Annotated in this window: 65 protein-coding genes (2 of these 65 only partly in view); 17 read left to right on the top strand and 48 right to left on the bottom strand. The window is 36.1% G+C overall.

The window, feature by feature from the left end; genetic code table 11:
- Nucleotides 1-1384 carry the 5' portion of an energy-dependent translational throttle protein EttA gene (gene ettA, locus ACXR6G_RS10370; RefSeq protein ID WP_458361356.1) on the bottom strand. 305 nt of this gene lie to the left of the window's left edge, so only the first 1384 of its 1689 coding nucleotides appear in the window; the start codon lies at nucleotides 1382-1384; the stop codon falls past the left edge of the window.
- Between the two features lie 293 nt (nucleotides 1385-1677).
- Between ettA and ACXR6G_RS10365 the strand changes: the two genes are divergently transcribed.
- Nucleotides 1678-2136: a response regulator gene (locus ACXR6G_RS10365; RefSeq protein ID WP_458361355.1), complete on the top strand. Its 459-nt coding sequence runs from the start codon at nucleotides 1678-1680 to the stop codon at nucleotides 2134-2136.
- Between the two features lie 75 nt (nucleotides 2137-2211).
- Here the strand turns inward: ACXR6G_RS10365 and eno are convergent, their stop codons facing one another.
- The 34 genes from eno to rpsL form a co-directional block, all read right to left on the bottom strand.
- Nucleotides 2212-3495 carry a phosphopyruvate hydratase gene (gene eno / locus ACXR6G_RS10360; protein WP_458361354.1) on the bottom strand — a complete coding sequence of 428 codons (1284 nt, stop codon included), beginning with the start codon at nucleotides 3493-3495 and terminating at the stop codon, nucleotides 2212-2214.
- A gap of 201 nt (nucleotides 3496-3696) precedes the next feature.
- The gene (rplQ, locus tag ACXR6G_RS10355) at nucleotides 3697-4182 is read right to left on the bottom strand and encodes a 50S ribosomal protein L17 (protein WP_458361353.1); all 486 of its coding nucleotides are present in this window, start codon (nucleotides 4180-4182) and stop codon (nucleotides 3697-3699) included.
- Between the two features lie 6 nt (nucleotides 4183-4188).
- Complete coding sequence (locus ACXR6G_RS10350) at nucleotides 4189-5181, bottom strand: DNA-directed RNA polymerase subunit alpha (protein WP_458361352.1); 993 nt, start codon at nucleotides 5179-5181, stop codon at nucleotides 4189-4191.
- A gap of 20 nt (nucleotides 5182-5201) precedes the next feature.
- The gene (gene rpsD, locus ACXR6G_RS10345) at nucleotides 5202-5810 is read right to left on the bottom strand and encodes a 30S ribosomal protein S4 (RefSeq protein ID WP_458361351.1); all 609 of its coding nucleotides are present in this window, start codon (nucleotides 5808-5810) and stop codon (nucleotides 5202-5204) included.
- A gap of 122 nt (nucleotides 5811-5932) precedes the next feature.
- Nucleotides 5933-6322 (bottom strand): 30S ribosomal protein S11, encoded by a 390-nt coding sequence (gene rpsK / locus ACXR6G_RS10340; protein WP_458361350.1) that lies wholly within the window; start codon nucleotides 6320-6322, stop codon nucleotides 5933-5935.
- Between the two features lie 10 nt (nucleotides 6323-6332).
- A complete protein-coding gene (gene rpsM, locus ACXR6G_RS10335; RefSeq protein WP_458361349.1) occupies nucleotides 6333-6710 on the bottom strand; it encodes a 30S ribosomal protein S13 in 378 nt (125 codons plus the stop codon).
- A 33-nt stretch (nucleotides 6711-6743) separates the two neighbouring features.
- Nucleotides 6744-6860 carry a type B 50S ribosomal protein L36 gene (ykgO, locus tag ACXR6G_RS10330; RefSeq protein WP_054714088.1) on the bottom strand — a complete coding sequence of 39 codons (117 nt, stop codon included), beginning with the start codon at nucleotides 6858-6860 and terminating at the stop codon, nucleotides 6744-6746.
- Nucleotides 6861-6871: 11 nt separating this feature from the next.
- The gene (gene infA / locus ACXR6G_RS10325; RefSeq protein ID WP_054714084.1) at nucleotides 6872-7093 is read right to left on the bottom strand and encodes a translation initiation factor IF-1; all 222 of its coding nucleotides are present in this window, start codon (nucleotides 7091-7093) and stop codon (nucleotides 6872-6874) included.
- A 27-nt stretch (nucleotides 7094-7120) separates the two neighbouring features.
- The gene (gene map, locus ACXR6G_RS10320) at nucleotides 7121-7882 is read right to left on the bottom strand and encodes a type I methionyl aminopeptidase (RefSeq protein WP_458361348.1); all 762 of its coding nucleotides are present in this window, start codon (nucleotides 7880-7882) and stop codon (nucleotides 7121-7123) included.
- 23 nt (nucleotides 7883-7905) lie between these two features.
- A complete protein-coding gene (secY, locus tag ACXR6G_RS10315; RefSeq protein WP_458361347.1) occupies nucleotides 7906-9249 on the bottom strand; it encodes a preprotein translocase subunit SecY in 1344 nt (447 codons plus the stop codon).
- A 9-nt stretch (nucleotides 9250-9258) separates the two neighbouring features.
- Complete coding sequence (gene rplO, locus ACXR6G_RS10310; RefSeq protein ID WP_458361346.1) at nucleotides 9259-9705, bottom strand: 50S ribosomal protein L15; 447 nt, start codon at nucleotides 9703-9705, stop codon at nucleotides 9259-9261.
- Between the two features lie 30 nt (nucleotides 9706-9735).
- Nucleotides 9736-9912, bottom strand: a complete 177-nt coding sequence (gene rpmD, locus ACXR6G_RS10305; RefSeq protein ID WP_458361345.1) for a 50S ribosomal protein L30 — start codon at nucleotides 9910-9912, stop codon at nucleotides 9736-9738.
- 10 nt (nucleotides 9913-9922) lie between these two features.
- Nucleotides 9923-10432: a 30S ribosomal protein S5 gene (gene rpsE / locus ACXR6G_RS10300; protein WP_458361344.1), complete on the bottom strand. Its 510-nt coding sequence runs from the start codon at nucleotides 10430-10432 to the stop codon at nucleotides 9923-9925.
- A gap of 5 nt (nucleotides 10433-10437) precedes the next feature.
- A complete protein-coding gene (gene rplR / locus ACXR6G_RS10295) occupies nucleotides 10438-10794 on the bottom strand; it encodes a 50S ribosomal protein L18 (protein ID WP_458361343.1) in 357 nt (118 codons plus the stop codon).
- An 18-nt stretch (nucleotides 10795-10812) separates the two neighbouring features.
- A complete protein-coding gene (gene rplF / locus ACXR6G_RS10290; protein WP_458361342.1) occupies nucleotides 10813-11367 on the bottom strand; it encodes a 50S ribosomal protein L6 in 555 nt (184 codons plus the stop codon).
- 17 nt (nucleotides 11368-11384) lie between these two features.
- Nucleotides 11385-11780, bottom strand: a complete 396-nt coding sequence (rpsH, locus tag ACXR6G_RS10285) for a 30S ribosomal protein S8 (protein ID WP_458361341.1) — start codon at nucleotides 11778-11780, stop codon at nucleotides 11385-11387.
- 77 nt (nucleotides 11781-11857) lie between these two features.
- Complete coding sequence (gene rpsN, locus ACXR6G_RS10280; RefSeq protein ID WP_130307104.1) at nucleotides 11858-12127, bottom strand: 30S ribosomal protein S14; 270 nt, start codon at nucleotides 12125-12127, stop codon at nucleotides 11858-11860.
- A gap of 4 nt (nucleotides 12128-12131) precedes the next feature.
- Entirely contained in the window at nucleotides 12132-12686 is a 555-nt protein-coding gene (rplE, locus tag ACXR6G_RS10275; protein ID WP_458361340.1) for a 50S ribosomal protein L5, read from the bottom strand.
- Nucleotides 12686-13009 carry a 50S ribosomal protein L24 gene (gene rplX / locus ACXR6G_RS10270; RefSeq protein ID WP_458361339.1) on the bottom strand — a complete coding sequence of 108 codons (324 nt, stop codon included), beginning with the start codon at nucleotides 13007-13009 and terminating at the stop codon, nucleotides 12686-12688. The genes rplE and rplX overlap by 1 nt, the downstream gene beginning before the upstream one ends.
- 18 nt (nucleotides 13010-13027) lie before the next feature.
- Entirely contained in the window at nucleotides 13028-13393 is a 366-nt protein-coding gene (gene rplN, locus ACXR6G_RS10265; protein WP_458361338.1) for a 50S ribosomal protein L14, read from the bottom strand.
- A gap of 2 nt (nucleotides 13394-13395) precedes the next feature.
- The gene (rpsQ, locus tag ACXR6G_RS10260) at nucleotides 13396-13650 is read right to left on the bottom strand and encodes a 30S ribosomal protein S17 (RefSeq protein ID WP_125030243.1); all 255 of its coding nucleotides are present in this window, start codon (nucleotides 13648-13650) and stop codon (nucleotides 13396-13398) included.
- A gap of 7 nt (nucleotides 13651-13657) precedes the next feature.
- Nucleotides 13658-13855 (bottom strand): 50S ribosomal protein L29, encoded by a 198-nt coding sequence (gene rpmC / locus ACXR6G_RS10255; RefSeq protein WP_458361337.1) that lies wholly within the window; start codon nucleotides 13853-13855, stop codon nucleotides 13658-13660.
- A 2-nt stretch (nucleotides 13856-13857) separates the two neighbouring features.
- Complete coding sequence (rplP, locus tag ACXR6G_RS10250) at nucleotides 13858-14289, bottom strand: 50S ribosomal protein L16 (RefSeq protein ID WP_458361336.1); 432 nt, start codon at nucleotides 14287-14289, stop codon at nucleotides 13858-13860.
- Nucleotides 14290-14314: 25 nt separating this feature from the next.
- A complete protein-coding gene (gene rpsC / locus ACXR6G_RS10245; RefSeq protein ID WP_458361335.1) occupies nucleotides 14315-15028 on the bottom strand; it encodes a 30S ribosomal protein S3 in 714 nt (237 codons plus the stop codon).
- Between the two features lie 5 nt (nucleotides 15029-15033).
- A complete protein-coding gene (rplV, locus tag ACXR6G_RS10240) occupies nucleotides 15034-15450 on the bottom strand; it encodes a 50S ribosomal protein L22 (RefSeq protein WP_458361334.1) in 417 nt (138 codons plus the stop codon).
- Nucleotides 15451-15489: 39 nt separating this feature from the next.
- Nucleotides 15490-15759, bottom strand: coding sequence for a 30S ribosomal protein S19 (rpsS, locus tag ACXR6G_RS10235; protein WP_458361333.1), 270 nt, complete (start codon nucleotides 15757-15759; stop codon nucleotides 15490-15492).
- A gap of 19 nt (nucleotides 15760-15778) precedes the next feature.
- A complete protein-coding gene (gene rplB / locus ACXR6G_RS10230) occupies nucleotides 15779-16603 on the bottom strand; it encodes a 50S ribosomal protein L2 (protein ID WP_458361332.1) in 825 nt (274 codons plus the stop codon).
- Between the two features lie 7 nt (nucleotides 16604-16610).
- On the bottom strand, nucleotides 16611-16901 hold the full coding sequence (rplW, locus tag ACXR6G_RS10225) for a 50S ribosomal protein L23 (protein WP_458361331.1): 291 nt from the start codon (nucleotides 16899-16901) through the stop codon (nucleotides 16611-16613).
- Between the two features lie 10 nt (nucleotides 16902-16911).
- Nucleotides 16912-17544 carry a 50S ribosomal protein L4 gene (rplD, locus tag ACXR6G_RS10220; RefSeq protein WP_458361330.1) on the bottom strand — a complete coding sequence of 211 codons (633 nt, stop codon included), beginning with the start codon at nucleotides 17542-17544 and terminating at the stop codon, nucleotides 16912-16914.
- Entirely contained in the window at nucleotides 17544-18161 is a 618-nt protein-coding gene (rplC, locus tag ACXR6G_RS10215; protein WP_458361329.1) for a 50S ribosomal protein L3, read from the bottom strand. Before rplC ends, rplD begins: the two co-directional genes overlap by 1 nt.
- A gap of 40 nt (nucleotides 18162-18201) precedes the next feature.
- A complete protein-coding gene (rpsJ, locus tag ACXR6G_RS10210; RefSeq protein WP_275109491.1) occupies nucleotides 18202-18507 on the bottom strand; it encodes a 30S ribosomal protein S10 in 306 nt (101 codons plus the stop codon).
- A gap of 25 nt (nucleotides 18508-18532) precedes the next feature.
- Nucleotides 18533-20647: an elongation factor G gene (gene fusA / locus ACXR6G_RS10205; RefSeq protein WP_458361328.1), complete on the bottom strand. Its 2115-nt coding sequence runs from the start codon at nucleotides 20645-20647 to the stop codon at nucleotides 18533-18535.
- A gap of 11 nt (nucleotides 20648-20658) precedes the next feature.
- Nucleotides 20659-21135, bottom strand: coding sequence for a 30S ribosomal protein S7 (gene rpsG, locus ACXR6G_RS10200; protein ID WP_458361327.1), 477 nt, complete (start codon nucleotides 21133-21135; stop codon nucleotides 20659-20661).
- 128 nt (nucleotides 21136-21263) lie between these two features.
- Nucleotides 21264-21644: a 30S ribosomal protein S12 gene (rpsL, locus tag ACXR6G_RS10195; RefSeq protein ID WP_458361326.1), complete on the bottom strand. Its 381-nt coding sequence runs from the start codon at nucleotides 21642-21644 to the stop codon at nucleotides 21264-21266.
- A gap of 354 nt (nucleotides 21645-21998) precedes the next feature.
- On the opposite strand from rpsL, the gene ACXR6G_RS10190 reads away from it, so the two are divergent.
- The 3 genes from ACXR6G_RS10190 (at nucleotide 21999) to ACXR6G_RS10180 (ending at nucleotide 25672) form a co-directional block, all read left to right on the top strand.
- Nucleotides 21999-22904, top strand: a complete 906-nt coding sequence (locus ACXR6G_RS10190) for a CPBP family intramembrane glutamic endopeptidase (RefSeq protein WP_458361325.1) — start codon at nucleotides 21999-22001, stop codon at nucleotides 22902-22904.
- Nucleotides 22905-22925: 21 nt separating this feature from the next.
- A complete protein-coding gene (locus tag ACXR6G_RS10185; RefSeq protein WP_458361324.1) occupies nucleotides 22926-23288 on the top strand; it encodes a hypothetical protein in 363 nt (120 codons plus the stop codon).
- Between the two features lie 227 nt (nucleotides 23289-23515).
- A complete protein-coding gene (locus ACXR6G_RS10180) occupies nucleotides 23516-25672 on the top strand; it encodes an elongation factor G (protein WP_458361323.1) in 2157 nt (718 codons plus the stop codon).
- A gap of 89 nt (nucleotides 25673-25761) precedes the next feature.
- On the opposite strand, the gene ACXR6G_RS10175 is transcribed toward ACXR6G_RS10180, so the two are convergent.
- Complete coding sequence (locus ACXR6G_RS10175) at nucleotides 25762-27135, bottom strand: T9SS type B sorting domain-containing protein (RefSeq protein WP_458361322.1); 1374 nt, start codon at nucleotides 27133-27135, stop codon at nucleotides 25762-25764.
- Nucleotides 27136-27313: 178 nt separating this feature from the next.
- On the opposite strand from ACXR6G_RS10175, the gene ACXR6G_RS10170 reads away from it, so the two are divergent.
- The 9 genes from ACXR6G_RS10170 (at nucleotide 27314) to ACXR6G_RS10130 (ending at nucleotide 38525) form a co-directional block, all read left to right on the top strand.
- Nucleotides 27314-29629 (top strand): ATP-dependent helicase, encoded by a 2316-nt coding sequence (locus ACXR6G_RS10170; RefSeq protein ID WP_458361321.1) that lies wholly within the window; start codon nucleotides 27314-27316, stop codon nucleotides 29627-29629.
- Between the two features lie 365 nt (nucleotides 29630-29994).
- Entirely contained in the window at nucleotides 29995-30612 is a 618-nt protein-coding gene (locus ACXR6G_RS10165) for a DUF4290 domain-containing protein (protein WP_458361320.1), read from the top strand.
- Nucleotides 30613-30858: 246 nt separating this feature from the next.
- Nucleotides 30859-32169 carry a UDP-N-acetylglucosamine 1-carboxyvinyltransferase gene (murA, locus tag ACXR6G_RS10160; RefSeq protein WP_458361319.1) on the top strand — a complete coding sequence of 437 codons (1311 nt, stop codon included), beginning with the start codon at nucleotides 30859-30861 and terminating at the stop codon, nucleotides 32167-32169.
- Between the two features lie 102 nt (nucleotides 32170-32271).
- Complete coding sequence (locus ACXR6G_RS10155) at nucleotides 32272-32808, top strand: TlpA family protein disulfide reductase (RefSeq protein WP_458361318.1); 537 nt, start codon at nucleotides 32272-32274, stop codon at nucleotides 32806-32808.
- A gap of 334 nt (nucleotides 32809-33142) precedes the next feature.
- Nucleotides 33143-33727 (top strand): nucleotide exchange factor GrpE, encoded by a 585-nt coding sequence (locus ACXR6G_RS10150; protein WP_458361317.1) that lies wholly within the window; start codon nucleotides 33143-33145, stop codon nucleotides 33725-33727.
- A gap of 27 nt (nucleotides 33728-33754) precedes the next feature.
- Nucleotides 33755-34915 carry a molecular chaperone DnaJ gene (dnaJ, locus tag ACXR6G_RS10145; RefSeq protein ID WP_458361316.1) on the top strand — a complete coding sequence of 387 codons (1161 nt, stop codon included), beginning with the start codon at nucleotides 33755-33757 and terminating at the stop codon, nucleotides 34913-34915.
- Between the two features lie 205 nt (nucleotides 34916-35120).
- Nucleotides 35121-36056, top strand: a complete 936-nt coding sequence (locus ACXR6G_RS10140; protein WP_458361315.1) for an ABC transporter ATP-binding protein — start codon at nucleotides 35121-35123, stop codon at nucleotides 36054-36056.
- Between the two features lie 67 nt (nucleotides 36057-36123).
- Nucleotides 36124-37464, top strand: a complete 1341-nt coding sequence (locus ACXR6G_RS10135) for an ABC transporter permease (RefSeq protein ID WP_458361314.1) — start codon at nucleotides 36124-36126, stop codon at nucleotides 37462-37464.
- Nucleotides 37465-37646: 182 nt separating this feature from the next.
- Complete coding sequence (locus ACXR6G_RS10130; protein WP_458361313.1) at nucleotides 37647-38525, top strand: radical SAM protein; 879 nt, start codon at nucleotides 37647-37649, stop codon at nucleotides 38523-38525.
- Between the two features lie 101 nt (nucleotides 38526-38626).
- Here ACXR6G_RS10130 and ACXR6G_RS10125 read toward each other — a convergent pair whose 3' ends face one another.
- From ACXR6G_RS10125 to rsfS, 3 genes are all read right to left on the bottom strand, one after another.
- On the bottom strand, nucleotides 38627-39451 hold the full coding sequence (locus tag ACXR6G_RS10125; protein ID WP_458361312.1) for a phosphatidate cytidylyltransferase: 825 nt from the start codon (nucleotides 39449-39451) through the stop codon (nucleotides 38627-38629).
- A gap of 118 nt (nucleotides 39452-39569) precedes the next feature.
- A complete protein-coding gene (gene ftsH / locus ACXR6G_RS10120) occupies nucleotides 39570-41618 on the bottom strand; it encodes an ATP-dependent zinc metalloprotease FtsH (RefSeq protein WP_458361311.1) in 2049 nt (682 codons plus the stop codon).
- 30 nt (nucleotides 41619-41648) lie between these two features.
- The gene (rsfS, locus tag ACXR6G_RS10115) at nucleotides 41649-42023 is read right to left on the bottom strand and encodes a ribosome silencing factor (RefSeq protein WP_458361310.1); all 375 of its coding nucleotides are present in this window, start codon (nucleotides 42021-42023) and stop codon (nucleotides 41649-41651) included.
- Between the two features lie 156 nt (nucleotides 42024-42179).
- On the opposite strand from rsfS, the gene ACXR6G_RS10110 reads away from it, so the two are divergent.
- The gene (locus ACXR6G_RS10110; RefSeq protein WP_458361309.1) at nucleotides 42180-42929 is read left to right on the top strand and encodes a biotin--[acetyl-CoA-carboxylase] ligase; all 750 of its coding nucleotides are present in this window, start codon (nucleotides 42180-42182) and stop codon (nucleotides 42927-42929) included.
- A gap of 480 nt (nucleotides 42930-43409) precedes the next feature.
- Here ACXR6G_RS10110 and ACXR6G_RS10105 read toward each other — a convergent pair whose 3' ends face one another.
- Both ACXR6G_RS10105 and pyrE read right to left on the bottom strand, forming a co-directional pair.
- Nucleotides 43410-43907 (bottom strand): hypothetical protein, encoded by a 498-nt coding sequence (locus ACXR6G_RS10105; RefSeq protein WP_458361308.1) that lies wholly within the window; start codon nucleotides 43905-43907, stop codon nucleotides 43410-43412.
- A 245-nt stretch (nucleotides 43908-44152) separates the two neighbouring features.
- A complete protein-coding gene (gene pyrE, locus ACXR6G_RS10100; protein ID WP_458361307.1) occupies nucleotides 44153-44785 on the bottom strand; it encodes an orotate phosphoribosyltransferase in 633 nt (210 codons plus the stop codon).
- Nucleotides 44786-44911: 126 nt separating this feature from the next.
- Here pyrE and ACXR6G_RS10095 point away from each other — a divergent pair, with 126 nt between their 5' ends.
- Complete coding sequence (locus ACXR6G_RS10095; RefSeq protein ID WP_458361306.1) at nucleotides 44912-45514, top strand: NUDIX hydrolase; 603 nt, start codon at nucleotides 44912-44914, stop codon at nucleotides 45512-45514.
- A gap of 22 nt (nucleotides 45515-45536) precedes the next feature.
- Here ACXR6G_RS10095 and ACXR6G_RS10090 read toward each other — a convergent pair whose 3' ends face one another.
- The 7 genes from ACXR6G_RS10090 to ACXR6G_RS10060 form a co-directional block, all read right to left on the bottom strand.
- On the bottom strand, nucleotides 45537-46946 hold the full coding sequence (locus tag ACXR6G_RS10090; protein ID WP_458361305.1) for a TlpA family protein disulfide reductase: 1410 nt from the start codon (nucleotides 46944-46946) through the stop codon (nucleotides 45537-45539).
- A gap of 87 nt (nucleotides 46947-47033) precedes the next feature.
- Complete coding sequence (gene coaD, locus ACXR6G_RS10085) at nucleotides 47034-47507, bottom strand: pantetheine-phosphate adenylyltransferase (protein WP_458361304.1); 474 nt, start codon at nucleotides 47505-47507, stop codon at nucleotides 47034-47036.
- A gap of 123 nt (nucleotides 47508-47630) precedes the next feature.
- A complete protein-coding gene (locus ACXR6G_RS10080) occupies nucleotides 47631-49853 on the bottom strand; it encodes an amino acid permease (RefSeq protein WP_458361303.1) in 2223 nt (740 codons plus the stop codon).
- Between the two features lie 42 nt (nucleotides 49854-49895).
- Entirely contained in the window at nucleotides 49896-51095 is a 1200-nt protein-coding gene (gene hydF, locus ACXR6G_RS10075; RefSeq protein WP_458361302.1) for a [FeFe] hydrogenase H-cluster maturation GTPase HydF, read from the bottom strand.
- Between the two features lie 29 nt (nucleotides 51096-51124).
- Nucleotides 51125-52291: a sigma-54-dependent transcriptional regulator gene (locus tag ACXR6G_RS10070; protein ID WP_458361301.1), complete on the bottom strand. Its 1167-nt coding sequence runs from the start codon at nucleotides 52289-52291 to the stop codon at nucleotides 51125-51127.
- Between the two features lie 33 nt (nucleotides 52292-52324).
- Complete coding sequence (locus ACXR6G_RS10065; protein ID WP_458361300.1) at nucleotides 52325-53284, bottom strand: Ppx/GppA phosphatase family protein; 960 nt, start codon at nucleotides 53282-53284, stop codon at nucleotides 52325-52327.
- A 173-nt stretch (nucleotides 53285-53457) separates the two neighbouring features.
- Nucleotides 53458-54522 carry a putative type IX sorting system protein PorV2 gene (locus tag ACXR6G_RS10060; protein WP_458361299.1) on the bottom strand — a complete coding sequence of 355 codons (1065 nt, stop codon included), beginning with the start codon at nucleotides 54520-54522 and terminating at the stop codon, nucleotides 53458-53460.
- A gap of 151 nt (nucleotides 54523-54673) precedes the next feature.
- On the opposite strand from ACXR6G_RS10060, the gene pssA reads away from it, so the two are divergent.
- Both pssA and ACXR6G_RS10050 read left to right on the top strand, forming a co-directional pair.
- The gene (pssA, locus tag ACXR6G_RS10055; RefSeq protein ID WP_458361298.1) at nucleotides 54674-55411 is read left to right on the top strand and encodes a CDP-diacylglycerol--serine O-phosphatidyltransferase; all 738 of its coding nucleotides are present in this window, start codon (nucleotides 54674-54676) and stop codon (nucleotides 55409-55411) included.
- Nucleotides 55412-55801: 390 nt separating this feature from the next.
- Nucleotides 55802-55873, top strand: the 5' portion of a protein-coding gene (locus tag ACXR6G_RS10050) for a cytochrome c3 family protein (protein WP_458361297.1). It continues 1062 nt past the right edge of the window; only the first 72 of its 1134 coding nucleotides appear in the window; its start codon is at nucleotides 55802-55804; its stop codon lies off the right edge, out of view.

Genomic DNA, 55873 nt, shown 5'->3' with positions numbered 1-55873 from the left:
GTAAGCGGTTACGCTCACCACCCGAAAGCACACCACATTTTTTCTCCTGATCGGCACCATTAAAATTAAATCGTCCCACATAGGCACGAGCATTGATGGTACGTCCACCTACATTAATCAAGTCACCTCCACCAGAAATAACTTCATAAACCGATTTCTCAGGATCGATGTCGGCATGCTGCTGGTCGACATAACCAACCTTAACCGTATCACCAACTTCGAATGTACCTTTGTCTGGTTTCTCAAGATCCATAATCATTCTGAAAAGAGTGGTTTTACCCGCACCATTCGGTCCAATTATACCAACAATACCTGCAGGTGGCAATTCAAATTCCAAATCTTCATACAACAATTTGGTACCAAATCCCTTAGAAACGCCTTTCACTTGAATGACTTTATTACCCAAACGAGGGCCATTAGGAATAAAAATCTCCAGCTTTTCTTCAGCTACCTTAAGATCCTGATTCATCATGGTATCGTAAGCATTCAAACGAGCTTTTGATTTTGCTTGACGTGCTTTTGGTGCCATACGTACCCATTCCAACTCACGCTCTAAAGTTTTACGACGCTTACTAGCCGTCTTTTCCTCACTAGCCATACGTTGTGTCTTCTGATCCAACCATTCGCTATAATTCCCTTTCCAAGGAATCCCTTCGCCACGGTCTAACTCAAGAATCCAACCTGCAACATTATCCAAGAAGTAGCGGTCGTGAGTAATACTTATCACTGTTCCTTTGTATTGAGCAAGATGCTGTTCCAACCACTCTACAGATTCAGCATCCAAGTGGTTAGTAGGCTCATCAAGTAATAAGATATCTGGTTCTTGCAACAACAAACGACAAAGAGCAACACGGCGGCGCTCCCCTCCTGACAAATGCTTAACAGGCTCGTCGCCCTCAGGACAACGCAATGCGTCCATAGCACGTTCCAGCTTGGCATCAAGATTCCATGCATCGTAATGATCAATCTTCTCTTGAAGATCAGCCTGCTCATCCATTACGGCTTGCATCTTATCAGGATCTTCCAAAACATCAGGATCTCCGAACTTCAAGTTTACAGCTTCGTAAGCTGCCAAACAATCTACAATCTCTTGTACACCTTCTTCAACAATTTGTCTTACTGTTTTGCTTTCATCCAATTCTGGTTCTTGGGCCAAATATCCGATGTTGTGATCTTTCGACCAGACCACATGCCCATCAAATGAAGGCTCTAGCCCAGCAATAATCTTAATCAAGGTGGATTTACCCGAACCATTTAAACCGATAATACCAATTTTCGCTCCGTAGAAGAAAGAAAGGTTAATATTATTCAATACTTTTTTCTGAGATGAGAAAGTTTTACTAACTCTCTCCATCGAAAAGATAATCTTCTTATCGTCTGCCATCTATATAAATTTTAACTCTATTTCGAAATTATAAACAATTGAGAATAAATATCTAGGACTCTCTATTCAATACTTAGTTATCAATCTCACACAAAAATAAAAAAACTAATGGAGTGACCACTCACAAAAACCTGATAGTGTAAACAAATTAATTAATATTAAAAAAAATTGAAAGCAGAATACATTACAAACACCTAAAATATTTTAAGCAATAAGATTTTAAATTATCATATAAATGTTTAATTTTAATCTTTAATTAAAAAATTTAATTTCTTACTCAGCTACAAAAGTATATGGAAAAAGTCGAACGTGTTTGTTGGGAAGAGAATATAGATTCTTGTATTGTCGTTAAAACGGAAATAGAAAAAAGAAACATTCCTTTAAGTGACGCAAGAATCTTATTAATAGAAGATAAGCTTAGTAATAGAAAAACGATTGAAATCTACTTAAGATCGAGAGTAGGTAAGGTTGAGATTGCGGAAAATGGCAAAGAAGCTGTTGAAATGTTCGCCAACAATCAATACGACATGATCTTAATGGATTTACAAATGCCTATTATGGGTGGTATTGAAGCTGCTCAGCACATTAGAAAAATGGAAGTTGACAGAGAATATCGTGTCCCAATTATCGCTTTTAGTGCGAACTATTTTTCATCAGACAAAGAAGTTTCAATCGAAGTTGGTATGGACGCTTATATCTCTAAGCCATTCCAATCAAAAACACTTTTCAACTTAATGGAAGAATATATCTAAGATTATTCTTTAAAATAGGTCATAAAAAAAAGGAGTCGTTAGACTCCTTTTTCTATATATGCTTGGGGCTAATAATTAGCATCCGAAAATTGCATTATCACCCAATTCTTCTTCAATACGAAGTAATTGGTTGTACTTAGCCATACGATCTGAACGGCTCAAAGAACCAGTTTTAATCTGACCAGAGTTAGTTGCAACTGCGATATCAGCGATAGTAGCATCTTCAGTTTCACCAGAACGATGAGAAGTTACTGAAGTATAACCAGCACGGTGAGCCATTTCAATTGCATTTAAAGTCTCAGTTAAAGTACCAATTTGGTTTACTTTAATTAAGATAGAGTTAGCAGCATTTAACTTGATACCTTTTGCTAAGTAATCAACGTTAGTTACGAATAAATCATCACCTACGATCTGACACTTATCACCGATAAGAGAGTTTAATTCAACCCATCCATCCCAATCACCTTCGTCCATACCATCTTCGATAGAATCGATAGGGAATTTAGTGATCAACTCAGCTAGGTAAGCAGCTTGTTCTTTAGAATTTCTTTTAGCCCCGTTTGGCTCAAAAATACTGTAATCATATACACCATCTTTGAAGAACTCAGAAGCAGCACAGTCCATAGCGATAGAAATATCACCACCATCTTCTTTACGACCAGCTTTGTAACCAGCGTTTTTGATAGCTGTAAGGATACAGTCGATAGCCTCTTCAGTACCACCCAACATTGGAGCGAAACCACCTTCGTCACCTACTGCAGTAGAAAGACCTTTTCCTTTAAGAACTTTTGCAAGAGCGTGAAATACTTCAGCACCCATTCTTAAAGCCTCACGGAAAGATGGAGCACCAATAGGACGGATCATGAACTCCTGGAATGCGATTGTAGCATCAGAGTGAGAACCACCATTGATAATGTTCATCATAGGAACTGGAAGAACATTAGCATTAGCACCACCGATATAACGATAAAGAGGTAAGTCAGAAAAATCAGCAGCAGCTTTAGCAACGGCTAAAGAAACACCTAACATAGCGTTAGCACCTAATTTAGACTTAGTTTTAGTACCGTCAAGCGCGATCATAGCTTTATCTATAGCAACTTGGTTAGTACCATCCATACCTAAAAGAACAGGAGCAATAACATTGTTTACGTTGTCAACAGCTTTTAACACACCTTTACCTAAGTAACGAGACTTATCTCCGTCACGAAGCTCTAAGGCTTCATTCTCACCAGTAGAAGCTCCAGAAGGAACACCAGCGCGTCCAAAGAAACCACCTTCAAGTGTTACTTCTACTTCAATAGTTGGATTTCCACGTGAATCAAGAATTTCACGACCGTGAATTTTTTCAATGTATGACATAACTTATGGTATTAATATATTATAATAGTAATGATAGTAACTAATTTGTTATCAGACCTAAAGTTCACTATTAAAAATCATATATGCACAAGATTTACTCAAAAATATTAGAGGAATCTATGCAAACGTTAGCAAATTCTTTAGGGCATTAAAAAAGGGATAAAGTTAAACTTTATCCCTTTTTGTATATGAAAGGAAAGATTACTCTTTGCCTTTAACTTCAGTAGCATCTGATGCTTCAACTTCAGTAGTAGCATCAGCTTTCTTAGTGCTTTTTCTTCTACGTGTAGTTTTCTTAACTTCAGCTTTTTTCTCAGTTACGTAAGTCTCATTGAAATCAACTAGCTCGATAATACACATTTCTGCGTTATCACCTAAACGATTTCCAGTTTTAAGAATACGAGTGTAACCTCCGTTACGTGTTGCAACTTTAGCTGCAACTTCCTTGAATAACTCAGTAACGGCTTCTTTTTGCTTTAAATAGCTAAAAACAACACGTCTTGAGTGAGTAGTATCTTCCTTACCTTTAGTAATCAACGGCTCTACATACATTCTTAAAGCTTTTGCTTTAGCAGTAGTTGTGCTGATTCTTTTATGTAAGATCAAAGAAGACGCCATATTGGAAAGCATAGCCTTTCTGTGGGCAGCTTTTCTTCCTAGGTGATTGAATCTTTTTCTATGTCTCATTTTACCTTATTCCTTATCTAATTTATACTTAGAAATATCCATACCGAAAGTAAGATTTAATGATTCTAATAAATCATCTAACTCGGTTAAGGATTTCTTACCAAAGTTTCTAAATTTCAATAGGTCGTTTCTGTTGAATTGAACGAGTTCTCCTAATGTATCAACATCAGCAGCTTTCAAGCAGTTCAATGCTCTTACAGAAAGATCCATATCTACCAATTTAGTTTTAAGAAGTTGACGCATATGTAATACTTCTTCATCAAACTCTTCGTTTGCAAATTTCTCGTCAGTGTCAAGAGTGATCTTTTCATCTGAGAATAGCATGAAGTGATAAATAAGAATTTTCGCAGCTTCTTTCAACGCTTCTTTAGGATGTATTGAACCATCAGTAGTGATTTCAAAAACTAACTTTTCATAGTCAGTTTTTTGCTCTACACGGTAGTTCTCAACATCGAACTTAACGTTCTTAATTGGTGTGTGAATAGCATCAATTGGAATAACTCCAAATTCTGCATCAACGGGTCTATTCTCTACAGAAGGAATATAACCACGACCTTTATTGATAGTTAAATCCAATTGTAATTTGGCAGAGCTATCCATTCTGCAAATCACAAGTTCTGGATTCAACACTTCGAAACCGGTTAGGAACTTGTTAATATCGCCTGCTGTAAAAGTTTCTTGATCCGAAATGGTAATAGTTACCAACTCGCTATCTACTTCTTCAACTTTTTGTTTAAACCGAACTTGCTTTAAGTTCAGGATCATTTCGGTTACATCCTCAATAACACCTGGTACTGTAGAGAACTCATGATCAACACCTTGAACCTTGATAGTCGTTATTGCATAACCCTCTAGAGAAGAAAGTAAAATTCTTCTTAAGGCGTTACCAATTGTAATACCATATCCAGGCTCAAGTGGACGAAATTCGAATTTTCCGAATCTGTCGTCAGCGTCGAGCATAATAACTTTGTCCGGTTTTTGGAAAGCTAATATTGCCATAAAATATTGATTAACTATTTTTATTTAGAATACAATTCAACGATTAACTGCTCCTTGATGTTCTCAGGAATCTCAGTTCTTTCTGGAATGTTTAAAAACTTACCACTAAGTGAAGTTTGATCCCATTCCAACCAAGATGCTTGATTGTATCTTGCAGTAGATAAAGAATCGGTAATAGCAATTAAAGACTTCGATTTTTCACGAACTCCCACGATATCCCCGGCTTTTACTGAAAATGAAGCGATATTACAAACCTGACCGTTCACAGTAACATGTTTATGGCTAACCAACTGACGAGCAGCTGATCTTGTTGGAGCAACGCCTAATCTGTAAACTACATTGTCTAAACGACATTCTAGGAGTTGTAACAATACTTCACCAGTAATACCTTTACTTCTTGCGGCCTTTTTAAATAAGTTAGAGAACTGCTTTTCTAATACACCATAAGTATATTTTACTTTTTGCTTCTCTTTTAACTGAACCCCATATTCAGACATTTTGTTTCTTCTACGGCTATTACCGTGCTGTCCTGGAGGGTAGTTTTTATTTTCAAATGCCTTATCAGGTCCAAAAATTGGCTCTCCAAATTTTCTAGCAATTTTACTCTTTGGTCCTATATATCTAGCCATCTCTTATTAATTTAATTTTTTACGTTAAGTGACTTAAAAAGTTATCGGTTTTAAAAGGGCCGCTGTTCTTGAGAGGATATCAAAAGAAAAAAAAACCGAACAAAATTTAAGCTGAATTTTAATTATACTCTACGTCTTTTTGGTGGTCTACAACCATTATGTGGTAATGGAGTTACATCAATGATTTCTGCAATATCAATTCCGCAAGTATTTACTGCACGGATAGCAGATTCACGTCCGTTTCCAGGACCTTTCACGTAAACTTTAACTTTTCTCAAACCTAGGTCATGAGCTACTTTAGCACAATCGGATGCTGCTTGTTGAGCTGCATATGGAGTGTTCTTTTTAGAACCTCTAAATCCCATTTTTCCGGCCGATGACCAAGAAATAACCTGACCAGAATTATTGGTCATTGAGATAATAATGTTGTTGAATGATGAGTGGATGTGCACCTGTCCTAGCGCTTCAACCTTCACAACTTTCTTTTTAACTGATCCTGACTTCTTTGCCATAACTTAACAATTATTTAGTCGCCTTCTTTTTGTTAGCAACTGTTTTTCTCTTACCCTTTCTAGTACGGGAGTTATTTTTAGTTCTCTGACCACGCAATGGTAAACCAACACGATGGCGAATTCCTCTATAACATCCGATATCCATCAAACGCTTAATGTTCAGTTGATTTAAAGAACGCAATTCACCTTCAACCTTGAAGGTTGCGTTGATAGCCTGACGAATTTTTCCAGCTTCATCATCTGTCCAGTCCTTAACTTTAGCTTCTGGATTAACACCAGCTTCATCAAGGATTTGTTTTGCGGCGCTTCTACCAATTCCAAAGATGTAAGTTAAACTAATAACTCCTCTTTTGTTTTGAGGCAAATCGACTCCAACAATTCTAGCCATAAAATTTATTTATTTATTTACAAGTTAACTTAATTATCCTTGACGTTGTTTAAACTTAGGATTTTTTTTATTAATCACATACAAACGTCCTTTTCTTCTAACGATCTTACAATCTTCAGAACGTTTCTTTACAGATGCTCTTACCTTCATTTTATCGAAATTTAATTTTTGTATCTAAAAGTAATGCGCCCTTTAGTAAGATCGTAGGGCGACATTTCCACTTTAACCTTATCCCCAGGCAAGATCTTAATATAGTGCATTCTCATTTTCCCGGAAATATGAGCTGTTATCACGTGTCCGTTCTCAAGTTCTACACGAAACATTGCATTTGATAATGCTTCGGTAATGGTACCGTCTTGTTCTATTGAAGGCTGTTTAGCCATAAGTAATAATTGTTATTATATGTTATTTTATTCCTCAATAAATTCAAAACTGGACAGGATTTGAGCTTGACCATTCCTTACAACTACTGTATGTTCGAAATGTGCAGAAGGTAAACCATCTGCCGTTACAATTGCCCAACCATCTTCATCTTGGTAAACTTCCTTTTTTCCTAGATTTATCATCGGCTCAATGGCTATTACTAGACCGTTCCTCAACTTTAAACCTTGGTGCTGTTTACCAAAATTCGGAACCTGTGGATCTTCATGCAAATCCTTACCAATTCCGTGTCCTACCATTTCTCGTACTACAGAAAAACCATGTTTCTCTGCATGTTCTTGAATGGTATAGCCGATATCTCCCAAATGGTTTCCTTCGACTGCATTAGTTATGCCTTTATAAAGAGCTTCCTTAGTTACTTTTAGTAACGATTTAATTTCAGGTTTAACTTCTCCCACACTGAATGTATAAGCTGAATCGCCATAAAAACCATTAAGCAATACACCACAATCACAGGATAAGACATCCCCTTCTTTCAACTCATAGAAAGACGGTATTCCATGCACGACTTGCTTGCCTATTGACATGCAAAGAGTGTTTGGGAATCCATCGTAACCAAGAAATCCTGGCTGACCGCCATTATCTCTTATATATTCTTCTGCAATTTGATCTAACGTTAGAGTCGATATGCCGGGGCATATCCTCTTAGAGATCTCCCCAAGAGTTCTGGCCACCAGCATGTTACTTTCAGAAAGTAACGCTATCTCCTCCTCAGTCTTGTAAAAAATCATTTTGCAAAGAAAGCAAAAATATTTTAAAAAGCAGCAGCTCCTGCTGGAGATTTGCCTTTAATTCTTCCAGACTTCATCAAACCATCGTAATGGCGCATCAATAAATGACTCTCGATTTGTTGTAGAGTATCTAAAACAACACCTACTAAAATCAATAATGAAGTCCCACCAAAGAATTGAGCAAAACCACTATTAATACCTGCTAACATTGCAAAGGCGGGCATAATTGCAACCCATCCTAAGAATAGAGATCCCGGTAAAGTAATACGAGACATCACAGTATCTAAGAAATCAACAGTTTTCTTACCTGGCTTAACACCTGGAATAAAACCACCATTCTTTTTCATATCCTCAGCCATTTGCGTTGGATTAACTGTAATCGCAGTATAAAAATAAGTAAACAACACGATCATTACAAAGAACAAGGCATTGTAATAAAATCCTGTATAGTTACTCAAAGCAGCAGCAACTCCAGATAATGAATCAGAACTCGCATAGTTCACAAATGCCATTGGCAAGAACATAATAGCCTGAGCAAAGATGATTGGCATAACACCAGCAGCATTCACTTTTAAAGGAATGTACTGACGAACACCACCATACTGCTTGCTACCAACAATACGCTTAGCGTACTGCACAGGTATTTTTCTTGTTCCCTGTACTAATAAAATAGTAAGAGCAAATACTACAAACAAAATTACAATTTCAAGAACCAGTAGAATTAATCCACCACCTTGACCTTCTAATCTTGATCCAAGTTCAGCAACAAAGTTAAAAGGCAAACGAGCAATAATACCAATCATGATGATGATAGAAATACCGTTACCAATACCTTTGTCTGTTATCTTTTCACCTAACCACATGATAAACATGGATCCAGCTGCAAGCATAGCTATCGAGGATGCAGTAAAGAAAAAGCCTTTCAATATGAAAGCTGCTTCGGGCAATGTCGAGTGTAGGTTTAATAGATATCCTGGTGCTTGAAGAATAAGAATGACGACGGTTAAATAACGTGTAATCTGATTGATTTTACGACGACCGCTCTCACCTTCACGTTGTAAACGTTGAAAGTAAGGAACAGCAATTCCCATCAACTGAATAACGATAGAGGCAGAAATGTAAGGCATGATTCCAAGGGCAAAAATTGAGGCATTCGAAAATGCACCCCCTGAAAACATATCTAACAAACCTAATACTCCATCAGCAGTTTGAGATTTTAACGCGCCTAAGTGAGCTGGGTCTATCCCCGGCAACACAATCATGGTTCCTAAACGGTAAACCAATAGAAGTCCTAAAGTTGTTAAGATTCTTGATCTTAAATCTTCAATCTTCCAGATGTTCTTCAATGTATCTATTAAACCTTTCATTATCTAATCTTACAATTTAACAACAGTTCCTTCAACTGCTTCAATCGCTGATTGAGCAGACTTCGAGAACGCATGAGCTTTAACTTCAAGTTTAGCAGATAATACACCATTACCTAAAACTTTGATTTTGTCATTTTTGCTACACATTCCTGCGTTAACCAAAACTTCAACATCAATAGTGGTAAGGTTGTTTTTCTCAGCTAATACTTGTAATACTTCAACATTAACAGCTTTGTACTCAACTCTATTAATGTTCTTAAATCCAAACTTAGGTACTCTTCGTTGTAAAGGCATTTGACCACCTTCAAAACCAACTTTCTTTGAGTATCCAGATCTTGACTTCGCACCTTTATGTCCTCTAGTTGAGGTACCACCTCTACCAGATCCTTGTCCGCGACCGATTCTTTTATTTGTCTTGACAGAACCAGCTGCGGGTTTTAAGTTACTTAAGTCCATAATATATTTATGCTAAAATATTAACAATTATTATTCTTCAACGGTAACTAGGTGACTCACCTTTGCAACCATTCCTTTAATTTGAGGTGTAGCCTCGTGCTCAACATAACCATTGATCTTTCTCAATCCCAATGCTTCTAAAGTTTTCTTTTGGCGAGCGTTACTCCCTATTTTACTCTTAACTTGGGTAATTTTTATCTTAGCCATTTCCTTTAGTTTAACCGTTAAACACTTTATCTAATGAAACACCTCTTTGGTCAGCTATAGTATGAGCATCTCTTAATTCTCCAAGAGCTTCAATAGTAGCTTTCACAAGGTTGTGAGGGTTAGATGATCCTTTTGACTTTGCAAGTACATCAGTTACACCAACACTCTCAAGAACGGCGCGCATCGCACCACCAGCTTTTACACCAGTACCATGAGAAGCAGGCTTAATAAAAACCTCTGCTCCACCAAAACGTGCAAGTTGCTCGTGAGGAATAGTTCCTTTAAGTACAGGAACCTTAATCAGATTTTTCTTAGCAGCGTCAACACCTTTAGAGATAGCTGTAGTAACCTCGTTAGCTTTTCCAAGCCCCCAACCTACTAAACCATTCTCGTTTCCAACAACTACAATTGCTGAAAAGCTAAAAGTACGTCCACCTTTTGTTACCTTAGTAACACGATTAATTGCAACCAGTTTATCCTTAAGTTCTGCGTCGCTAGTCTTAATATTCTTATCTGCCATAATATTTAAAATTTAAGGCCACCTTTACGAGCAGCGTCCGCTAAAGATTTAATTCTACCATGGTATAAGTAACCATTTCTATCAAACACTACTTCAGAAATACCTGCAGTAACAGCTTTCTCAGCAATTGCTTGCCCTACGAATTCTGCTTGCTCTGATTTGTTGCCATTCTTCTCAGTAATTTCTTTTACTGAAGATGAAATAGATACAATGGTCTTCCCAGTAATATCATCTATGATTTGTACTGAAATCTGCTTATTTGAACGAAAAACTGACATTCTTGGTCTTTCGGCAGTTCCAGAAATTGACTTACGAACTCTTCTTTTAATTCTAAGTCTTCTTTCGCGCTTAGTTAAAGCCATAATTTACTGTTTTAGAAATTATTTACCCGCAGATTTACCAGCTTTTCTTCTTAGCTGCTCTCCAACAAATTTAACACCTTTTCCTTTATATGGCTCTGGTTTTCTGAAAGAACGAATCTTTGCAGCAACCTGACCAACCAATTGCTTATCGCAACTCTCAAGAGTAATAATTGGATTAGCACGTTTTTCAGTAACAGCTGTTACTTTAACTTCCGATGCAATCTCCATATGAATCAAGTGAGAGTAACCTAAAGCCAACTCAAGGATCTGACCTTTAGAAGTCGCACGGTAACCTACACCTACTAGCTCTTGCTCAGTTTTGTATCCTTCAGTTACACCAACAACCATGTTGCTGATTAATGAACGATAAAGACCATGCAAAGCTTTATGAGGCTTCTGATCCGTTGGACGCTCTAAAACGATAGAGTTTTCTTCAACAGTTACTTTGATTACAGGATTAACCTGTTGGGTTAGTTCACCTTTAGGCCCTTTAACCACCACTGAATTATTCTTGTTTACCTTTACTTCAACTCCGGCAGGCAAAACGATAGGTAATTTTCCAATTCTAGACATTTCTTATCCTCCCTATATTAGTAAACGAAACACAATACTTCACCACCAACATGCTTTTGGCGAGCTTCCTTATCAGTCATTACTCCCTGAGAAGTAGATAAGATAGCAATACCTAAACCGTTAAGTACGCGAGGCAATTCAGTAGCTCCACAATATTTTCTTAAACCTGGCTTAGAGACACGTTTAAGATCCTTAATTGCTGGAATCTTAGACTCAGGATGATATTTCAAAGCAATTTTAATTTTGCCTTGTAAGTTATCATCCTCAAATTTGTAATTAAGGATATATCCTTTATCCTTAAGAATTTTTGTCATTTCTTTTTTCACGTTTGATGCAGGCATTTCAACCACTTTGTGGTTAGCCATAATTGCATTTCTCAAACGAGTAAGAAAATCTGCTATTGGATCTGTCATTATATAAAAAAATTAAATTGATCCCGATTGCTCGGGACAATATTTAACAATAGTTCTTTTACAAACGTTGTTGTTGGTTACCAGCTCGCTTTACGAACACCTGGGATCAAACCAGCTGAAGCCATCTCACGAAATGTGATACGACTTAAACCGAATTGTCTCATGTATCCCTTAGGACGTCCAGTTAATTTACATCTGTTATGTAATCTAACAGGTGAAGAATTTTTAGGTAAACGACTAAGACCGATATAGTCACCTTCCTCTTTTAATTTAGCTCTTTTAGCTGCGTATTTTTCTACTAATTTCTGACGCTTAACTTCGCGAGCTTTCATTGATTCTTTAGCCATCGTATTACTTTTTAATGTTTTTAAATGGTAATCCAAATTCTTTCAAAAGAGCATAGGCTTCTTCATCGGTATTTGCTGAAGTAACAAAGGTAATATTCATACCCATAATCTTATTCACTTCATCCAAAATGATTTCAGGGAAAATGATTTGTTCTTCAATACCTAAAGTATAGTTTCCTCTTCCGTCAAGTTTGCTATTCACACCTTTGAAGTCACGGATACGTGGTAAAGCAACACGAATTAATTTCTCAAGAAATTCGTACATGTGCTCGCGACGTAATGTAACAGTAGTACCAATTGGCATACCCTTACGTAACTTAAAGTTAGAAATATCTTTCGTCGATAGAGTAGATACTGCTTTCTGTCCAGTGATTGAAGTCATTTCGTTCAATGAGAACTCTAAAACTTTCTTGTCAGCAATTGCTTGTCCAACACCTTGATTAAGTACTATCTTCGTTAATCTTGGAACCTGCATAACAGATTTGTAGTTGAATTCCTTCATTAAAGCTGGAACAACTAGTTCTGTATACTGTTTTCTAAGAGATGGTGTATAACTCATTACTTGATCTCCTCCCCTGACTTTTTAGCGTATCTAACTAATTTGTTATTGTCATTCAATTTTCTACCAATTCGGGTAGCTTTCCCGGTAGAAGGATCCTTCACATTCAAATTTGAAATATGAATAGGAGCCTCTTGCTTAATTATACCGCCTTGAGGGTTAGCTGCGTTAGGTTTGGTATGCTTAGACATCATGTTAACACCTTCAACGATCGCACGTTGCTTGTCAACAATAACTTCTAATACTTTACCTTCCTGGCCTCTAGATTCCCCTGCGTTTACAATTACGGCATCACCCTTTTTAATATGTAACTTTTTTCGCATTGTTCTAAGTTTACAAGATTATAATACTTCTGGTGCTAGAGAAACGATCTTCATGTTAGTTTCACGTAGTTCTCTTGCAACAGGTCCAAAAATTCGGGTTCCTCTCATCTCTTCTGCTGTATTCAACAACACGCAAGCGTTATCGTCAAAGCGGATGTAAGAACCATCATTTCTTCTAATCTCTTTTTTTACACGAACAACAACGGCTTTGGTTACTGTTCCTTTTTTCATTTCCGAACCTGGAATTGAATGTTTAACGGTTACCACAATTTTATCGCCAATTGATGCATAGCGCTTTTTGGTTCCGCCTAACACACGAATACAAAGAACTTCTTTGGCTCCGCTGTTATCAGCTACTAGTAGTCTACTTTCTGTTTGTATCATGATTACTTAGCTCTTTCAATAAGTTCAACTAATCTCCAAGTCTTATTTTTACTTAAAGGTCGGGTTTCCATGATCTTTACGGTATCACCTTCATTGCAGGTGTTCTCTTCGTCGTGAGCAGTATATTTCTTGGTCTTGTTCACGAACTTTCCGTAAATAGGGTGTTTTTCTTTAGTGTGTACTGCAACAGTTATGGTTTTATCCATTTTGTCGCTTACCACTACCCCGATACGTTCTTTTCTAAGGTTTCTTTCCATCACTTTTTTACTTTTCAGTTAATTGCCTCTGACGTAAATTCGTCATTAATTTTGCAATATTACGTCTGGTTTCCTTTATTTGCAAAGGATTCTCCAAAGGTGAAATAGCGTGGTTTAGGTTGAATCGAGTTAATGCTGATCTTTCAGCGTCCAACTTTTCTACTATTTCCTGTGTTGTTAACTCTTTAATTTCTGAATTCTTCATGATTAATCATTTGAATTTTCAACATAATCACGTCTTACGACAAACTTTGTGGTAACAGGTAGTTTTTGAGCTGCAAGGCGTAAAGCCTCTTTAGCAACTGCAAAAGGTACACCTTCACACTCGAATAACATTCTTCCTGGTGAAACAGGAGCAACGAATCCTTCTGGCGCACCCTTACCTTTACCCATACGTACCTCTGCAGGCTTCTTAGTGATAGGCTTATCTGGGAATACTCTGATCCACAGTTGACCTTGTCTTTGCATATATCGGGTAACTGCAACACGAGCAGCTTCAATTTGGCGACCGGTTAACCACTTAGTTTCAAGTGATTTTATCCCAAAAGATCCAAATGCTAATTCAGTTCCGCGACCTGCGTTACCTTTCATTCGTCCCTTTTGTTGTCTCCTAAATTTAGTCCTTTTTGGTTGTAACATCGTACTAATACATTAAATTTAAAGACTACTTCTTTTTTCTTCTATTAAAACCAGGTTTTCCACCTTTAGGTGCACGAGCATCGCGCAATCCTGCATTTGGAGTTAAATCTGGTTTACCATAAATCTCACCTTTACAGATCCAAACTTTGATCCCAAGTAAGCCATAAGTTGTTAAAGCTTCAGCTAAATGGTAATCAATATTTGCTCTTAAAGTATGAAGAGGAGTACGTCCGTCTTTAGACATTTCAGAACGTGCCATCTCTGCTCCATTTAAACGACCTGAGATTTGAATTTTAATTCCTTCAGCACCCATTCTCATTGTAGAAGCAATGGCCATCTTAGTTGCTCTTCTGTAGGCGATACGACCTTCAATTTGACGAGCAATGTTATTAGCGACGATTACGGCATCCAACTCAGGACGCTTAATTTCAAAGATGTTAATTTGTACTTCTTTGTCAGTAATCTTCTTCAACTCTTCTTTTAGCTTATCTACTTCAGAACCACCTTTACCGATAATAATACCAGGTCGTGCAGTGTTGATAGTAATTGTAATAAGCTTAAGAGTTCTTTCAATTATGATTTTAGAAATACTTGCTTTTGCTAAACGAACATTTAAATACTTGCGGATTTTGTGATCCTCAACAAGCTTCTCACCGTAGTTTTTTCCACCAAACCAGTTAGAATCCCATCCTCTGATGATTCCTAGTCGATTCCCTATTGGATTTACTTTTTGTCCCATTCTAACTATTCTTTTGTATCACTTTCGGCAGTTTTGCTACCAAGTAATATAGTTACATGATTTGATCTCTTTTTAATTCTATGTGCTCTCCCTTGAGGAGCAGGTCTTAGACGCTTAAGGATTCGTGCAGAATCTACAAAAATTTCTTTTACATATAGTGCACTATCCTCTAGTCTTTGCCCTTCATTCTTAGCTTGCCAGTTGGCAATAGCTGAAAGCACTAGTTTTTCTACGCGATTCGATGCTTCTTTTGGACTGAAACGAAGTACATCTAAAGCTCGGTTCACCTCCATACCTCTTACCATATCGGCAACCAGGCGCATTTTGCGGGGCGAAGTCGGAACATTCTTTAAGCTAGCAAATGCTTTGCTTAAATTCTGTTCCTTTATTTGGTTTGCTTTTATTCTTTTTCTAGCTCCCATTTCTATGAATTCAAAATGTTATTAAAACCAACGTCACGCTTAACGTTTTCTCTTATCAACGTGACCTCTAAAGGTACGAGTTGGTGCAAATTCCCCTAATTTATGTCCTACCATATTCTCGGTAACATATACAGGAATGAATTTATTTCCGTTGTGAACGGCAATCGTGTGGCCTACGAAATCTGGAGAGATCATAGAACGACGCGACCAGGTTTTAATCACTGATTTTTTACCTGCATCGTTTTGTTCTAATACTCTTTTATCCAATTTGAAATCGATAAAAGGGCCTTTTTTTAATGAACGACTCATAACAACTTAATTAATCAAATTATTTTTTCCTTCTTTCAACGATATACTTATTAGAAGCATTCTTCTTAGCTCTGGTTTTGAAACCTTTTGCCAAGACTCCTGTTCTAGAGCGTGGATGTCCACCGGAAGATTTACCTTCACCACCACCCATTGGGTGATCAACTGGATTCATCACTACACCACGAACACGAGGTCTTCTACCTAACCAGCGAGTACGACCAGCTTTTCCACTTCTTTCTAAAGCGTGATCGCTATTAGAAACAGTACCGATTGTAGCTTTACAGGTAACAAGAATCATTCTAACTTCTGACGAAGGTAATTTGATCATTGCATATTTGCCATCTCGTGAAACGAGTTGAGCATATGCACCAGCACTACGAGCCATCACAGCACCTTGAGAGGGTCTTAATTCAATATTATGAATTATTGTTCCTAATGGGATATCTGATAATGGCATTGCATTTCCGATCTCTGGAGCAACGTTTCCACCAGAAACAAGCACTTGATCTACCTCTAAGCCATGTGGAGCAACAATATAACGCTTCTCACCATCTGCATACACAAGCAAAGCAATGTGCGCAGTACGGTTTGGATCGTACTCTATTGAAACAACTTTGGCAGGAATAGTATCCTTGTCTCTTTTGAAGTCGATTACTCGATATCTTCTTTTGTGACCACCACCTATATATCTCATTGTCATTTTCCCGGTGTTATTTCTACCACCGGTCTTTTTCATTGGTCTTAACAATGATTTTTCAGGTTTGTCTGTAGTTACCTGCTCAAAGGTATTTTGAATCTTATTTCTTTGACCAGGAGTTACAGGTTTTAATTTACGTACAGCCATTTTTTAATTAAATATTGCTATAAAAATCTATGTTATCTCCATCAACTAAAGTTATAATCGCCTTCTTAAAAGAAACAGTTCTTCCTTCAATTGCACCTGCTTTAGTAAAACGGCTTTTCTTCTTACCTTGATAATTCATGGTATTGACTGCCGCAACCTTAACGTTGTACATTTTCTCAACTGCTCTTCTAATATCGATCTTTGTCGCTCTACGATCAACAACAAAACCTACGCGATTTAACTTTTCGCTTAGGTCAGTCATTTTTTCGGTAACGAGGGGCTTTAATAAAATTTCCATTTTTTTAAACTTAGTTTAGTTTAAACATTTCATCGAGCCCTTTAACCGAACTCTCAACGAATAACAAAGTTGAAGCTTTCATAATATCGTAAGTTGCAAGGTCAGAAACACGAACAACTTCAATATTCTTCAAATTACGAGACGACAAATATATGTTTTTATTCTCTTCGTTTAAAACCAAAAGTACTTTTTTATCAGTTACTTTCAGATTATTTTGAAGATCAACAAACATTTTTGTCTTTACTGCTTCAAAATTGAAATCTTCAACAACAACTAAAGCGTTGTTTTTAGCTTTTACTGACAAAGCAGATTTACGAGCTAATTGTTTAAGTTTTTTATTCAATTTGAAACTGTAGTTTCTTGGACGTGGTCCGAAACAACGTCCTCCACCACGAAACAAAGGAGACTTGATACTACCCGCACGAGCTGTACCTGTACCTTTTTGCTTTTTAATCTTAGCAGTTGAACCAGAAATGTCAGCTCTCTCTTTTGACTTGTGAGTTCCTTGACGTTGGTTTGCTAAAAATTGTTTTACATCTAAGTAAATAGCGTGCTCATTTGGTTCGATGCCGAAAACTGAATCTTGCAATTCAATTTTTCTTCCTGTATCTTCTCCAGCTGTGTTTAAAATAGTTAATTCCATTACTTTTCAATAATTACGTATGAACCTTTAGACCCTGGAAGAGATCCTTTAACTAATAATAAGTTGTTCTCAGGAATTACCTTAAGAACCTGAAGGTTCTGAACCTTCACAGTGTCCCCACCCATACGTCCGGCCATTCTCATGCCCTTAAATACTCTTGCTGGGTAAGATGCAGCACCAATAGAACCCGGTGCACGTAAACGGTTATGTTGACCGTGTGTCGCGCCACCTACTCCGGCAAAACCATGACGTTTCACAACACCCTGGAAACCTTTACCTTTTGATACACCTGCTACGTCTACATAAACTGTATCAGCAAAGATATCAACAGTAATCGCCTCACCTAAAGCATACTCTTTGTCAAAATCCGAAAATTCAACAAGTTTCTTCTTAGGAGTTGTGTTTGCCTTTTTAAAGTGCCCATCTAGCGCCTTAGTTGTTCGCTTTTCTTTCTTTTCTTCAAAAGCCAACTGAAGTGCTGCGTAACCGTCAGACTCAAGAGTCTTAACTTGTGTTACGACACATGGACCTGCCTCAATGACAGTGCATGGAATACATTTTCCCTCGGCACTGTAAACGGAAGTCATTCCGATTTTTTTTCCAATTAATCCTGGCATTTCTCTTTTTGTTTTAAAATAAAACTAACAATACTGTCTATCAAACCTTGATCTCAACTTCTACTCCACTTGGCAACTCAAGTTTCATCAAAGCATCAATTGTATTTGCAGTAGAACTGTAAATGTCAATTAAACGCTTAAATGAAGAAAGCTGAAATTGTTCTCTTGATTTCTTGTTCACAAAAGTTGAACGAAGAACAGTAAATATTCTCTTGTGTGTAGGAAGTGGAATTGGTCCACTCACTACTGCACCTGTAGCCTTAACTGTTTTTACAATCTTATCAGCTGACTTGTCAACCAAGTTGTGATCGTAAGATTTCAGTTTAATTCTTATTTTCTGGCTCATATTATTAAATCTATTACGATATTAATTACAATAATTCTACTTTACCCTTAGCGGCTTCTACTACATCTTTAGCAATTCCCTTAGGTACATCTTCAAAATGTGAGAATTCCATTGAAGAGTTCGCACGACCAGAAGATAGAGTTCTCAATACAGTTACATAACCGAATTGCTCTGACAATGGCACTTTAGCAACTACTACACGAGCACCATGCTTAGACTCCATTCCTTCGATCTGACCACGACGCTTATTCAAGTCACCGATGATATCACCCATATATTCTTCAGGAGTAACAACTTCAACTTTCATAATAGGCTCTAGAATAACTGGTCCTGCTTTACCACAAGCTTCTTTGAAACCTTGCTTAGCAGCCAATTCAAATGATAATTGATCCGAGTCAACTGGGTGAAAAGATCCATCAAACAATACAACCTTTAATGAATCAACAGTATAACCTGCTAACACACCATTAACCATTGCATCTTTGAAACCTTTTTGTACAGAAGGAATAAATTCCTTAGGAATACGTCCACCTTTAATTTGATCGATAAACTGTAATCCTTCTCCTTCGAAATCTTCATCAACTGGAGATAAACGGAATGAGATATCACCAAATTTACCACGTCCACCAGACTGCTTCTTGAATACCTGACGGTGCTCAACTTCGCGAGTAATAGCTTCCTTATATGAAACCTGAGGTGCACCTTGATTACACTCAACCTTGAATTCACGCTTCAAACGGTCAACAATAATATCAAGATGAAGCTCACCCATACCAGAGATAACTGTCTGTCCTGAATCTTCGTCAGTCTTAACAACGAAAGTTGGATCTTCTTCAGCAAGTTTTGCTAAAGCCATACCCATCTTATCCATGTCTTTCTGAGTCAAAGGCTCAATAGCGATACCAATAACTGGATCTGGAAAATCCATAGATTCTAATTCGATTTGTGTTTCTTTTTGACAAAGAGTATCACCAGTACGAATATCTTTAAAACCTACACAAGCACAAATATCACCAGCCTCAACACGGTCGATAGCATTTTGCTTGTTTGAATGCATTTGATACAAACGTGAAATACGCTCTTTGTTACCTGTTCTTACATTATAAACGTATGAACCTGCATCAATAGCACCTGAATATACACGAGTAAATGCCAAACGACCAACAAATGGGTCAGTAGCAATTTTAAATGCAAGTGCTGCTAAAGGCTCTTCAACAGATGGCTGTCTAGAAACAATCTCGTCTGAATCCGGATCTTTACCTTCAATTGCATCAATATCAAGAGGTGATGGCAAGTAAATAATCATAGCATCCAATAATCTTTGAACACCTTTATTCTTAAATGCAGAACCACATAACATTGGAACAATGTCCATGCTAATAGTAGCCTTACGGATAACCGCATACATCTCATCTTCTGTAATAGAATCTGGATCCTCAAAGAAACGCTCCATCAAGTCTTCATCCTGTTCAGCTACTGCCTCTACAAGATTAGCTCTCCACTCTTTCGCTTCTTCTACCAAATTAGCTGGAATTTCTTCCATTCTATAGTTTGTTCCATTCTCATCTTCGAACCAGATACAAGCTTGCATTGTAATCAAATCGACTACACCACAAAACTTCTCTTCTGTTCCGATTGGAATTTGAATAGGTACAGGATTAGCACCAAGCTTTTCCTTAACCTCACGTACAGCTTTGAAAAAGTCAGCACCAGAACGGTCCATCTTGTTTACAAAACCCATACGAGGGACTTTATATTTATTAGCTTGTCTCCAAACTGTCTCAGACTGAGCTTCAACTCCACCTACTGCACAAAAACATGCAACAGCACCATCAAGTACACGTAAAGAACGCTCTACCTCTACAGTAAAGTCAACGTGACCTGGCGTGTCAATAATATTGATATGGAAACTCTCGTCTTTGTAGTCCCAAGAACAAGTTGTAGCAGCAGAAGTAATGGTAATACCACGTTCCTGCTCTTGCTCCATCCAGTCCATGGTAGCAGCTCCATCATGTACCTCACCAATTTTGTGAGAAACACCAGTATAATACAAGATACGTTCTGTAGTTGTAGTTTTACCAGCATCGATGTGAGCCATAATACCAACATTTCTGGTATATTTTAAATCTCTTTTTGCCATGATCTTAATTATTAAAATCTGAAATGAGCAAAAGCACGGTTGGCTTCTGCCATTCTATGAGTATCTTCCTTCTTCTTGTAAGCTCCACCTTCTTCGTTGAATCCAGCTACAATTTCAGCTGCCAACTTATCGGCCATAGACTTACCTGATCTCTTACGAGCAAAAAGAACCATATTCTTAATAGAGATAGCAACTTTTCTTTCTGGACGAACTTCCATAGGAACTTGGAAAGTAGCTCCACCTACACGGCGAGACTTAACTTCAACACCAGGAGTAATATTCTCCAATGATTTTTTCCAAATTTCTAAAGGAGACTTCCCTGTTTTTTCAGTTTTTTCCTTAACGATTTCTAACGCTGCATAAAAAATCTTAAATGATAGATTTTTCTTTCCGTCAACCATTAAGTCATTCACGAATCGTGTTACCAACACATCATTAAATTTTGGATCCGGCAACAAGATTCTCTTTTTTGGTCTTGATTTTCTCATCTTTCTTAGTTTACGAGTTATTCGTTGTAGCTGTCTTTTTCAGTCTTCAAAAATCTCACGATCATTTACTCAACTTAATAGAGAACAACACATAAACACTAACTCACAGTTTTAAAAACTAGAATTAATTACTTTTTAGCTTTCGGCTTCTTAGTACCATACTTAGAACGACGCTGCATACGACCTTCTACTCCTGAAGCATCTAGTGCACCACGAACAAGGTGATATCTTACACCTGGAAGGTCTTTTACACGGCCACCACGAATCAATACGATCGAGTGCTCTTGTAAGTTATGTCCTTCTCCTGGAATGTAAGCATTCACTTCTTTTCCGTTAGTCAATCTAACACGAGCTACTTTACGCATAGCTGAATTAGGCTTCTTTGGTGTAGTAGTGTAAACACGTACGCAAACTCCTCTTCTCTGAGGACAAGAATCCAAAGCTGGAGCCTTGCTTTTCTCTACAAGCTTGACACGTCCTTTTCTAACTAACTGTTGAATTGTAGGCATATTAACAATTACTTTGTGATTAAATATATTTTAACAAATTGGTTGCAAAGGTATTAATTATTTCCAAATAACAATAGGTGCCCCTAGTTATTTTCACAAAAACCCCTTTAAATCAGCGTACAAAGATAGCTAAATGTTTTCACAGTTTTTTCATCTTCATCAACTGAAATGTTACTTAGGTCAATTCTTAATAATTCACTTCATATTTTGAATCTTTCAGTAAAATTTTGAATTAAATGAAAAGTTAAAATAAATCAGGAATCCTGTATCAACTTGACAAACTTGACATATTAAATTATGAGGTAATAAGCCTACTTTTAAACCCAATACATACAAATTCATAAAATAAATCATATGTCAGAAGAGAATTCAATAAGCACCGAACAAACCCAATCAAGCATTCCTCTTGCAATTAGAATCATATTAGTCATATTAGGCACATTATTTATAGGAGGCTTGTTCTCATTTATTGCTTCTTTAATATATAGCGGTGACTTAGAAAATTTACGCCACGCACAAAACATGAGTCTTAAAGAAAACTTCTTCTTTCAGGGAGCTGGTTTTATTGGATCGTTAGCGGTTATCTTTTTTTTTCGCAAGAATATTGACTTGCGATCAATTTCATCAATGGGATTTCATGCTAAAGGAAGAGGTAAAGATTTACTTTGGGGATTAGTTACTGCTGCTGGAATCATGATTCTCGGTACAAGCATATTATTAATAAATAAGAACATCAGCATAACTGGTATTCATTTCAATGGCAATGATTTCTTCTACGGCTTTCTATTATTTATTGTAGTAGCACTTTTCGAAGAGATATTATGCAGAGGGTATATCCTTAATAATCTAATGGACTCCATGAATCCTTATTGGAGTTTAATTATCTCTTCAGCAATTTTCACTCTAGGACATGCCTTTAACGATAACTTGAGCTTATTCGGAATCACCAACCTATTTATTGCAGGCATATTATTAGGAAGCACCTATATATATACCAGAAACCTATGGTTCCCCATTAGCTTACACCTGTTCTGGAACTTTATTCAAGGCTGTGTCTTCGATTATAATGTGAGTGGCTTAAATGTCAACTCAGTATTCAAATTCGATATGTTAGTAAAAAATTCATTTAATGGTGGTGATTTTGGTTTTGAAGGCTCATGGCTTTGTACTCTTTTAAGTTCCATCACAATACTTGTTATATTATATTACTACAAAAGACAAAACACACCTGCAATACGCAAACAAGAAACAGGTATATAATTTATAGTTCAAAACATTACTATGATTCAAAACAAAGACTATATTCTTCAAATGATTGAAGCGGCAGGAAAGGCCATTGCCAAAATGATCGGTTTTAAAGAAGATGGCTCATATTCCCAAGCCCTCGAAACCTTAGATGACTGCTATTTGGAACATTTCGACGAAATACATATCGAAAGTGAAAGTAATTCTATCAAACTCGATTTGTATGGAAGCCTTCTTAAACAAGAAGCAGAAATAAATAAGGAATTAGGAAATAATGATAAAGCGAAAACTCTATACTTAAAAGCACTAAATAGTCTTAACAGGGCTGAAGACGAAAGTAGATCCTTCGACTTAAAAAGGAACAGCTTAATAAAGGAGATACAATTATGCCTGAAATAAATTAGAATAAAAACAAATTACAAAGTCTATTTATAATAGAATCATTGGACACTTAGCTAAGCTCTTATTACCCGAAACAACAATCGAAACATAAACTAAGCATCTCACCATCAGCTATTGGAATTGGAAAAAAAGTTCGCTAAATTGGTAGACCCATAAGTTCAGAAAGGCAAATTAACCCTAGTTTGCTGATCGAAATATTTTTTAACCCAATAAAAATTTCGAGTATGAAAGTTTATCAATCAAATGAAATTAAGAACATCGCTCTCATTGGCAATGCCGGCTCGGGTAAAACCACCCTCGCCGAGGCAATGTTATTCGAAGGCGGTGTTATTAGTAGACGCGGAAACGTGGATGATAATAGCACCGTTTCTGATTATAATCCGGTAGAGCATGAACATGGTAATTCTGTTTTCTCTACCGTTTTGTATACAGAGTGGTTAGGAAAGAAAATCAATTTCATCGACACGCCTGGTGCCGACGACTTTTCTGGTGGTGTTATATCAGCCTTAAATGTTGTTGATACAGGTTTGATGCTAATCAATGCACAACAAGGAGTTGAAGTTGGAACCGAGATCCTTGGTCGTAGAGCTACAAAGCGGAATACACCTCTGATTTTTGTCGTAAACCATCTTGATCATGAGAAAGCCAACTTTGAGCAATGTATAGAATCTGCAAAGATGAGCTTTGGAAACAAGGTCGCTATCGTGCAGTATCCCGTAAATGCAGGTCTTGGTTTCGATGCAGTTGTAGATGTTTTGAAAATGAAAATGTATAAATGGGGTGCCGATGGAGGAAAACCAGAAATACTTGACATCCCAAATTCAGAAACGGATAAGGCAAATGAACTTCATAACGAACTTGTAGAAGCTGCGGCTGAAAATGACGAAGCTTTAATGGAACTTTATTTCGATAAAGGATCATTGTCTGAAGACGAAATGAGAGAAGGAATGAAAAAGGGGATGATTGCTTGCGATCTTTATCCTGTATTCTGTATTTCTGCTAAAAAAGATATGGGTGTTCGACGACTAATGGAATTTATTGGAAATATAGTCCCATTCGTTACAGAGATGCCAGCTATTCCAACCGTAAGTGGTCGTGAAGCAAAATGTGATGCGAACGCACCAACGTCTTTATTTGTATTTAAAACATCCATAGAGCCACATATTGGTGAAGTCAACTACTTTAAAGTAATCTCGGGTAAAATTAAAGAAGGTGACGATTTAATGAATATTAATAACGGAACCAAGGAACGTCTTTCACAACTTTTTGCTGTTGCTGGTCGTCATCGCGAAAAAGTTTCAGAACTGGTTGCGGGTGATATCGGTGCTACCGTAAAACTAAAAAACACTAAAAACAATCACACCTTAAATTGTAAGGATTGTGACTTTATATACAAGGATATTGATTTCCCGGAACCAAAATACAGAACTGCTGTCAACGCTATTGATGATTCTGACGATGAACGTTTGGGTGAATTACTTCATCGCATACACGAAGAAGATCCAACCATAATAATTGAATACTCGAAAGAACTAAAACAAATACTTCTTCATGGTCAGGGTGAATTCCATTTGAACACTCTTAAATGGCGATTGAAGCATAACGATAAAATGGAAATCGAATTTAAATCTCCTAAGATTCAATATCGTGAAACCATTACAAAACAAGCTGCAGCCGACTACCGTCATAGAAAACAATCAGGTGGTTCAGGACAATTTGGTGAAGTCTATTTAATTATAGAGCCTTATTACGATGGTATTCCTGATCCTACATCGTTTAAAGTAAATGGGAAAGAATTTAAAGTCAATCTAAGGGGTACAGAAATTATTGATCTAGATTGGGGTGGTAAGTTAGTATTCTGTAACTGCATTGTTGGTGGAGTTATCGATACACGTTTCCTTCCTGGTATTATGAAAGGAATCATGGAGAAGATGGATGAAGGTCCATTAACGGGATCCTATGCACGTGATATCCGCGTAACAGTATACGATGGAAAAATGCACGCTGTAGATTCAAATGAAATTTCTTTCAGACTTGCAGGACGTCACGCTTTTAGTGAGGCCTTCAAAAATGCTGCACCTAAGATTCTAGAGCCAATTTATAATATTGAAATTCTAGTTCCAGAAGATAGAATGGGTGATGTAATGAGTGATTTACAAACTCGCCGAGCTATGATAATGGGTATGGAAGCTGAAAAAGGATTCCAGAAGATTCTAGCTAAGGTGCCTCTAAAGGAAATGGATCGATATTCAACTTCACTAAGTTCTCTTACTGGTGGACGAGCTCAATTCTCAATGAAATTTGCTGAGTACGATAAAGTACCTAATGATGTTCAGAAAGAATTATTAGCTGCCTACGAAGAAGAAATGGCTGAAGCCTAATCAAATATCTCAACAAAGATAAAGCCGACAGATTCAAATGAATCTGTCGGCTTTCTTTATATCGACTTATGAACTATTATCTGATCATATTATTTGTTGTGCAATAGAGTCAAGGCTCCTTTTTCGGTATAATGCTTCCCTTCTTCTTCTCGACCTTCAGCTTCAACAACATAAAAATAAGTTCCTGGAGCAGCAAGTTTTCCACTTATCTTACCATCCCAACTTTTACTACTTTTTCTATCAGCCAAACCTGGTGATACGTCTGATTCCTGGAATTCATAAACCAAACGCCCCCATCGATTAAAAATTTTCACCGAATATGATTTCACAGAATATAATTTCAGATGGAACTTATCATTCTTTCCATCACCATTGGGTGTAAACACATTTGGAACTTCAAAAATAGAACCTTCAACAATAATCTCAGTTGACCTAAATATATCTTCACACGCAGGAGATATGTCATTATTGGTTACAATTAACTTTACGAAATAATTACCAGGGTGCATATAAGTGTAAACTGGATCTTCTTTAATGACTATATCAGTCAGTAAATCTTCTTGCACAGCAGTAACATCATAATCTACTTCAGGAATCTGTTTAGAATCTTTATAGAAGTACCATTGATATTCTGAACCATTAGGATTCTCATTCGATAAATCAAAATTCACTTCTAAAGGAGCTTCACCTGTAACAGGGTCAAAAGTGAATCTAGCATCCACTTTGTATGTTCTCGAAGTCTCTACTTCCGAAGTATATTCAAAACCACACTCGTCAATTACTGTCATAGTAAAATTAGCAACACCATTAAAGGCATTATAATCAATGAAACTTTTCAATGTCCCATCAGCATTATTAAGTCTTCCTATCACTTCCACATCATCACGTTTTAGAATAAAGGTAAAAGGTTTCGGCTCGCCCTTTAGATCCAGAGCAGTATCAGAAGGAAAGTTTTGGTAATAATATATGCTTGGGATAAAAGATGAAGTAAAATGAACTCCAGAACAGTCTGTACTTGTTTTAGTAAGACTTGGTTGAATCGGATTTTTCAAATGATTAATCACCCAAGCTTGATAAACTTGAGATACTTCTCCTACTTTTTCAACACTTACTCTATACAAACCATTAGGTAAATTACCTAAAATTGACTCTTCCCCATTAGATACAGGAAAAGTGCCTCCAAAAGTATTGGCTCCACTGTCCCATTTAGTCCAAGTAAATTGCCATCCTGCAGCAGCATCTGGTGAAACCACTTTTAATTCTCCTTCACCAATGTTTGCTTCGTCGCAAAAGACAAAAATTTCATTTTGATCCTCACCTGTTGTATATGCAGTTACTGAACTATAACTTGAAGTAGGAGCTGAAATTTGTGCAAACAAAGTTGATTGGCATAAAATTAAGGCGAAAAATACTCCTAAAAATAATCGAAATTTATTTGAAATAGCTAAAACCATTAGTCTCATATGTTTCTAATTTTTACAATACTTAATTTACAATATTAAAAAAATTAAGTCGCATTTATGATATATGTTTACAGAATAATAAATTGATAGAGATATTTTCTGAAAAATTTGTGCGACTAAGATTGCAATTTGTACTTTTGAGCTAGTATTTTGGAATCAAAATTAGAGTAAAGAGCATATGGATTATTTAAATGAACTAAACCCTGTACAACGTGAAGCAGTTGAGAACACGGATGGCCCATCACTAGTTATTGCTGGTGCTGGATCAGGAAAAACACGTGTTTTGACTTACCGAATTGCTCACCTTTTAAACAAGGGTGTGCGTCCCTATAACATATTGGCTCTTACTTTTACCAATAAAGCCGCTCGCGAGATGAAAGAGCGTATTGGCCATATTGTAGGATCAGAGCAAGCTCAATCTCTTTGGATGGGAACTTTTCACTCTACATTCGCCAAAATATTGCGTTACGAAGCTGAACATTTGGGTTTCGATTCAAACTTTACAATTTACGATAGTCAAGATTCTAAAAACTTACTTCGCAGTATAATTAGGGAAATGAAACTGGATGATAAGGTTTATAAATCCAAGGATGTATTAAATCGTATTTCATCAGCAAAGAATAATCTGGTTACGGCTATGGCTTACTCTCAGAATTCTGCTGCTCAAGAAATCGATGCTTCAAATCGAAGACCATTAACGGCAGAAATATATAAGCGATACAGTCACCGTTGTCGTCAGGCCAATGCTATGGATTTTGACGATCTCCTTTTGCAGACCAACATTCTTTTTAAAAATGTACCAGAAATATTAACTAAGTATCAAGATAAGTTCAGATATATCTTAGTTGATGAGTACCAGGATACGAACTACTCGCAGTATTTAATTGTTAAGAAACTAGCTGAGCAGCACAAGAATGTTAGTGTGGTTGGTGACGATGCTCAGAGTATTTATTCGTTTCGTGGAGCGAAAATCGAAAATATTCTCAACTTCAGAAACGACTACCCCAACTACAAATTATTCAAACTGGAACAAAATTACCGTTCTACAAAGATTATAGTAAATGCGGCTAACTCTGTTATCAAAAAAAATCAAGGTCAGATAAAGAAAGAATCATTCTCTGAAAAAGAAGGTGGCGAAAATGTAAAAGTTATTAAAGCAATGACTGACCATGAAGAGGGTTATATTATTGCAAATGATATTTTTGAGACTAAAATGCGAAATCGTCTTAAGTTTGAAGATTTTGCCATTCTATATCGTACCAATGCCCAATCTCGAATTTTTGAGGAGTCATTAAGAAAACTCAACCTCCCTTATAAAATATATGGTGGTCTTTCTTTTTACCAACGTAAAGAGATTAAAGACTTGCTTTCGTATTTCAGAATGGCAATCAATCCGAATGACGAAGAAGCAATCAAACGTGTTATCAATTATCCCAAAAGAGGTATTGGTGCAACAACTATTGGTAAACTCCAAGAAGGCGCTACAAGTACTGGACAGAGCATGTGGAACATCATTTGTGGTTTAAATGAGCGTCCGTATGGTTTAAATGGAGGAACAATAAGTAAGTTGATGAAGTTCGCCACTTTAGTAAATGGCTTTGCTATGAAGGTTGAACACGAGACTGCTTTCGAATTGGCAAGTCGCGTTTCTAATGAGACGGGAATTATTAAAGAACTATACAACGATAGATCCCCAGAAGGCGTATCTCGTCATGAGAATATTCAGGAACTGTTGAACGCTATTCAGGATTTCACCCAAATTGCGCTGGAAGAGGATAAAGAAAACAAGCTTGCAAATTATCTGGAAGATGTCGCTTTATTAACCGATCATGACAATGAAAAAGATGAAGATAGAGATAAGGTAAGTATGATGACCATTCACTCATCAAAAGGACTTGAGTTTCCATATCTTTATGTTGTAGGGATGGAAGAGGATTTGTTCCCATCCAAACTCTCAATAACATCACCTCAAGATTTAGAAGAAGAACGTCGATTGTTCTATGTGGCATTAACCAGAGCAAAAGATCGGGTTAGTTTATCTTTCGCAAAAGCACGTTACAAGTGGGGTGACATGAGTTATCCTAGACCAAGTCGTTTTATAAAAGAAATTGATACACAGTATGTCGATTTTTCTTACGAACAAGAACCTGAGTTTGGCAGTTTTGGAGCGAGAATATCACAAAGTGATAGCAGTCAAGAACGCATGACAAGCGAGACTCGCTTCCAGCAAAAGAAGAAGCCAGGTACGCGACCAAAACTTTCGCAGTCAGCAGCTAGAATTAGACCAACAAACAATACTGAATCGAACGGTAACTTCGAAGCTTCAGATGCTAGTACAATACAAGCTGGTATGCATATAGAACACCAACGGTTTGGGAAAGGTAAAGTTTTACATTTAGAGGGAGAAGCTCCCAATATTAAAGCAACCGTATTTTTCCAGAATGTAGGTCAGAAACAATTACTATTGAAATTTGCCAAATTAAAAATCGTTTAATTTGTGTTTATCATTATCTAATTGATACTCTTCTAGGTGATCCATTTGCATTGATAGAAGAAATGCTGTACATTTGCATTGAGTTCTAAGTGATTCCGTGAATAAACACACCATACCGGTTACAATTTCATTATCGACGATAGCTTCAACTTAAGATAATAAAAAGCTCAGATCTCAAATATTAACTGATTTATTTTCGTTTTTTTTAGTAATATTGTGTTCTTCAAAAGACACGTCTAGAAATCAATAATATTTTAGGGTGATTATGAAAGTAAAGACTTATTGAAAACACATCGATAAGCTTTCCCACAAAATAAGTGATAACTGTTGAAAACACATCACAGTTAAAACACAACAACAAATAGATGGATTATAATTCGAATAGGGTAAAATTATTACTCCCTGAATATGGCAGAAACGTTCAAATGATGGTTGATTTTGCCATGAAAATTGAGGATAGAGACGAAAGAAATAAGGCTGCAAAAACCATTATTTCTATCATGGGTAACATGTATCCTCACCTTAGAGATGTTAGTGATTTCAGACACAAACTTTGGGATCATTTAGCTATCATGACAGATTTTCATTTCGATATCGATTCACCATACGAATTACCAACGAAAGAGAAACTGGCTGAAAAGCCAGAAATACTTCCATACAATAATCATAGAATCAGGTATCGTCATTACGGCAAAATCATTGAATCTATGGTGAAGAAAGCTATAGAAATGGAAGATGAAAAAGAGAAAAACGCTTTGATCTTAATGATTGCTAATCATATGAAAAAATCTTATTCTAATTGGAATAAGGAAGGCGTAGCTGATGATAAAATCTTTAAAGATATTGTTGATTTATCTAAAGGAGAACTAACTATTCCTGAGAACATGAAATTGAGAGAATCTCAAGACAAAGATTTTCAGACTATGAATAAGAAAAGAACGTTCCACAAGAATGATACTAGAAAATTCATTAAGAAGAAATAATCTTACTGATATTTACCACATATAAAAACCGGATAACTTCCGGTTTTTTTGTGTCAAATTGAAATTTATTTTTTCTGAATTTACTTTTTTTCAAGTTCACTTTTAAAAGTCCTTTTAATTATCTTTAGACTAGAATTTCAAAAATAGGAATTGTACTAGAAAGCTAATACTGACACTTCGTATTTAATAATTGATATTCAAAATATTTATCTTATCATTCCGTCATAACACCTAATGATCAATTAAATGAGCACATTCGAAATAATTGGTGGTACAACACTAAAAGGTGAATTACACCCACAAGGAGCAAAAAATGAAGCTTTACAAATTTTATGCGCCACTCTCTTAACATCCGAGAAAGTCAGAATTCACAACATTCCAAATATCCTTGATGTTAACCGTCTGATTGAATTACTCGCATCACTTGGTGTTAGCGTAACTCAGGAGACAAAGAACACCTATTGTTTCGAAGCCAAAAAAATTAATCTTGAGTATTTAAACACGGATGAATTTGCGAAAAAAGGCTCATCTCTTCGTGGGTCAATCATGATTATTGGACCACTTTTGGCACGATTTGGGAAAGCCTATATTCCAAAGCCTGGTGGAGATAAAATTGGACGTCGCAGGTTAGATACCCATTTTATCGGTTTTCAAAAACTAGGTGCAGATTTCAAATACAAACAAGGTGATAAATTTTATCGTCTAGAAGCTCCACGCTTAAAAGGAACATATATGTTGCTTGATGAAGCATCAGTGACGGGTACAGCCAATATTATTATGGCAGCCGTTCTTGCTGAAGGGACAACTACAATATACAATGCCGCCTGCGAACCTTACATTCAACAATTATGCAAAATGTTGAATTCTATGGGTGCAAAAATCACGGGAATCGGATCCAACCTTCTTTATGTAGAAGGTGTTAAAACACTATCAGGTTGTGAACACAGAATTCTTCCTGACATGATTGAGATTGGTAGTTTTATTGGCTTAGCAGCTATGACAAAATCTGAAATTACCATTAAAAATGTAGCCTATAAAGAACTTGGTGTTATCCCAGATACATTCAAGAAATTGGGTATTAAGCTAGAAATCATTGGTGATGATATTTATATACCAAAACAAGATAGCTATACCATTGAAAATTTCATGGATGGCTCCATTTTAACCATTGCTGATGCCCCCTGGCCTGGTTTAACACCAGATCTTCTAAGCATTATTCTTGTTGTGGCAACACAAGCAAAAGGAAGTGTACTTATTCATCAAAAAATGTTTGAATCTCGTCTCTTCTTTACGGATAAGCTAATTGATATGGGAGCTCAAATTATTCTATGCGATCCACATAGAGCAACAGTTATTGGCCTTAATCAAGAATCTAAACTAAGAGCAACAAAAATGGTTTCGCCAGATATTCGAGCTGGAGTTTCACTCCTTATTGCTGCTATGTCAGCAGAAGGAACAAGTACGATTCAAAACATTGATCAAATTGACAGAGGTTACGAAAATATAGACCTTAGACTAAATGCAATTGGGGCAAAAATTAGAAGAATTGACAATTAACTATTCATTAACAGTCTAAATAAAAACAAATAGCTAATTTTAATCTTATAATAAACCAAGAGGGTATTGCACAGGCAATTAATTCAAAAAAGATAATTCGCTATGAAAAAATTAAATCTAAGTATACTAATAACACTTCTAGTTATTTCATTTTCTGCACTTGCTGGAGAAAACGGTAAAGATGTAAAAGAAGGCTTAAATATTGGGGATAAGATTCCTGGGATTTCTGCTAAATCGCCTGATGGGAAAGACATTAAACTAAGTGATCTGAAAGGCAAACTTGTACTTGTTGACTTTTGGGCCTCATGGTGTGGACCATGTCGTGATGAAAACCCTTGGGTTGTTTCAGTATATCAGAAATTTAAAGACCAGGAGTTTAAGAATGGAAACGGTTTTACCGTACTTAGCTTTTCTTTAGATAAAAAGGTTAATAGCTGGAAAAATGCCATAAAAAAGGATGGTTTGGTTTGGGAACATCACGCCAGCGAATTAAAAGGCTGGTACTCACCTACTGCTGTTAAATTTGGTATTAACTCAATCCCATCGAACTTCTTAATCGATGAAAATGGTATCATCTTAGCTAAAGATTTAAGAGGTCAGAAATTGGAGTTGGTATTACAACACTATTTAAAAAAATAGATTCTATATTTAATAAAATATGACAAGAGTTGTTCTTAAAAAGGGCAGCTCTTTTTTTACGCCTAAAATTCGCTATTACCTGAAAGCAATTCAATTAAACAAGTCTTGTCATGAAATATTGCCATTAATCTCTGCAAAAAACTGCAAACTTAACCGACAAATTTTATCTTTGTGCCAATTTGTCGGAAAATAGGGCATTGGCAAACAATTTGTAAACAAATGCCTGTGTTTTTAACAGCCCTGCAAACTATGTATTGAAGTTTACAATTGCTGGCAAATAAATAGTGAGAATTCAAACCCAAAGCAATTTGGTATTTATTAGAAAAATAAGGAAATGACAAAAGATAAAAGCAAGTTAGACAAGGAAGATTTGGAAGTAAAAGATACTGCTACTCCTGAAACTGAAGAGAAAGCCGCTGAAAAAGAGGAAAAGACTGAAAAGAAAAAGTCTAAAAAAGAGCAGCAGGCTGACGAGATTGAAGAACTTGGAACCAAACTTCAAGATATTACAGATAAGTATATGAGATTATCGGCTGAGTTCGATAACTACCGTAAACGTACTTTGAAAGAAAAAATGGAACTAATGAAATCTGCAGGTGAAAAGATTTTAGTAAATGTTCTACCCGTTATGGATAACTTTGAACGAGCTTTAAAATCTGTAGATGAATCTTCAGATATTGATGGCGTAAAAGAAGGTATTCACCTAATACATACAAACTTCAAAGATTTTATGACTCAACAGGGTGTAAAAGAAATTGAAGCTACAAATCTTGCTTTTAATACAGATTTACACGAAGCTATTACCAAAATACCTGCTCCAAGTAAAAAATTAAAAGGTAAAGTTATTGATTGTGTTGAAAAAGGATATTTCCTTAACGATAAAGTGATTCGCTTTTCGAAAGTAGTCGTTGGAGAATAATATTAAACAAAACAAATCTGAAATAAGATGTCGAAAAGAGATTACTACGAAATACTTGGCGTATCGAACAATGCAACTGGACCAGAGTTAAAAAAGGCTTATCGCAAGAAAGCTATACAATTTCACCCTGACAAAAACCCTGATAACAAGGAAGCTGAAGAAAAATTTAAAGAAGCAGCTGAGGCTTATGAGGTTTTAAGCAATGATCAAAAACGTCAGCGTTACGATCAATATGGACATGCAGGTATGAGCGGTGCAGCTGGAGGCGGTCACGGCGGTGGCGGCATGAACATGGACGATATCTTCTCTCATTTCGGTGATATTTTCGGTGGTGGATCTGGCGGATCTTTCTTTGGAGGTTTCGGTGGCGGCGGCGGCCGTAGTTCACAACGCGTGAACCGTGGAAGCAACCTTAGAGTTAAGGTTAAATTAACTCTTGAAGAAATTGCAAACGGCGTTGAAAAAAAGATTAAGGTTAAAAAGCATGTTGAATGTCACGATTGTAGTGGTTCAGGTGCTGAAGGTGGTTCTTCTCACGATACATGTACACAGTGTAACGGTAGTGGTCAAGTAACACGTATTCAGAATACAATCTTAGGCCAGATGCAGACTAGTGCGGTTTGTCCATCGTGTAATGGCGAAGGTAAAATCATTACCAACAAGTGTAAATCATGTGCTGGTGAAGGTATCGTAAAAGACGAAGAAATTATCACAATTAATATTCCTGCTGGTGTTGCTGAAGGTATGCAATTATCGGTAAGCGGGCGTGGTAATGCTGCTCGTCGTGGTGGTGTGAATGGTGATTTATTAATCTTAGTTCACGAAGAAGAACATCCTGATCTTGTACGCGACGAGAACGATTTATTATATAACCTATTTATTAGCATTCCTGATTCAATTTTAGGAACTGCAGTTGAAATCCCAACTATCGAAAATAAAGTAAAAGTAAAAATCGATGGCGGCACTCAACCTGGTAAAATTCTTCGCTTACGCGGAAAAGGTCTACCAGATATTAATGGATATGGTCGTGGAGACTTATTGGTTAAGATAAACGTATGGGTTCCAAACAAAGTGAGTAAAGACGAACAGAAACTTTTAGAAAAACTACAAGCTTCTGAATCATTTATTCCTAATCCAAGTTCACAAGAAAAGAGCTTTTTCAAAAAAGTGAGAAACTTCTTTGATTAGGTCAAATATAATAATTCAAATCCCTTAGATTAATCTAAGGGATTTTTTTTGTCTTGATTTTTAGAGACATAATCGTAATATTTCACTTTTATATCGATTTTATATTAAACAGCAGTAACTTTTAAGTATTTTGTAGACTAATACATATATACGAGAATAAAAACTAACTATTACTAACACAAAACCCTTTAAATATTATTTAAACATGGCGTTTTTCGAAGCAAAAAATATAGTAAAACAGTATGCTGGCCACACGGCTCTTAAAGGCGTGAGTATTTCTGTTTCAGAAGGAAGCATCTTTGGTTTATTGGGCCCCAATGGTGCCGGTAAAACAACCCTTATCCGTATTATCAACCAAATTACGGGTCCAGATTCTGGTGAAGTCTTTTTTAATGGCGAGCCTTTAAAGTCTGAACACGTTCACCATATTGGTTATTTGCCAGAAGAACGTGGTTTGTATAAAAAGATGAAGGTTGGTGAGCAATCTATTTACTTGGCTCAACTAAAAGGTATGAGCAAGAAAGATGCAAATGTCAAACTTCAAGCTTGGTTCAAAAAATTTGATATCCTAGAATGGTGGGACAAAAAAGTAGAGGAACTTTCTAAAGGAATGGCTCAAAAAATCCAATTTATTACAACCATTCTTCACGAGCCTAAGCTTTTAATTTTCGATGAGCCTTTTAGTGGTTTTGATCCAATAAATGCGAATCTCCTTAAAAAAGAAATATTAGAACTTCGAGATAGAGGCTGCACCATTATTTTTTCAACTCACAATATGGGTTCAGTGGAAGAACTTTGTGACCATATTGCTTTGATTCATAAGTCAGAGAAAATACTTGATGGCTCTTTTGAAGATATCAAAAAGGAATATCGTACTAATACTTACAATATCTCATTCACAGGTGAACTCGAAAAAATAAAAGCTAATATATCAAGTGATATTGAAATATTAGAGCATAAATCAAATAAGGAATTCGAATCATTGAAATTGAAACTCAACAATGGAACAGGAGCAAACGAACTGCTTTCTCAAATTCTTCCACATGTCAAAATTGTTTCTTTCAACGAAATTATTCCAAGCATGAACGATATTTTTATTCGCGTTGTGAATGAAAAAAATCTGAGTCTTGATTTTGAATAATCACTTAAGAACACAAATAATAAAATTCATTTTCATTCCGATCTCATCGGACTTATAGATAAATACAATGAACAAGATATTAATCATTATTCAACGCGAATATTTATCACGAGTTAAAAAGAAATCCTTCCTACTCCTAACATTCCTTACTCCTATTTTAATTGCAGGTATATACGCTTTTATGATATGGATGATGATGAAGGACGATACCGAAAAAAGAACCATTGGTGTTATCAATGAATCTGAACTGGTAAGCCCAATGGGATCAACAGATTTCACCACCTTCGAATACCTAGAGAACACAAGCTTTGAAGATGCTAAAAAGATGCTGGATACTAAAGGTTATTATGCACTCCTTAAAATTCCAAAAGATATTCTAGAATCACAATCGACTGAACTATTTTCATTTAAACAAGTGACTATAGAAGTTAAATCAGAGGTTGGTTCTCAAATTCGTAATCATATAGAAACGATTAAACGTTCTAAGATTATTACTGAAGCTAATATGCCCGATTTAGAGCAAAAATTAGCTGCAACCAAAACCCCTATTTCCGTTAAGACTATTAAATTTGGTGATGACGGAGAGATTAAACAAAGCTCTACCGAAATTGCAATGGGACTTGGCTTTGCCATGGGTTTCATTATTTACATGTTTATTTTGATGTATGGTGTTCAGGTGATGCGAGGCGTTATCGAAGAAAAGAGTAACCGAATTATCGAAGTAATCATTTCATCGGTTAAACCTTTCCAATTGATGATGGGTAAGATTGTTGGTGTGGCAATGGTTGGCTTAACCCAGTTCCTAATGTGGATCATTCTATCTGGAGCTATTATTGCCATTGGTAGTGCTATTTTCTTACCAGGGCTTGATACTTCAAGCATACAAGAAGCTTCATCAATAAGCCAATTGCCAAGCACAGGACAAGCAATGGATCAGGCTCAATTAAATATGATGCAAGAGGTTCTTGGAACATTCGACATGAGTTATATTTTAAGTATTCTTGGAGGTTTCATCTTCTTCTTTCTGGCTGGCTATTTATTGTATTCAGCACTATTCGCAGCTGTTGGTTCAGCAGTTGATAACGAAACTGAAACACAGCAATTTATGATACCCATCACAATACCTCTGATGCTGGCTTTGTACATGAGTATGGCAGTTGTTAAAAACCCCGAAGGCAGTTTGGCATTCTGGGGCTCTATCATTCCATTCACCTCTCCTATTATCATGTTGGTACGTATTCCTTTTGGCGTTCCATTATGGGAGTTGCTATTATCAATGGGAATATTGGTGGCATCATTCATATTTGTAACTTGGCTAGCAGCAAAAATCTACCGCACAGGTATTTTAATGTATGGCAAAAAAATTTCGTACAAAGAGATATGGAAATGGTTACGTTACCACAGTTAATTTGATGATGTGATGATGTGATGATGTGATGATGTGATGATGTGATGATGTGATGATGTGTAAATTAAATAATTATCAAGATTATTGCAAATTCACAAAATTAAAATAGATAATAAATGAATGCCTCGTTTAAACGGGGCATTTTTTTTGAATCACTATTCAAAATTTAATATTTTTGCAAGATGATAACATACGACGAACCTCTTTTCAGACCTCCAAGTGAGGCATACTCTCTTATCTTACAAGTTAGTTTAGGATGTGCCTGGAATAAATGTGCCTTTTGCGAAATGTACAGTAGCAAACAATTCCGACTTCGATCTGAAAAGGACGTATTTACAGAAATTGAATTACTGGCTACACAAGCTGACCATATTCGAAAAGTATTTTTGGCTGATGGCAATGCCATGGTTTTATCCTTCGATAAATTGAGTCGTTTATTAGATAAGCTAAATGCTAACTTTCCAAAACTGAACCGAGTTTCGGCCTATGCTTTACCTCGAGATATTGAATCTAAAACCGATGAAGAGCTGAAAACATTAGCCTCAAAAGGATTAAAGTTACTTTACGTTGGTATTGAATCTGGTGATGATGAGTTGCTGGAACGAATCAATAAAGGAGAAAATTACAAAAGTACAAGTGTGGCTTTACAAAAAGCTAGAAAAGCTGGGATTAAACTTTCGGTGATGATAATAAATGGTTTGGGAGGACAAAAATATTCTGAGCAACATGCGATTAATTCAGCTAATGTTGTGAACGAAATTCAACCTGAATTTTTATCGACACTGGTATTGAGTTATCCATATGGAGAAGATCATTTCAAACAAAAATTTGATGGTGAATTTATTCCATTAAACACAATTGAATTAATTGCCGAAATGAAAGTGTTTATAGAAACACTAGAACTCGAAAACAGCGTCTTTCGTAGCGATCATGCTTCGAATTATCTAATTCTTAAAGGTAATCTCAATAGAGATAAACAAGAGCTATTAGATCGTATTAATGGCGTACTCGACGATCCAGCAAATGCGAAACTAAGACCTGAATGGATGCGTGGACTTTAGTATGAAGATGCGTTGTCATGAGCGGAGTCGAAGACACAAAAAAAAGCGATCAACAATTAAGTTGATCGCTTTTCTGGTATTTTATATTTCCAAATTCAATATTACTTACTGAATTCCTTAACGATTTCAAGGAATACAAAGACAATAGGTGCCACAATCAGAATCGCATCGAAGCGATCAAGAATTCCACCATGTCCTGGTAAAATTGAACCTGAGTCTTTCACTTGAATGCTACGCTTAAACATGGATTCAACCAAATCACCTAAGCCTCCAATAACAGCAACTATAAGTCCAACAGAAAGCCATAAAGTCAAGCTTAATTCCTGACTAAAATATGAACATCCCCAAGCAGCAAATAAGGTAGCGACTCCACCACCAATACTTCCTTCCCATGACTTTTTAGGAGAGATACGTTCAAACAATCTATGCTTACCAAAATTTACGCCTACCAAATAAGCTCCTGTATCATTTATCCAAATCAGGATAAACATACCCATCACAATATCAGGTTTGAATTGCTCTACCCCATTCTGAAAAACAAGATAAATCAACAGTGCAAAAGGCAAAGCCGCGTAGATTATTCCCAATAAGGTGTAGGCAATATTTGCAAATGGATTATCTTTTTTGCGATATAGCTCTATGATAAAACTTAGGAATACAAGTAGAAGTAATAAGTAGGATAAAATTGCTTTGCCACAGTAAATATGCGACGTTACAGCAGCAAATAATAAGACCACTCCTATAAGCCCTGTTACGACTTGAGGTGATGAATTCGCCTTTTTTACCAAGCCATAAAATTCATAGTTTGCCAAAAGAGCAATTCCCAAGAAGGTCGCTATAAAGCCTATAGGATGAAGATTAATCCCTGCGATTAACACAATAACAAATAAAACTGCGGTAAATGCTCTTTTTATAAATTCCCCCACTATAAATCTAAATTAGTTTAACTCAAAAAAAAAATCAAGCCGTTAAATTAAACAAAAAATAGCTAAGTTGTCAACTTTCATTGGCAACTTAGCTTTAATAAATATTTAATCTCAGAAATTAAACAGCCTTAGAGTTGTTCTCTTCTTCTGATTTCTCATCTTCCGCTGGTGCATCAGTTGGAAGTGTTTTAGCTTCTTCAATTTCTTGATTACCAAAATTTCTCTTTCCAAAAATAGCTTCTAAATCTTCACTGAAAATCACTTCACGTTCCAATAATAATTGGCTCACTTTTACGTGACCTTCGATATTATCCTTAAGAACTTGCTTTGCTCTTTCGTATGAAGTCGAAATCAATACTTTAACTTCCTCATCGATAAGCTCAGCAGTTTTCTCACTATAAGGCTTAGAGAAACCATAGTCAGACTGCCCTGATGAATCGTAGTAACTTACATTACCAACCTTTTCGCTCATTCCAAATATTGAAACCATAGCCATTGCTTGCTTGGTGACTTTCTCAAGGTCATTTTGAGCTCCAGTTGAAATCTTTCCAAAAGATAGTTCTTCGGCAGCACGTCCACCAAGAGCAGAGCACATTTCGTCTAACAACTGCTCTTTAGTTGTGATACTTCTCTCCTCAGGCAAATACCAAGCAGCTCCAAGAGCTTTTCCACGAGGGACGATGGTTACTTTCACCAATGGATGAGCATATTCCAACAACCAAGATATTGTTGCATGACCAGCTTCGTGATATGCAATCGTCTTCTTCTCATTGACTGAGATAATTTTATTTTTCTTCTCCAAACCTCCAATGATACGGTCAACTGCATCAAGGAAATCTTGTTTCTGAATAACATTTTTCTTTTTACGGGCAGCAATCAAAGCAGACTCGTTACAAACATTAGCAATATCTGCTCCAGAGAAACCCGGTGTTTGCTTCGCTAAGAATTCACTTTGAACCGAATCATCAAGTTTTAATGGACGAAGGTGAACATTGAAAATTTCTTCACGCTCATTTAAATCTGGTAGTTCAACATGAATCTGACGGTCGAAACGACCAGCACGCATTAAAGCTCTATCTAGAATATCGGCACGGTTAGTTGCAGCAAGGATAATGACACCTGAATTAGTATCGAAACCATCCATTTCAGTCAACAACTGGTTTAATGTATTCTCGCGCTCATCGTTAGATCCCATATTTGGGTTCTTACCTCTAGCACGACCAATAGCATCAATCTCATCAATGAAAATGATACATGGTGATTTCTCCTTAGCTTGCTTAAATAAGTCACGAACACGACTAGCACCAACACCAACAAACATCTCAACAAAATCAGAACCTGACATACTAAAGAAAGGGACTTGAGCTTCACCAGCTACAGCTTTTGCCAAAAGAGTTTTACCTGTTCCTGGAGGGCCTACAAGTAGAGCACCTTTAGGTATTTTACCACCCAATTGGGTGTACTTATCAGGGAATTTAAGGAATTCTACAATTTCTTCAACCTCTTGCTTCGCTTCTGCTAAACCAGCAACATCCTTAAAGTTTGTCTTAATATCTGACTCTTTATCGAAGACTTTTGCCTTAGATTTTCCAACATTGAAAATATTACCACCACCAGCTCCACCGCCAGCACCTTTACTCATTTTCTTGAATACAAAGAACCAAATAGCAAGTATGATTAGAATAGGGAATATAAATCCTATAATATCTCCAAAATAATCTTTGTGGTCAACATATTTTACCGCTACACGATCAACTTCAGGCATAGCTTCCTGAGCTTTTTCTAGATTCTTCTCAAAATTCTCAATCGATCCAATTGTGAAGAAATAGTGTGGTCCCGCTTTTGATGGTGAATCAAATGAATTAGAGAATAAATCTGGGTATTTATCTAAATTTGCATCCTTGATGTAAACATTTACATTACCAAGATTACGAACAATCTCAATTTTTTCCACATCATGATTACGCAACATCTCAACTTTCGTCTTATGCCAACTGGTCTCTTTAGGATTTTGCTGGTAAGTAAAATATTGAATGGCTAAGAATGATAAAGCTATGATTCCATAAATCCAATAAGCATTAAACTTAGGTACCTTCATCATATTAGAGGGTCCCTTTCCTTTCTTATTGTTAGGAGGAGGTGTGTTTGGCATTTTCTTTTCTGTCATTATATTTTGTATAATTCTATTTGTACTATTTTAAAGAACATCTGCTATGCGAGTGATTTTAGCATCAGCCCACAATTGCTCCAATTGATAAAAATCACGATATTCTTTTTGAAAAACATGAACGACTACATCAGCGTAATCCAAGAGTAGCCATTGGGCATTCTGATGGCCTTCTTTCTTCCATACTTTTTCACCCAGTTTCTCGATTGTTTCATCTTGAACATTATCAGCAAGTGAAGAAACGTGTGTATTGGAAGTTCCATTACAAATAATGAAATACTTACATACGGCACCACTTACATTTTTTAAATCAACACATACAATATCAACAGCTTTTAGATCCTTTAAGGCATCAATAATCGTATCGACTAATTTTTCAGGTGAATGTTCTCTTTTTTTAGTCATATATTAATTTTAATCTTACAAAGATAATTTTTTTTTAAATCTATAATAATAAAGCAATATTTAGATTTGAGTCATTTGAATAAAAAAGGAGTCTCAAGTCTTAGAAATTGAAATCTTCCTCTTAATTTTGTCTTCAAATCATATTTGAATCAAATTATGCCAAATTTATTTCTTCCCGAGCGAATTATTCGAGTTAATAAACTCGATTCGACAAATTCACATGCCAACCAATTGCTAAAAGATACCAATCCGTCAGATGGCACTGTCGTAATGGCATTAAATCAGACAGAAGGCCGCGGACAGCAAACAAATGCATGGGAAAGTGAAAGTGGCAAAAACCTTACCATTAGTCTTATACTTCGTCCCAATTTCATCTTAGCTCAAGATCAATTTCAGATTTCTATGATCATTTCACTGGGTGTAAAAGATTACTTAGACACTTATACTGATTATGTTTCTATCAAATGGCCAAACGATATTTATATTAAAGATAAAAAAATTGCGGGAATTTTAATTGAACAATCCATAATGGGAGCTAATTTATCACATTCGGTATGTGGTATTGGTCTAAATGTCAATCAAGGCAAATTTATTTCTGATGCTCCAAACCCTATTTCTCTATATATGCTAACTAATGAGAACTATGATTTGGAAAATGAACTGACAAAGCTCTTGGGCACCATAGAAAAACGTTATCTGCAAGTACAAGGAGGAAAAGCACCGCAATTAGAGCAAGATTACTTAAAAAACCTTTATTGGATGAACGAGATCCACGAATTCGAAGATGAAGATGGCGATTTTAAAGGCAAAATTGTTGGTATTTCAGAATTTGGACAGCTCCAAATTAAAGATGTAGACAATGAAATCAGAACTTATAATTTCAAAGAGGTTTCTTTTAACCAATAAACTTCATCATATCTAGAGGGAATCTATTGACATTCCTTATCAAAATGAGGACAAAAAGATATACCTATGTATAAATAATCTCTGAAACTACCGTCTAGAAAAGCCAAGCGCCTTTATTAACATATACGCGTGCGACGGATTTGCAGGATGCCATCCATCAACCCAGGATTGCAATATCTTCATAATTTTATCCTGGCTACAAATATCACGCGACTCTGTCGCTTAGTAAAAAATGTTAAAATTGTAGATATAGGTGCTGAGCACCTCAATATCTGTAGAACAAATACATGATATAGAATTCAGGTGCAGCGCACCGTCATATCATTTTAAAGAAATATTTGATTCGAGTTTGACAAATTTGAATATTGAGACCTACAAAGTGACAAGAACTTTCTAATACCCATATAAAACAAAAATAGCCAAACTCTAAAGTCTGGCTATTTTTATATAATGAAGAATCATCACATCAGCAAATCAAATTTACTCGATATTCTGAAGGTTCTGATAAGGAATCTGGGTCATTCCTTCAGCTAATTGGTCAATACCTTTTTCAAGTTTCTTTTTCAGCATCATTTTCATCATGGCATTCAATTCGGCATGCACGGTCAATCTAATTTTAGTCTCGTAAGGACCTTCTTCAATCAACTGAATCCAAAAATAAAATTCGAAAGGACTACGGCCGTATCCTGTCAATTTTAGGCTTTTGTTTTCTTCCTTTTCAACAAATTGCAAACCAGCTTCACCAAAACCTTTAATTACGAAAGAACAATTGTCTTCGGTAGCTTCCCAATGCTCAATTTGATCCTTAAAATTCATCTTCTTTTTAGTTTGCTCTTCAATTTTCGCTTGAACTTCTGGATTCTCAGAAGCCAATTCGAATACTTTAGCAATTTTTCTAAAATCAGATAAAAAGGAATAAATACTATTCACATGACTTGGAATAATTTTGATATCGCTTACAATCTTCGTTGTTGACATATACTTTCTCTTTTAGAATACAAAAGAGGGTGTCCATTGATAAGACACTCTCTCTTGATATATTTTTTATTAGCTATTTCCTCTTTGTAACAAAACGCCAAATACAGCGTTAATCTCGTATTGAAAAAAATCATTTACAAAAGTAAATTCCTGTTTTTCATTACTTCGAAAGCCTTGTCTTTTGCGCCTTCTTTTCAAAGATTAACAACAGGAGTTTTTCTTACAAGAACGATTTACAGCTTTTATTACTTCCTCCAGTTTGCTGGATCTTTGCGCCATTCTTTCAACTGAGCTACATCTTCTGCTTTAACATAGCCAGTTTCCTGTGCACAGTCAATCATTGTATTGTAGTCACTTAAAGTTTCTAACTCACATTTCGCATTGGTAAAGTTATCTTCTGCAGTTTGGAATCCATAAGTAAAGATCGCAAACATACCCATAACGTCACATTCAGCTTCACGTAGAGCTTGTACAGCTTTTAAACTTGATCCACCTGTAGAAATCAAATCTTCAATAACAACAACTTTCTGTCCGGCTTTTAAATCACCTTCAATCATATTTGTCATTCCATGAGCTTTAGCCGAAGAGCGAATATAAACCATTGGTAAGTTCAATTCGTCAGCAACCAATGCACCTAGAGCAATAGCTCCTGTTGCAACACCTGCAATAACTTCAACATCTGGGTATTTTGCTAAAACAGCTTTGGCAAAAGCTTTTTTGATATCAGTTCTAACTTGTGGAAACGATAAAGTTTTACGGTTATCACAGTAAATTGGTGACTTCCATCCCGAAGCCCAAGTGAATGGGTTTGTAGGTTCTAGCTTAATTGCTTTTATTTGCAAAAGGTATTCAGCGATTTGTTTTGCAGTGCTTTGCATAGGACTATTGGATTAAATGGTTCAAAATATGAGTTGATTAAACAAAACCGAGTGTAACACTCAAGCTTATACCACAGTGATACAAACTTTTACACTACAAGTCTCTTAATCTGAAATCATCCGCAAATGTATAAAGTATTTTTTAAAGATCGTGCAATTTTCTTAGGCGATAAGGCCGAAAGTATGAATTTTCCATGCATGGTTTATCTGTGGACTGAAGGAGATAATTTGGAAGCTATTGTTTCTGATTTCGATCAGGATGAAAATAAAGAAACACTTTTCTTTGCCGCTGAAGATGTGGAAGCACTTTTTTCAGAATTCAAGAATCAATTTAAATATATAGAAGCAGCTGGAGGATTAGTCTTCAATCCAGATAATGAGATATTAGCCATTCACCGATTAGGGAAATGGGATTTGCCTAAAGGCAAGGTGGAAGATGGTGAAACAATAAAAGAAGCAGCCCTACGTGAAGTTGAAGAAGAGTGCGGCATCAGCAATCTTAAACTTGAAGAAAAACTGGAATCAACATATCATACCTATTGGATGAATAATTCATGGATGTTGAAACGGAGCTATTGGTTTAAAATGAGCTATTCTGGCAATGAAAAGCTTATTCCACAAACTGAGGAGGACATTGAGAAAGTGATCTGGATAGCTTGCAATCAACTCGATGAATTCAAAGCAAACACCTATGCTTCAATACTCGAAGTTATTAAAGGAATTGATTAGATTATCTCTTAATCAAATCCTTTTATTTTTTCTGAGAATAGTTTTTGCGAAGTAGCTCTCTTTTTATCTTAACAAAGATCTTCTCCACCCCATCGTGAGGACCTCTGGCAGGATATTGATAAACCTTACCTTCTGGATTGATAATGATATAAGTTGGGAACACTTTGATCTTATAATCTTCTAAGATTGGATTTTCTGCATCAATTTGGACAATAGGCCAGGTGATATTTTTTTGTTTCAATCTATTATTGAAACGAACGATATCCACATCGCTGGCAATACTTAAGAATTCAATATCCTTACCAAAGGCTTCATGCAATTTCTTAAGAGATTCAATATCATTATCCCAAACAGAATTCGTTGTGTTACAAAAATTCAAATACAAATATTTACCCTTATAATCTTCAAGAGCAATATCACCAAGTTTAAAATTTGGCACACTTGTGTTCTTAAGTAAATGTGACAGTTTCGCTAAGTAGTTTTTTGTCAACTGGCTAACTCTTGAATCTTTGGAGTTCTGATTTATCTTTTCAAGAATTCTTATTGCTTTACTACGAGTAAGAATAGCATTTTCAGTTGCATTAAATACAGCCTTAGCCAAAAGAAGATCTCTGAAACTTTTATCCTGATAGACAGAATAGCTTTGCATTAGCTGGTTCAAGTTTTGATAAGGGTCCGAAGATTCAAGTGCTTTATTAAACTTCGATTTCTCTCTACGATGAAATGCTGCCCCCAATGAGTTATCGTAAATTTTATTGAACAGAGTTGTATAAGCTGTATTATTAAGCTCAAGAGTTTGCTTTGCAAAATATTTATTCTCCAAACTGATATAAGCCTCTGGTGAAGCTAAATAATCAAGAAAACCCAAACGATATTTTAAATAAACCTGAAAGTAAGGATTCTTCTCCAGAGCATAATCGCTATTCATTTGTTTTGCAAACCCGACACCTACCGAACTGGAGCCTTGATTATAAATTACTTCGAAATTTTGATTAATGAAGTTATCAAACTGATTATCAAACTTTCTGATTAAGCTATTCAATCCATTCTTATCAGCATTTCTGAACCCCAACAAAACATCCTGAGGTTCGAAAAAAGGATCGGTTTTTTGCGATGGAGATAAATCTCTCCTGGGTGGTAAACTTAGTTGATATTCCTTATCTGCTTCAGCAAAAAAGTAACCTCGGAACACGCCTAGAGGCAAAAACACCATCTGCGTTTTTGCGATTTCAAATTCCACAGAAAACTGACCTTGCTTATCAAGTTTAATTACGGCTAGCTGCTTCTGCGTTTTCGAAAAAGCATCATCATAACAAAGCACCTTAATTTGGGTATTCGCATAGGCTGCATGTTGACCAAACAGCTTAACTTTTTTAGCAAAAGAGTTATGTACTCCCAGAGTCAATATCAGTAAAATAAATAGCGATCGCATATTCAATATTTATAAGTGAATATCAGAAAACAGCTATTCGTATCCTCAATAAATATCAGATACGAATAGTCTGCAATATATTATTGATTACAATTTGTATGCTTCAGGATCCTGCACCTTAGGAACGAATTGTGAGGCATCACCGCCATGACGTATAATATCACGAATAATAGTCGATGTAATCATTGTATGTTCTGGAGTCGTCAGCAAGAAAATAGATTCCAAATCGTATTCCATTTTCTTATTGATTTGTGCAATAGCACGCTCGTACTCAAAGTCAGCTGCTGTACGTAAACCACGTAAAATAAATTGAGCTCCTTTTACCTTGCAATACTCAACCGTTAAGCCACCATAAATCTCAACTTCAATTCTAGGATCGTTATTAAAGGCTTCTTTTATCCACTGAATACGTTTTTCAACAGGAAAAAATTGTTTTTTCTCAGCATTATATCCGATTGCAATTATGATTTTATCAAACAAGGGTAATGCCCTTGTTACAATTGATTCGTGTCCTACTGTAAAAGGATCAAATGATCCTGGAAATATGGCTATACGTTCCATCTAATTCTATTTTTCGATTGCTTTCACAATCCTTATTTAATCGAAATTCATTTTATATCTACTCTCACAAAAATAAACAATAAATTTCACCCTATTGAGAATATTTATATGCCAGATAAAAGCTTATTTGATTTTAATTTTCTTGTACGAACTCACAAAAAGGATATTACCCATATCGTCGAATCCTGTAAACATATCCAATTTATCTCGATCTATATCTTCTCTATTAAATCCAAGAATCGTTAAATCTGCATCCATGGATTTATTCATAATTTCCTTCTTCTTATCAGTATGATCAATCCCAATCAACTCAATATTACTTGATGAGATTGGCAATTGTCCTGAACGAATCAAGCTCAATAGTTTGCCTTGCTCTTTCTCAAGATCTTTCTCAGGATACATAGCAAAAATCTTAATCATGCTCTTTTTCCAGTCAGGATGCCCCTGAATGATGTAAGCTAAAAGAATCATCAAATTCGCATTCTCATAATCTTTTGATCCAATCCAAATATGAATCTCCTTGTGGTAACCAAAACCTTTATAAGACGTATTTAAGATACAAACATCGAATTGAGTTGACTCAATCAAATTGTAGTTATCTATGACATAATTCAATTGATCAGGTTCTATACGCGAATATTCAAACAGAATTGAATTATAACCATGACCTGATATACCCGATAGTTGCATTACCTGCGCAATTGCAGAGGTCATGGATGGACTAATTATCGTGTCTAAGAAAACTCGGTTACGGCTTCCTGATGCCAAATTAATCAGGCGTTTCATGACATTCTTAGACTCTTCATTCGTTTTCTCATTTAGGAAGCCTTCCAAGTAATGTATATAAGTCCCGAAACCATACTTGTAGGAAATCCAACGTAACAAATCGAAGGCTGAACGGCGTTTAAAGGTATCTTGAGAGATACAAATAGCAAAAGGTCTCCAACTCACTTCTCTATCAACTTTCTCGGCTCGTTGAGCAAAGATTTGCAAATATCGACTCAATTGAAAAACAACACCACGAAAGAGTTTCGCAAGACCTCGGTGTTCCTTATTACTCACATTGATTCCGTAGTAAATCACACCCATTATCAGTAAAGAAATGATAGCATACATCATATTCATTTGGAACATGATCCAGAATGAAAGTAAAGCTCCCATAAGAGATAAATACCATCGAGAACGGAAAGTTGGTCGGTAAGATGGATCAGCTGCAAAATGTTCTAGGAATGAGATCATACAAATTGCACCATAGGTCACCATAAAGAACATTGATATAATCTGAGCAACGAAGTCAACATCACCTATCAAGATAAACACAAAGGCAATTATAATAGAGATAACTGAAGCATTAAGAGGTTCTGTTGTTTTGCGATTCTCCTTTTTCAGCCATTTATTCAATCCTTTCTGTGGGAAAATATCATCCATCCCAATAGCTTGCAGAGTACGAGGTGCAACCATAATTGACCCCAATGCAGATGATAATGATGCCGCAGCCAAACCGATAGGAATAATTGGACCCCATATTGCAATATTACTCATGATAAGCTGATTGCTATCTAAGTCCTCAGGACTAGCTGAAACCGTAAATTTATAGGCAGCCAAAAGATAAACAACCAAACCAGCAACGGTTGCCCAGATGGTTCCTCTTGGAATCGATCTTTTAGGATTCTTCAGTTCACCAGACAAGCCTAAACCTGCTGCTAACCCTGTAAAGGCTGGAAATATAATAGTAAACACGTAGAAAAAGCTTTTGGGATTTTCTACAGTTGCATCCAGAACTATATCCTGAGGTGCATCGGCAGGAGAGCCAATAAAAAACATGACAAGTGAAACGGCTAAAGTTCCCACAACTACATAGAGAATTTTCATCCCCATATTTGAACCTCGCCATAAAAATAAACCAGACAAAAGACACATTGCTGGAATTGTAATGGCACGTTTATCGTAGATCAGCCAACCAAAATCATTGGCTACCCATTGAATAACGGGATCGAAGGCTTCACCAAATGCAATAATATAAAAGGCGACTGAAATGGCTTGAGAAAGATAAAGTGTAATACCAATTGCCGCTCCAATATTCAAACCAAAGGATCGTGAAATGATATAATAAGCGCCTCCCCCCAGTACTTTCTGGTTGGTTGCAATTTCTGCCACAGCCATTGCTGTTGGTATGGTAATCATATGCCCCAGAATAATAATTCCGATGACACCGATAAAACCAACATTACCGACAGCCCATCCAAAACGAAGGAAAAGGATGGCTCCTAAAATGGTTGAAATTGCCGTCATAAAAACTGGCAATGTTCCAAAGGTAGCACTTGATTTAGTGAAATTATTGGCCATATATTAAAATCAATTACAGTTTAAAAATAGTGTGTGTTTAGCTTAAAGCTTAAATGGCTCTATAGCCCTTGCGTATATACCTTGAACGTATGAAATTGCTAAGCCGTAATTACTAACCGGAATCCCAGCTTCAATGGCAGGCAGAAGTCGGTTATGGATTTGCTTTTTAGTAATCATACAACCGCCACATTGAATCACCATTGCATAATCATTAATGGGACGTTGAATGGCATCCAAACCTGAAACAATATCAAAGTCCAATTCACAATTGCAATATTTTCTCATCCAAGCTGGTAGCTTAAATCGTCCAATATCTTCACATGAAACATGATGAGAACATGACTCAAGAATTAAAACTCGGTCACCATTTTTCAAATCATCTATCTTTGGTGTTCCTTTTAAGTAGTTTTCAAAGTCACCTTTTTGTCTTGCCAAAACGGTACTAAAACTTGTCAGAGGAATATCTTTAGGAACCAATTGTCCTGCCAAATCGAATATTTGACTATCCGTAATCGCTAGTTTTGGTTTTATATTGGTTGTCGCAAAAAATTCAGATACCTGATCTTGCTGAAGAACAATGTTAATGCAATGATTATCCAAAACATCTCTAATGAGTTGTACTTGTGGTAAAATCATACGACCAGCTGGTGCTTCAGAATCAATTGGACAAATCAACATCACCACATCATTAGGCTTAATTAAATCACCAATTATTGTTTTAAAAACCTTTGAGGCTTCAGGAGCTGTTTTCTTAATCAATTCAATCACCTCATCAAACTTATTTGGATTGACCGTAGAAAAATCGATTACTGAAGTTTTGTAAGTTTCTTCTAACTCATTTTTCAAATCCTCATCGATTTTATTCTCATCCGATTTATTGTGGATGATAAAAAATGGGGTTTTATAATAGCTGAATTTCTTTATCAGATCTTCTTCAAAATTTCCAAAAACATTATCAGCAATCACTAAAATTGCCAAATCGATGGTCGAAATAGAATGTAAAGTTTTTTCAATTCGCTTCTCTCCCAAATCACCTGTATCATCAATGCCTGCAGTATCAATTAAGATCACAGGAGCATAATCAAGTATCTCAAAAGATTTTTTAACGGGATCAGTTGTTGTCCCTGGCGTGTCAGAAACAATGGCAATTTGTTGATCTGCTAGTGTATTTATGATGGAAGATTTGCCGTAGTTTCTACGTCCATAAATTCCTATATGTGTTTTATGATCTTTCGTTTTCATTCTAATAATGATTAATAATAAATCACTTCTTAATTTTTATTAGCTCCTGCATACAGTTTAATATCCTGTTGGGTAATTTCTTTATCACCCAAAATAATTAAACGTTCGATAATATTTCTAAACTCTCGAATGTTTCCTGTATAATCCAGTTTTAGCAATTCAGCAATAGCATCTTCAGCTATCGATTTTGGAGGTAAGCCCATCTCTGAACAAATCATATCAATAAAATGCTGAGCTAATAAAGGAATATCTTCAAGTCTTTCGTTTAGAGCAGGAACCTTAATTAAGATGACACTTAAACGATGATATAAATCTTCGCGGAATTTCCCTAAACTTATTTCATCGGAAAGGTTTTTATTGGTCGCTGCAATCACCCTTACATTTACTTTAATTTCCTTATCTCCACCTACTCGAGTAATCTTACTCTCTTGCAGAGCTCGCAAAACTTTAGCTTGAGCAGATAAACTCATATCACCAATCTCATCTAGAAACAAAGTTCCCCCATCAGACAGCTCAAACTTTCCTTTGCGTTGCTTATGTGCAGAGGTAAAAGAACCTTTCTCATGCCCAAACAATTCACTCTCGATAAGCTCAGAAGGAATCGCGGCACAATTCACCTCAATAAAAGGTTTCTTAACACGATTACTTTTTTCATGAATTCGATGAGCCACCAATTCTTTTCCAGTTCCGTTTGGACCTGTAATCAAAACCCGGGCATCAGTCGGAGCCACTTTTTCAATCATATCATTCAACTCCATAATAGCTTTTGAATCACCTATCATGTCGTATTTCTTACTTACTTTTCTTTTCAAAACCTTCGTTTCGGTAAGTAAAACAGCCTTATCAAGCGCATTTTTAATGGTGATTAAAATTCTATTTAGATCAAGAGGTTTCTCAATAAAATCGAAAGCCCCTTTTTTTATAGCCTCTACAGCCGTATCAATATTACCATGTCCTGAAATCATAATTACAGGTACATCAAAAGCTATTTCTTGTAACTTTTCAAGAACCTCAAGCCCATCCATTTCTGGCATCTTTATATCGCAAAGAATCACATCAAATTCATTCGCTCCAACCATTTTAATGGCTTCCATTCCGTTCTCAGCTACACTCACCTGATAGTTTTCGTAAGAAAGAATCTCTTTCAAGGTATTACGAATACTTCTTTCGTCGTCGATGATTAAAATTTTTGACATGCTATTGATATTATAATAATGACCTTAATATTTTTATTTATCCGAAGATATAGGTTTTTCCGATTCGCTAAGCCCCTTTATATAGTCGATTAAAGCGCCCTCTTTTAGAGCATAAGCTGATTGAAATAAAATTGACAGCTCACTTTCTTTCACCAGAAAGTTGATGAAAATACTAGCAATAACCATCAGGTGTACTCTAGCTGAATCCATCCCCTGCATTTGTATTCTCTCCTCAAGTGTCGATTCCACAAATCGTTGATGTAAGGTGTTAAAATCTTCGAGTTTGATATTGTAATGGGTTTGATCACTTAAAGTCTCCATTTTCTCGTCAGCTAAAATAACCTGACGCAAAGTAGAAAAAGATCCAGATGATCCTATCAATTTCTTTACAGAGTATTTTTTCAAGGCTTCAATTAAGTCGCTCAATTTATCTTTTAAGAACTCTTCAATATTATTAAGTTCATCCATTCTTATTGGATCCGAAGGGTGAAACTGCTCTAACAAGCGTGTCATTCCTAAAGGGTACGACTTCTTCCAAAAGATTTGTTCCGAGTTAGCAATGATTATCTCATTACTTCCTCCTCCAATATCAAGGATGGCCACAAGCTCATCGTCTAATCCAACCGCTTCGCGTGTTCCATAATAAATTAGCTCAGCTTCACGGTTCCCTGATATAACTTGAATATCTATCTCAAAATCTTGATGAATTTGCTTAACAAAATCTACTCCATTCTTTGCTGTCCTTATAGCAGATGTTGCAAAGCCAAAGGTTTTCAATGATTGATAAGAATTGATGATTTGCTTCATCTCTTCGAATGCCAGATTCGCTCGTTTTTGAGCCTCATCGGTAATATAATTCTGATTAATGCCACCTTCACCCAGTTTCACTGGATATTTGGATCGATGAAGTATGTTGATTTGCTTATCAGCAATGATATCAGCTACAAGCAAATTAAAAGTATTGGTACCCAAATCGATAATTGAGATACGCATAGATTGATTGAATTTCAGTTAGAAAAATAGCTTAAACAAAGTATCGAAAGTAGTGAAATTTCGGGGCATTACAAGATAAAAAAGCTTAAGAAAAGTTGGCTTCAAAAATTTCAACTTAGAATAAAGATGTTACAACTGTCATCAAATAATTTTCCTTTTATGTTCTCAATAATCTAATCGAAAGCGTAAGAAAGAGAAAACACATTGGAATACTTCGATATGGATTGATCTCCAATATCAGTAAGGGCATAATCTAACCTAAAGTTTTTATAGTGGATACCTAAACCCATATTAGGTTGAAAAACTAGCGATTCCTTTTGTTTGAAATCGGTTTCTCGCTGGATATTACCAACACCCATTCTAAGATAAATCAAATCTTGATATTGAAACTCTAAGCCCATGTGAGGATCAATACTTATGGGATCTCCTTCGATTAATGTATGACGTTTTCCATCAAAGGTGAAATCTGCGTCCAACTCAGCTAATACAGAAACCTTATCAGTTAATGTGACATCGCGACTTACACCTAAAATCAACCTAGGCAAGGTAATCTCAGTAGAATTCTCAGGAATTTCATTTCCCGTTGTATTAAAAACATCCTCAAGGTCGTCAGTTTTAAAGACCCAAGCATTAAAAGTTGAACTGGCATCACGCAATAAAGCACCCATCTGCCACTTCCCCCTTTTGTATTTCACAGCTGCGTCTATTCCAAAACCATAGGCTGAAGCAAATTCCCCAGTATGACGATAAATTATCTTGACATTCCCTCCAATAGACAATCCTTTAATCTTTGTTTGCTTGGCATAAGAAAATAGAAAAGCATAATCAGCAGCTGAGAAAGTTGTCACTAAATCGTATCGAATATTTCCATCCTTATCTATCAACTCGAGCGTATTGGGTATATCATCAACTCCATATCGAATCACACTTAAGGCCAAAGCACTTTTCTCATCCAACTTTACACCAAAGCCCACATAATCGTAGGCTGCCATTCCAGCAAAATATTCGGCGTGCATAGCTGAGATTTCATATTTCTTATTCATATCAACCAAACTTGCAGGGTTCCAGTAAGCTGCTTCGACACCTTTTTGTGAAGCAACAGCGACATTTCCCATTGCAAAGGCTCTTGCTCCCACTCCTACAGATAAAAACTCATTGCTGTATTTTGGTGCTGAGCTTTGAGCGTAAAGGCTCAAACCAGAAAAAAGAAAGAATATTAGAGTTAAGTATTTTTGCATCTTTTAGATTTTGGACGAAGCGTAAAAATACAATGCTTTTTTTATTCAACGACATTCTCTATGAAACTTTTCAGTGCATTCCGATTTTTAGATTAATTTTGCATGACTCACATGACTGAGTCATATTTATTGATCAAAATAATTCGATACGATGTCAATCACAAAACATATTCCCAATGCCATTACCTGTTTAAATATTTTATCAGGTTGTGTTGCCAGTTTACTGGCTATTGAAGGTTATCTATATCCTGCAGCTCTTTTAATCATTCTAGCCGCAGTATTCGACTTTATGGATGGACTCTTCGCTCGATTGTTAGGTGCCTATTCTGAAATGGGTAAAGAATTGGATTCATTAGCAGATATGCTAAGTTTCGGTTTTGCACCAGCAACCATAGCCTTCTCCTACTTACGCTTTGCCGTTTTAGGTGATGCTGCTGCGGCTTTCACACCAGAAAGCTTGAGCTATTCGCAAATAGCCATTCTGTTGTCTGCTTTTATCATCTCTATTTTCTCTGGACTTCGATTGGCAAAATTTAATGTAGATACGCGTCAAACTACTTCATTTATTGGTGTACCAACTCCAGCTAATGCTATGTTTTGGGCATCGTTACCTATTATTCTTCACTTTGGTGACTATCCAATGATTGAAGGCTTGCTTTCTAACCAATGGCTTATTCTAGCAGCTATACTTATCACATCATTCCTGTTAGTATCTGAAATACCAATGTTTGCTCTAAAGGTTAAAAGCCTTAAATGGCGAGAAAATAAAATTCAATATTTATTTCTTATCACCTTAGTGGTTCTAGCAATTCTTCTAAAATGGTTAGTTGTTCCGCTAATTTTATTTGTTTATATCTTCTTCTCATTAATCGATAACCTAAGAAAATAAACAGATATAACTAACAATATTACAAAGCCTTCATTTTAACTAATGAAGGCTTTTTTGTTCCATTATTTTCGCGCCCCCCTCTCTTATCTAAAAAACATTTCGGATTAATTATGAAATAATTTTTCGCTCTGTCATAATGACTAAAACTCTCAGCTTATTCCATATTTTAGGCTAGTACAAGAGAAAGAAAAAAATAAAAATTCGACATTGATATTCTAGATTAGAAAATAATGAAAATTGAACTATGATTAATTAAGTAAAATTTTTAACTTGTAAGACGAGCATAATGATTTAGAAGTTAAATCATTCCGGATTTTCTAGATGAAATCTGATTTCTTATTGAGAATATAGACATCATATTTATATAAAGCATTTGTAAATCATTCTACCATGAGTAAACTTTGCCTATTCATTCCTATTGTCTTTTTTCTACTGACAAGTTCCCCTTCATTTTCCGAGAAT

The sequence above is a fragment of the Ancylomarina sp. YFZ004 genome, assembly GCF_054254355.1.
Note: the sequence above shows the minus strand (reverse complement) of the source record. Positions and strands in the feature narration are given on the sequence as shown.

What these genes read in the sequence shown, in the direction of transcription:
- ACXR6G_RS10365 (WP_458361355.1), top strand. Translation starts at nt 1,678, where the DNA reads ATGGAAAAAGTCGAACGTGTTTGTTGGGAAGAGAATATAGATTCTTGT.
- eno (WP_458361354.1), bottom strand. Translation starts at nt 3,495, where the DNA reads ATGTCATACATTGAAAAAATTCACGGTCGTGAAATTCTTGATTCACGT.
- rplQ (WP_458361353.1), bottom strand. Translation starts at nt 4,182, where the DNA reads ATGAGACATAGAAAAAGATTCAATCACCTAGGAAGAAAAGCTGCCCAC.
- ACXR6G_RS10350 (WP_458361352.1), bottom strand. Translation starts at nt 5,181, where the DNA reads ATGGCAATATTAGCTTTCCAAAAACCGGACAAAGTTATTATGCTCGAC.
- rpsD (WP_458361351.1), bottom strand. Translation starts at nt 5,810, where the DNA reads ATGGCTAGATATATAGGACCAAAGAGTAAAATTGCTAGAAAATTTGGA.
- rpsK (WP_458361350.1), bottom strand. Translation starts at nt 6,322, where the DNA reads ATGGCAAAGAAGTCAGGATCAGTTAAAAAGAAAGTTGTGAAGGTTGAA.
- rpsM (WP_458361349.1), bottom strand. Translation starts at nt 6,710, where the DNA reads ATGGCTAGAATTGTTGGAGTCGATTTGCCTCAAAACAAAAGAGGAGTT.
- ykgO (WP_054714088.1), bottom strand. Translation starts at nt 6,860, where the DNA reads ATGAAGGTAAGAGCATCTGTAAAGAAACGTTCTGAAGATTGTAAGATC.
- infA (WP_054714084.1), bottom strand. Translation starts at nt 7,093, where the DNA reads ATGGCTAAACAGCCTTCAATAGAACAAGACGGTACCATTACCGAAGCA.
- map (WP_458361348.1), bottom strand. Translation starts at nt 7,882, where the DNA reads ATGATTTTTTACAAGACTGAGGAGGAGATAGCGTTACTTTCTGAAAGT.
- secY (WP_458361347.1), bottom strand. Translation starts at nt 9,249, where the DNA reads ATGAAAGGTTTAATAGATACATTGAAGAACATCTGGAAGATTGAAGAT.
- rplO (WP_458361346.1), bottom strand. Translation starts at nt 9,705, where the DNA reads ATGGACTTAAGTAACTTAAAACCCGCAGCTGGTTCTGTCAAGACAAAT.
- rpmD (WP_458361345.1), bottom strand. Translation starts at nt 9,912, where the DNA reads ATGGCTAAGATAAAAATTACCCAAGTTAAGAGTAAAATAGGGAGTAAC.
- rpsE (WP_458361344.1), bottom strand. Translation starts at nt 10,432, where the DNA reads ATGGCAGATAAGAATATTAAGACTAGCGACGCAGAACTTAAGGATAAA.
- rplR (WP_458361343.1), bottom strand. Translation starts at nt 10,794, where the DNA reads ATGGCTTTAACTAAGCGCGAAAGAAGACTTAGAATTAAAAGAAGAGTT.
- rplF (WP_458361342.1), bottom strand. Translation starts at nt 11,367, where the DNA reads ATGTCTAGAATTGGAAAATTACCTATCGTTTTGCCTGCCGGAGTTGAA.
- rpsH (WP_458361341.1), bottom strand. Translation starts at nt 11,780, where the DNA reads ATGACAGATCCAATAGCAGATTTTCTTACTCGTTTGAGAAATGCAATT.
- rpsN (WP_130307104.1), bottom strand. Translation starts at nt 12,127, where the DNA reads ATGGCTAAAGAATCAATGAAAGCTCGCGAAGTTAAGCGTCAGAAATTA.
- rplE (WP_458361340.1), bottom strand. Translation starts at nt 12,686, where the DNA reads ATGAGTTATACACCATCTCTTAGAAAACAGTATACAGAACTAGTTGTT.
- rplX (WP_458361339.1), bottom strand. Translation starts at nt 13,009, where the DNA reads ATGCGAAAAAAGTTACATATTAAAAAGGGTGATGCCGTAATTGTAAAC.
- rplN (WP_458361338.1), bottom strand. Translation starts at nt 13,393, where the DNA reads ATGATACAAACAGAAAGTAGACTACTAGTAGCTGATAACAGCGGAGCC.
- rpsQ (WP_125030243.1), bottom strand. Translation starts at nt 13,650, where the DNA reads ATGGAAAGAAACCTTAGAAAAGAACGTATCGGGGTAGTGGTAAGCGAC.
- rpmC (WP_458361337.1), bottom strand. Translation starts at nt 13,855, where the DNA reads ATGAAGAATTCAGAAATTAAAGAGTTAACAACACAGGAAATAGTAGAA.
- rplP (WP_458361336.1), bottom strand. Translation starts at nt 14,289, where the DNA reads ATGTTACAACCAAAAAGGACTAAATTTAGGAGACAACAAAAGGGACGA.
- rpsC (WP_458361335.1), bottom strand. Translation starts at nt 15,028, where the DNA reads ATGGGACAAAAAGTAAATCCAATAGGGAATCGACTAGGAATCATCAGA.
- rplV (WP_458361334.1), bottom strand. Translation starts at nt 15,450, where the DNA reads ATGGGAGCTAGAAAAAGAATAAAAGCAAACCAAATAAAGGAACAGAAT.
- rpsS (WP_458361333.1), bottom strand. Translation starts at nt 15,759, where the DNA reads ATGAGTCGTTCATTAAAAAAAGGCCCTTTTATCGATTTCAAATTGGAT.
- rplB (WP_458361332.1), bottom strand. Translation starts at nt 16,603, where the DNA reads ATGGCTGTACGTAAATTAAAACCTGTAACTCCTGGTCAAAGAAATAAG.
- rplW (WP_458361331.1), bottom strand. Translation starts at nt 16,901, where the DNA reads ATGGAAATTTTATTAAAGCCCCTCGTTACCGAAAAAATGACTGACCTA.
- rplD (WP_458361330.1), bottom strand. Translation starts at nt 17,544, where the DNA reads ATGGAATTAACTATTTTAAACACAGCTGGAGAAGATACAGGAAGAAAA.
- rplC (WP_458361329.1), bottom strand. Translation starts at nt 18,161, where the DNA reads ATGCCAGGATTAATTGGAAAAAAAATCGGAATGACTTCCGTTTACAGT.
- rpsJ (WP_275109491.1), bottom strand. Translation starts at nt 18,507, where the DNA reads ATGAGCCAGAAAATAAGAATTAAACTGAAATCTTACGATCACAACTTG.
- fusA (WP_458361328.1), bottom strand. Translation starts at nt 20,647, where the DNA reads ATGGCAAAAAGAGATTTAAAATATACCAGAAATGTTGGTATTATGGCT.
- rpsG (WP_458361327.1), bottom strand. Translation starts at nt 21,135, where the DNA reads ATGAGAAAATCAAGACCAAAAAAGAGAATCTTGTTGCCGGATCCAAAA.
- rpsL (WP_458361326.1), bottom strand. Translation starts at nt 21,644, where the DNA reads ATGCCTACAATTCAACAGTTAGTTAGAAAAGGACGTGTCAAGCTTGTA.
- ACXR6G_RS10190 (WP_458361325.1), top strand. Translation starts at nt 21,999, where the DNA reads ATGTCAGAAGAGAATTCAATAAGCACCGAACAAACCCAATCAAGCATT.
- ACXR6G_RS10185 (WP_458361324.1), top strand. Translation starts at nt 22,926, where the DNA reads ATGATTCAAAACAAAGACTATATTCTTCAAATGATTGAAGCGGCAGGA.
- ACXR6G_RS10180 (WP_458361323.1), top strand. Translation starts at nt 23,516, where the DNA reads ATGAAAGTTTATCAATCAAATGAAATTAAGAACATCGCTCTCATTGGC.
- ACXR6G_RS10175 (WP_458361322.1), bottom strand. Translation starts at nt 27,135, where the DNA reads ATGAGACTAATGGTTTTAGCTATTTCAAATAAATTTCGATTATTTTTA.
- ACXR6G_RS10170 (WP_458361321.1), top strand. Translation starts at nt 27,314, where the DNA reads ATGGATTATTTAAATGAACTAAACCCTGTACAACGTGAAGCAGTTGAG.
- ACXR6G_RS10165 (WP_458361320.1), top strand. Translation starts at nt 29,995, where the DNA reads ATGGATTATAATTCGAATAGGGTAAAATTATTACTCCCTGAATATGGC.
- murA (WP_458361319.1), top strand. Translation starts at nt 30,859, where the DNA reads ATGAGCACATTCGAAATAATTGGTGGTACAACACTAAAAGGTGAATTA.
- ACXR6G_RS10155 (WP_458361318.1), top strand. Translation starts at nt 32,272, where the DNA reads ATGAAAAAATTAAATCTAAGTATACTAATAACACTTCTAGTTATTTCA.
- ACXR6G_RS10150 (WP_458361317.1), top strand. Translation starts at nt 33,143, where the DNA reads ATGACAAAAGATAAAAGCAAGTTAGACAAGGAAGATTTGGAAGTAAAA.
- dnaJ (WP_458361316.1), top strand. Translation starts at nt 33,755, where the DNA reads ATGTCGAAAAGAGATTACTACGAAATACTTGGCGTATCGAACAATGCA.
- ACXR6G_RS10140 (WP_458361315.1), top strand. Translation starts at nt 35,121, where the DNA reads ATGGCGTTTTTCGAAGCAAAAAATATAGTAAAACAGTATGCTGGCCAC.
- ACXR6G_RS10135 (WP_458361314.1), top strand. Translation starts at nt 36,124, where the DNA reads ATGAACAAGATATTAATCATTATTCAACGCGAATATTTATCACGAGTT.
- ACXR6G_RS10130 (WP_458361313.1), top strand. Translation starts at nt 37,647, where the DNA reads ATGATAACATACGACGAACCTCTTTTCAGACCTCCAAGTGAGGCATAC.
- ftsH (WP_458361311.1), bottom strand. Translation starts at nt 41,618, where the DNA reads ATGACAGAAAAGAAAATGCCAAACACACCTCCTCCTAACAATAAGAAA.
- rsfS (WP_458361310.1), bottom strand. Translation starts at nt 42,023, where the DNA reads ATGACTAAAAAAAGAGAACATTCACCTGAAAAATTAGTCGATACGATT.
- ACXR6G_RS10110 (WP_458361309.1), top strand. Translation starts at nt 42,180, where the DNA reads ATGCCAAATTTATTTCTTCCCGAGCGAATTATTCGAGTTAATAAACTC.
- ACXR6G_RS10105 (WP_458361308.1), bottom strand. Translation starts at nt 43,907, where the DNA reads ATGTCAACAACGAAGATTGTAAGCGATATCAAAATTATTCCAAGTCAT.
- pyrE (WP_458361307.1), bottom strand. Translation starts at nt 44,785, where the DNA reads ATGCAAAGCACTGCAAAACAAATCGCTGAATACCTTTTGCAAATAAAA.
- ACXR6G_RS10095 (WP_458361306.1), top strand. Translation starts at nt 44,912, where the DNA reads ATGTATAAAGTATTTTTTAAAGATCGTGCAATTTTCTTAGGCGATAAG.
- ACXR6G_RS10090 (WP_458361305.1), bottom strand. Translation starts at nt 46,946, where the DNA reads ATGCGATCGCTATTTATTTTACTGATATTGACTCTGGGAGTACATAAC.
- coaD (WP_458361304.1), bottom strand. Translation starts at nt 47,507, where the DNA reads ATGGAACGTATAGCCATATTTCCAGGATCATTTGATCCTTTTACAGTA.
- ACXR6G_RS10080 (WP_458361303.1), bottom strand. Translation starts at nt 49,853, where the DNA reads ATGGCCAATAATTTCACTAAATCAAGTGCTACCTTTGGAACATTGCCA.
- hydF (WP_458361302.1), bottom strand. Translation starts at nt 51,095, where the DNA reads ATGAAAACGAAAGATCATAAAACACATATAGGAATTTATGGACGTAGA.
- ACXR6G_RS10070 (WP_458361301.1), bottom strand. Translation starts at nt 52,291, where the DNA reads ATGTCAAAAATTTTAATCATCGACGACGAAAGAAGTATTCGTAATACC.
- ACXR6G_RS10065 (WP_458361300.1), bottom strand. Translation starts at nt 53,284, where the DNA reads ATGCGTATCTCAATTATCGATTTGGGTACCAATACTTTTAATTTGCTT.
- ACXR6G_RS10060 (WP_458361299.1), bottom strand. Translation starts at nt 54,522, where the DNA reads ATGCAAAAATACTTAACTCTAATATTCTTTCTTTTTTCTGGTTTGAGC.
- pssA (WP_458361298.1), top strand. Translation starts at nt 54,674, where the DNA reads ATGTCAATCACAAAACATATTCCCAATGCCATTACCTGTTTAAATATT.